The following is a 57,671-nucleotide window of genomic DNA, read 5'->3' on the forward strand; positions in this document are numbered from 1 at the left end:
GGGATTAGGGTAGGTTTCATTTGTAGGGGCGGGTTTAGGGACAAACTTAACCCACAAACCAATAACCTTTCTGCAAAACCCGCCCTACCCCACCTCTCACTACCCCGACATTTTTGGCGTGCGATCGCGGTTGAGAATCCGGTGTTTTGTTATCCCCTTTGAGGTTGGGATTAGGGTAGGTTTCATTTGTAGGGGCGGGTTTAGGGACAAACTTAACCCAGAAACCAATAACCTTTCTGCAAAACCCGCCCTGCCCCACCCTCTCACTACCCCGACATATTTGGCGTGCGATCGCGGTTGAGAATCCGATAGATTTTGTTATCCCCTTTCAGGTTAGGATTAGGGCGGGTTTTGTTGTTAAATTTAAGGTAGGTTTCCTGATGTAATCCCTAAACCCGCCCCTACATCCCCTGCCCCACCTCACCTTACCTCCTGTCACAGTAAACTCCGCGCCTTAATTTGTAAATAACGGTTAACCAACTGCTCACTAATCTGATTCGCTGGTGCATCTAATACCAACACCCCTTTTTGTTTCAATTGGGCAAAAGCTACCCGACGCTGGGCAATTAAATCTAACGCAACCGCACGAGAGTATGTTGCTTCTATATCCTGAGTCCGAGTGTGAGCAATAGTATCAACTTGGGGATCACGTAATGTCACACAAAAGGGTAAATAACGCGGCGTGAGGCGTCCCATGGCTGATAAGAGTTCAGCCGAAGCGGTTACATCAACAATATCGGTAATCAAAACCACTAAAGCACGACGGGTTTGTTGATTCACTAATCGCGTCACCGCGCCAAAATAATCCGGTTCTAATAATACAGGTTGAATTGGCGTCAATCGTTCTATTAATTTCGACAACTGATGCTGACCCCGTTCCGGTGGAATCCAACTGGTCATGTCTCGGTCAAATACACCAATTCCCACTCTATCGCCTCGATTTAAACCCGCCAAAGCCAGGGATAATGTCGCATTTAAACCCCAATCAAACCGCTTTAATCCCTGCACCTGTGCCGTCATTAACCGCCCTCGGTCGAGTAAAATAATTAACGTTTGCTCCCTCTCTGGTTCCAATACCCGGATTAACGGACGCGAACGGCGGGCTGTGGCTTTCCAATCAATGAGCCGAGTATCATCGCCAACACCATATTCCCGGAGTTCTGCAAACTCGGTTCCTGCACCCAGGCGTCGCGCTCGGCGCATGGTTCCGGTATTTTCTAAAGTGAGGCGAATCGAAAGTTCTCGCAATCCCAGCAAATCTGGATACACCGCCACCGTCTGACTCGCGGGGATTGTCCAATCCAGCCATGCTAATCCCCAGCGCCCCCGTTGTCGCACTTGAATATCTCCCCAGTGATACTCGCCGCGACTTTTGGGGTGAACGGTGTAGGTGAATTCCTGCGTGTGATTGGGTTCCAGTTGGGCTGAAACAGTGGGTGTAGAGATGTCAAACTCTAGCGGGTAGTGATCACGCAGGCGAATCTGGACAGATGACGATCGCGATCGCACCGATAGTACCACAGGATTATCCCGCCCGATGGATAATCGATGTAACGGATAGCGCGTCACCGTGACACGATGCGGTTTAACCCGTTGTCCATCCCAAACCGCTAAACTCAGGACAATCGCATCAAATCCCAGAGTTCCCCAAATGCTGCTTGGCTGATTAAACACAACAGCCAGCAAAAGGGCGATTACCATACCCAGTAGCAGCAGCCAATAAAGACGTTGTGACGGAATAATCATATTAGTGTGTAGGGGCGGGTTTCACTATTATCGTTTCTTGCTTCACCCAGATGCAACTAAACCCGCCCTGACTAGGGTTTGAATTTTGATTATTCATAGCAATACCCATCATCGCGGCACCGGAACTTGCTTCAATAACGACGCAATCACCCCATCAACCATTAACCCATCCAACTGCGCCTCTGGTTTCAAAATCAGACGATGACGCAACAACGGCGGCGCAACCGCTTTCACATCATCCGGTGTCACATAATTCCGCCCCGCCAACCAAGCATACGCCTTACTCGTTTGCAACCACGTCGCCGTCGCCCTGGGAGACGCCCCTAATGCTAAATCTGCATGGTTACGTGAACCTGCCACTAATGCTAATAAATAATCCAATATTTTCTCATCCACATCAACGGCTTGCACCGCTTTACGCCCATTCAGAATATGTCCTACCGTTGCCACAGGTTTGAGACGTTCCAAATCAAAGCGTTTAGCCCGAAATCCCTTCTGCACATTCAGCAACATTTGCTTTTCGGCAGCGGTATCCGGGTAATCTACCACCAGTTTAAATAAAAAGCGGTCTAACTGCGCTTCGGGTAATGGATAAGTCCCCTCAAATTCTAGGGGATTTTGAGTCGCAATCACCCAGAATAAGTCCGGTAAAGGCAAACTTTCCCCATCTAACGTTACCTGTTGTTCTTCCATCGCTTCTAATAGCGCAGCTTGGGTTTTGGGGGGTGTGCGGTTAATTTCATCCGCCAGCAAAATCTCCGTAAAAACAGGTCCTTGCTTGAGACTAAAACTGCGGCTATTCAGGTCAAAAATATTGGTTCCGAGAATATCCGAAGGCAAAATATCAGGGGTAAGCTGAATTCGGCGAAAATCGGCTTGGATTAATTTTGCCATCACTTTTACGAGTAATGTTTTTCCAGTTCCCGGTACACCTTCGATAATGACATGACCCCCACTCAGTAGGGCGACAAGTAACTGTTGTACAACAGTCGATTGACCCAAAACAACTTTGCCCAGGGTTTGGCTGATGCGATTAAAGATGGTGTTGTCATTTGTCATGTTTCAGGGAATAAGGAACAGGGAACACCTCGACTTCGCTCGGTGTGTCACAGGGAATAGGGAACAGGGAATTCTAGAGTTCATAATTGGGTCGGGGCGGGTTTAGTTAAGTTAGTGCTTTGAGTCGGTACGTTATCGGCAAAACCCGCCCCGACAAAGTCAAAACTTTTTATAATTGTGACCATTTTCTTAACCAGTTTAGCAAGTCGGATTCACTCAAACGGCGTTTGTTAGAGGAGACTTGCAGCAGTTGTTCTAACTCTTTGGCGGGACGCCCCGTTTGCCTTGCCCAAGCCGCTATAAGGGATTGATGGTTGAGGGGAGTCTCTCCTAATCCTAAGTCTTTCTGGAGTTGTCGCTGTTCTGCTTTGCCAACCCTATCTACGATAAAGTCATGACTCCCCGCTTTGAGTAAGACACCAGCTAGCGCCCGAATGTACGCTTCACTATTATCCACCACTGGGGCGGATAGGGTGACAGGTTGTCCAAAACGACGATTAGCCGCCCAAATTGCCACGAGTAGGATAACAATGCCTTGGATTAGCAGGGGAAATAAGGGGGTTTTGATTAAATAACTGATTGCATTTTCGCCAACTTCGCGTTCTATTGCTTCTTTGTCTTTGTAACCATGAATGTATTCATCGACCCATAGTTGATTGGCGTTAGCAGATGAGTTAATCGTTTCATGTCTAATTTTATCGCCTAGGTTTTCCTGGGTTACCAGTTTAGCTAAGAGTTCATAATTGGCTGGAAAATCTTGATACGCATTGGCAGCGAAATGGGGAGTGGTGACGAAAACAACCTGTCCTTTTCCGCGTTGCTGTTGCCATATAATCGCGCCAAATTCATCACCGAAAATGGTGTCATTGCTGGACTTATGTCGCCGCCTGGTGTCAATCTTAACGTTGCCAACTGGACTATCTTGTCGGGTGCTAAATGCGGCTTCGGTTACGGGTTGGTGAACACCTACGATAACTAGGGTATTACCCTTTTTAACCCAGTCTCTCTCTTGAGTATCTAATTGATTTGGAACTAAACGGCTGTGAACGCGCAACAAGGTGACATCTTGGCGATCGCCGAATCCACTCAAGGGTTTTTGCCAGCGCTGGAGGGGAGTTCCCCGTTCTGCCATAAATGTATACCAAGCCCCGTAGCCATCGGGGGCGCGGTTATAGGTTGAGCCACTATTGAGTTTATTGCTAGCTGGTGCCGCGACTAGGGTAATCAGAATCAGAACCGCGATCGCGATCGCACTCAATACCCCTAACCGTCGTTTGGAAACCTTCATCACCCTTGATTGATTTGTTGATAGGCTTGCTGACACTCCTCAAACAGCGATCGCGAGGCTGGAGTCTGACTGAAACAAAGCTGTTGATGAGTCATCAGCAAGCGTTGATAGGCTCTTTTGTGAGGGAACTGTTGGACTAAATGCAGATATTCCCCATCCGTGCGACTGGGTTGTTGGGGAACATGTCCACTATCATGTAACTGTTGTAGCATAGCTCGATACAGGCACAAGCAGGCGTCACGATAGTTACCTTGAGTTTGGGCGTTGTGCGATCGCGCCAACCAATCAGCAACGGATAAGGTTCTATCTGGCGTGGTTGTAAGTTTCTCAGATTGCTGATCCAGTTGGTTTCTCCACGAATAAACATAAGGAGAAAACCGTCGCATGAGTTGTAGAACAATCCAGCATACCAGCAAAGCAATCAGTACCCAAAAGATTACCCTAGCAATAAAGAACAGAACTGGCGAACTTAACCAAGCGGGTAAAGACCAACCGGAACCCCCTGGAAAATCCGGAGAAAATCGGGATAATTGGAGTTCCCACCATTCTCCCACTTGTTTTTGCCACTGCTGAAACTGCCAAGCCCAATTACTTTTCTCGTAAGATCCGGTAGACATGGTTTGTGAAATCCTGCCCAGGCTAACTCTGTGAGTATAACGCGGACTTACCCATATCAAGCAGATCCCTAACCAAAAAAAAGTGGATAAAAGGCAAAATTGACGCTAAATTTTTATCCCGAAGTGTAGTTATTTGTCTGAAATCAAATCCACCGAAACCGTCATTATTTCCTTCTACCTTGCAACTCTTCACTTTACCTTATACCCTGGAGCCTTCTGCCATCTGCCTTATCTTCACCAAAGTGTCAGTAAGCTGTTCGGCATTTAAACCTTAATGTCAATAATGGCTCTCATCCTTGCCGTAGTGCGAGCATCTTGCTCGCTATATTGAGCATCTTGCTCGCTATATTGAGCATCTTGCTCGCTACCCATTCCCAATTTAAATGCATGACAGGACGTATAGCTAAAAAAAGGGGGGGTATTGACTATTAAATTACTGCCTGGGGGTGTTGAGACCAAGACTGAATCACCTTGAGTGATGTTGAATGGTGCGGTTGGGTTGCATGTCCCTGAGACTTAGACGTTTTTTGAGCCGCCTGTAGTTCGGCTTGCATGACAATCATCTGAGACATGATGTTTTGCAGTTGCACCTGAAGTTGCTCAACCTCAGAGGTGCTAGCTGGGGTAACAGTTGATGCAGAGGGAACCGATGTTTTGGGTTGATAACCCAGGAAGCTTTGAGCCGAGGCAAATTTCGCTGACGCTGTTTGGCTGCTAACGGGATGAGCAGTAGCGAGTTGGGTATCAAAGGGTTGTGTGGTGATGGTGAACGGAACACTCATCGGCTGTTCCTCAGATGTCACCACAGTAGGTGTTAGTGCAGGTTGCGGTTTAACAGTTTCTTCGACTAGAGGTTCAGCTTCATTTTCAGAAGGTGGAACAATTTCCGGTTCTGGTTTAACGGTTTCTTCAACCAGGGGTTGATCTTCGTTCTCAGAAAGCAGACCTGATTCTTGTTCGCCTTCTTTCTCTAAAAAATTATTGAGTCCAGCCGCTGCGAGTCGAGATTTAGACAGTTTCAGTTCTTCTAAAAGTTGTTCCTTTTCTTGAAGATTTCGCTCTAAATCCGAAAGCTGTTCTTCAGCTTGGGCAGATTTCTTCGACGATTGTCGCCACCCGGATACCGCGATTGTGGCGATTCCTGTCCCTACCCCTAAAACACTAGCCAATCCTAGGTAGGGCATCGCAACATCTCGGAGTTTTCCATGATGTACAGGCTCTTCTTGCAGTTGGATTGTGACCTCTTGATCTCCGAAGAACGCTAAAGGTAAAGTCAAAGCTGAGAAGATGGCGGTTGAAAGAATTATCGGCGTAAAGAGAAATTTTTTTAAAGGAGAGCCAGTCATGATTAATAATTCCTAGTGACAATTTCCAGTATCAGTTGTGCGAAACAAGGCGTCTTTCTCAAATTTCACCAAATTGCAAATTGCCGATGCTGATTCAGCCAGTTGGCAGGAGAGATTGCTTGGGTGTGAACCGACTTGCCTTAGCTTATTTACCAGATTAGCGAATGATCCATCAAGTCCAGATAAAGTCCTAGAAAAACCCAGTGAAGTTCTGATGAACTTTTATTAACTTGTTATTGGTCATTGGTCATTGGTCATTGGTCATTGGTCATTGGTCATTGGTCATTGGTCATTGGTCATTGGTCATTGGTCATTGGTCATTGGTCATTGGTCATTGGTCATTGGTCAAGTCGGGGCGGGTTTAGTTACATCTGGGTGTAACCGAAAAGATAGTTGTGAAACCCGCCCCTACAACTTTCAAAACTCTCCCCCATCTCCCAGACGTGCCATGGCACGTCTCTACATTGTTCCCCAGCTCCCCCAGCTTTTTGCCTAAACGCCAATATCTTCATTCCAGAGTTTGGGATGCTGTTGAATAAAGTCGCTCATCATCTGCTGACACTCCTCCAGATTCAAATCCACAACCTCAACGCCATGGGATTCCATAAATTTCCTAGCACCAGCAAAGGTTTTCGACTCGCCAGCAATCACTTTTTTAATCCCAAATTGCACCACAGCCCCGGCGCAGAGGTAGCACGGCATTAATGTAGAGTAAAGGATTGTGTCAGTGTAGTTGCCGATTCTGCCAGCATGACGCAGGCAATCAATCTCGGCGTGGGTGACAGGATCATTATCTTGAACGCGCTTATTATACCCCTGACCAATAATCTGACCCTTTTTGACTAAAACTGAACCAATGGGAATTCCCCCTTCCCGGAGTCCCTGCTTGGCTTGAGCGATCGCGGCTGCCATAAACTCATCCATAGTCTTGCTATCCTAGAATTCCCCAAATTTCTCTAGATTAGTACGTTTCCAGAATTTTCTCCGGATCGGATTATCGGAATTGGGGAGATGCAGACATACTTTCTGAACCGCTATGACCGATTTCACAAAAGGAACAAACGGGTGGTAGGGATGTCAACCCCTAGTGCATCGGTTCAGTCATCGGTCATGATCAGAGTTGAGTTAATTAACATTTCATCACCAATTGGGAGTCAACAATGAAATACGGAATTGATATCGGACATAACTGCCCTCCAGATACTGGTGCTAGCAACATCAGGAAAGAAGATGATATGACTAAGGCGGTGGGGACAAGAGTGATCTCGAAGCTTAAAGCCCTGGGTCATCAAGTCGTAGATTGTACCCCGAGTCGCGCTTGGAGTGTGAGCAATTCCCTGCAACAACGGTGTAATACAGCGAATAACAATCGTGTCGATCAATTTATATCCATCCATTTTAATGCCTTTAACGGCAAAGCTAAAGGTACAGAAGTCTTTGCCGTCAGCAATACGGGGAAGGATATGGCTAAACCTGTTTTAGATAATATTGTTGAGTTAGGATACTTCAATCGCGGGATTAAAGATGGTTCCCATTTGTACGTCCTCCGAAATACAGCCATGCCAGCGATTTTAGTTGAGTGCTGTTTCTGCGATAATCAAGAGGACATGGATCGCTACGATGCCGAAGTCGTGGCAAATGCAATTGTCAAAGGATTAACTGGACAAACCGCATCACCGACGATTCCCCTTTCTCAAAATCCAATTGTTGACCTTCAAAAAGCCTTAAATCGGCTAAAAATCAGAAGTCCCAAAGGTACACCATTAAAAGAAGATGGTTCCAACGAAGCGGATACCACAGCAGCACTCAAAACCTTTCAGGCGATCGTTGGTGTTACACCCACAGGTACTGCCGATGCTACAACCTGGCAAATCATTAATCAAATCTTAGCCATGCCAGTTTTGCGGGAAAACCATGCCACAGGGGCTGTGGTCAAATATCTGCAACGTCGTGTCGGGGCGACACCCGATGGAATCTATGGTTCAGGAACAGCCGCCGCCGTTAAACGGTTCCAACAGCAACAAGGGATCACGGCTGATGGTATTATTGGTGCCCAAAGTTGGAGCAAAATACTGGCTGATTAGGTGTTTATAGCAACCGCCGAGGGTAGGGGTTTGGTTACCAAACCCCTACTTAATGTAAATCAGCTTCCCAAACGCCGATATAAATACGATCGCGTTCATTGCGTTCAATCACTCCTTTTAAGAGAGAACCATTGTTGCTGGTGAAACGGTAGCGATTGGATTGACGCTGATAAACCTGAGTTAATCCCTGGCGAATCTCTGGTGAGAGATTGCGACTCAACATTTTATCTAAGGTATTTGCCATGGTTTCTAATCCCACAGATTGGGCAAATGCCACCTCAGTTTGGCGCAAACGCTTGGTATCGCGGTCAAACAGATAACCGAGACTGACGCGATCGCGAATAAAGTCTTCATAGGTCAATGCCTGGGTATTATGCCACAACCCTTTGGAAAGCTGGGTGGGCGTGCCTAAGGCGGCTTCGACAACTTTTCGAGAGGTTCCTGGTGTAAATCCAGGGATTTTATTCGATAGAGGCGGTTTGGGCGTCTGGTTTTCGGGTGCAGATAAGGGTGAGGGTGAAGGTGTGGGGGTTGGGGAAGCAACAGGAGACGGGGAAGGAGAGGGGGAGGATAATCCTGAAGGTTCAGAGGCAAAGGGTGCGGGGGGATCAGGAGAAGGGAGGAGTTCTGGGGATTCTTGGATACGGAATGTGGGATCAGGCGGGGACAGGGGTGGTGGTGATTCCGGTTTCACCAGTTTAGGCGGCGGAGTTGGTGGAGGTGAAGCTGTTGGGGGCGGTGTAGGTGAGGGCATAGGCGTGTTTTCAGAGGAGGCGGATACTGACTCTGAGGGTGACGGTATGCGATTGGAGGGTTCTAATACACGGTTTAAACCCCAGCCAATCGCCACAGCACTCAGGAGTAAGCCGCCAGCAATTAAGCCGCCGAAGCGCCGAGAGGGTTGTTCCTCCTCTGCTTGCAGGGGTTTTCTGCGGATAGGAACGGTTGGCGGAACGGCTGGCTTACGGGTAGATGAGACAGGTTCGCTAGAACTAGAAAGGGATAATGTGGGTGTCGCGATCGTTGTCGGATGGGCGTTTAAGGCGTCCAGCATTTCCTTCGCATCCGCAAAGCGATCGCGCGGATGGAAGCGAATCCCCTGATCAATCACCGTAGCTAAATGGGAGTGACAATTGGGCGCATCCCGACGCCATAAAATTTCGCCCGTGCGGGTATCGGTTTCGAGAGTTTGCGGTAATTTACCCGTGAGCAAAAATACCGCAATTAAGCCCAAACTATACAGATCACTAGCATAGCGAGGACGTCCTGCCGCTTGTTCGGCTGCCATAAACCCCGGTGTGCCAATGACTATTGATGGGGTGGCGTTAGCTTGGGAATGGACAACCGTTTTAATTGCTTCTTTCACCGCACCAAAGTCAATCAGCACAGGTAATCCGTCTCGCCGCCTGACAATCACATTATCCGGTTTAAGATCCCGGTGAACAATGTGACAACTGTGGACGTAATCCAGTACAGGCAACAGACTCAACAAAATTGCTTTGACTTGACCATCATTCAGCCGACCTTCCCGGTCTACAATTTGAGTCAGGGTATCCCCTTCAATCCATTCCTGAACCAAGTAAAATTGTCCAGACTCGGAAAAATAAGCAAATAATCGGGGAATTTGGTGATTACTTTCACCTAACTCTTCTAAAACCGCTGCTTCCCGCTGAAATCGCTCTTTTACTTGCTGATAGGTTTGGGGATCATGAGTCATGGGTTTAAGCTGCTTAATCACACACTTACGTCCCGAAGGCATATAAGTATCTTCAGCGAGAAAGGTATTTCCAAACCCACCTGCCCCCAGCGTCTGGAGGATGCGATAGCGATTATTGAGCAGCGTTGGCGTCATGAGCGATTTAGGCAAGCTGTTTATGAATGATGAATTAGGAGTTATGCAGTATGAATTAAGCTAAGATTATAGTCTGGCAAACTGTATCCGACAAGGCTAGCAAAAGACTATATTTAGCAGTTGCTCTGGCGTTGAGATTAGGGAACAGGGAACAGTAAGGCTTTGAAGCTTGTTTACATGACTTAATCTAGTTAAGTTTATTTCCACCAACCTACTTAGTGGCGAAAAAAGTAAATAAGCATGACCTCGAATGTCGTGAAGGGTCAATCGTAGGGGCGGGTTTAGGTACTAAGGCTAGCTGATTACCACAACCTGATCAACAAAACCCGCCCTGATTCACAGTGAAGAGATACTCCTTACAAGAGCCGAGAACGGAAACTAGACAACCCACGCCAAATTTACAGGTCTATTTTGGCTTAAATGTTGTTATTTTAAATCCAGTAATCCCTGCTCTTTTAACTTAGGATTAAAGCGAATCTCAGTTTGCACACCACGGGCATTTAATTGTTCGACTATTTCCGCTTCAACTCGCCGTGCTATTTTCTTTAACAGCTTAATTTTTCCTAATTCTTCACTCTTGTTATAGGTTGATTTATCCTCATCTGTCATCGTCTTTTTCGCATCAATCGGCTGATTCCAAATCGCTTCAACTTGACCATTCCCTGGCGGAATGTCTCCATTTTCTTCAATCCAAGCCTTGCGGATTGTTTCCAAGCGAGTGCGATTGGGGCGCTCAATGGTTTCCGCTTTCAACCAATAGCAGGATTGAGGCTGACGAACTAGGTGTTGTTTGAGGCTGACATAAATATCACGAGAATAGTTGACCAGTTGCAGACTTTTATCCGCGTCAAAAATGGCATAGACGCCGATTTTACCGGATAAGGATTCTGGGAGATTACCCCCTTCATCCAGATAAGGGATATACTCTAGGTCACACAAAGCGGGAATTGGCGTTTCAGAACTCATCAGCAATAATTAGACAACTTTTCGATAAATCGCGCAAAGACGGCTGGGGTTAAAGATTTTGGCTTTGAACATGAAGTTGGGCGGGACATTTATAATTGCATAATCGTCAGATTCGTGATACTGTTCAAACTCCCGTGGCATCCCTTTAGGAGTCCCTTCGCTGTAGGGGACAGGTTGAAACAGTAACTCGGTGAATTCCAAATCTTGACAGTGCAGTTGTCCCGCGACTTGCTGGCGGAATGATTCACCGTTCAACAAGCTAAATAAATAGGTCTGGGCGTCTGGTTCAAGGACAAAGCTGCCATCAAAATTGTTAACAATTTTTAATTGAGCCATGGTTGGGCAGAATCGTGAGCAAGTTGACGACTGGGATGATTATACCCCAGATGTTGCACGATTATTTTCTATCACCGACAGCTTCTTCAATGATTACGCCACTGGAAACGCTACGAACCAGCTCTTGCTGTTCTTGCTTCTAAGGATTATATCGGTTTTCTATGATTGCGATTAACAACCACACTTGGTTAATTCAAACCTGAGCAATAAGGAGACAAAATGATCGCGAGTGACTACGACTGGAAACTCACTATCATTGAACGGAATTTATCTCAATCGAATTGGATAAATCTTTTACCTGAAGCCCAAGAACGAATTTTAGAAGAAGCCGATGAGTTGCTAAACGTTTTACCTTTTCCCCATAAACAACGATTAAAAACGTATTTAGAATGGATTCTAGATTGCACAGAGTTGAAAGAATTGGTTATGAACTAGCATGGCTTGTGCAGACTCTCTAAGGGGTTCAAAATTTTGTCGGCTGGGTTGAGGTATCAAACCCCGCAACACCCAACAGCGATCGCATGGTGTTGGGTAACGCTTACGCTCTACCCAACCTACAACTGAAACCCTTACCCAGTATCGTTTCCAGTATTTATCTGGGAAATTGAAAAGAGCGGTTTCCGCTGCTTGTAGAGACGTTGCATGCAACGTCTCTACAATAGTGCCGAACGTCCTAATCGATGTGTCTATTGCTATAACTAAACCCGCCCCGACTCAGACGAGTAGGAGAGTATGTTAATGATGATCCCGTACCTGTAATGTTCGCAATCGATTTAAGGCGGCGGCTAACTCAAATCGCCGGAATAATACTAAGTCTCCTTCTGGCAAATTTCCCAGCAAATCTAATCCCTGAGATTCAAGATCTGCCATCATCCGATTTAGCACTTCGGTAACTGTAGTTCGCCCATTAATATAGTGCCGTTTGGCATAAACAATCGCTTCAGCAATTGCCCGTAATTGCCCTTTCTCCACAATCTGTTCAACGGCGGCTAAATCAATTTCCTCTTTGCCAAAGACAACTTCATCCACATCGCGCACCTTCAGCTTAACGTCTCGTGAACCGCGACTAGGATCAATGCTTTCGGGTAGGGGAATACGCGGCGCAATCTCGCCAAACTCTTTTCCGCCTTCGGGAATCCGTTCCGTTTGATACTGTTTCGCGATCGCACGGGCTTTTTCGGTAACATCGTAGGGTTGGAAGTTCTCCATGGCGATGACGGTATCGGCGACATCAAAGTAATCACCGCTACCCCCCATGACTACAATCGTGGATACTCCATAATCGGTGTAGAGTTGGCGTATCTTATCGATAAACGGCGTAATCGGTTCCTTGTCTTTGGCAATCAACTGCTGCATCCGATGATCGCGAATCATAAAGTTTGTCGCCGCCGTATCCTCATCCACGAGTAATAACTGGGTATTGGCTTCTAACGCTTCAATAATATTCGCCGCCTGGGAGGTACTTCCACTCGCATTGGCGGTGGAAAATTGACGAGTAGACCGACCTTGAGGTAATTGGTTAATAAACGGCGAAATATCCACACTGGCAATACTACGCCCATCTTCTGCCCGAATTTTTACGGCTGAGGCTTGAGTCACCACCAATTCCCGTCCATCCCCAGGAATGTGATTATAGACCCCCACCTCGAGCGATCGCAAGACGGTAGACTTGCCATGATAGCCACCGCCGACAATCAGGGTAATTCCCGCTGGAATCCCCATCCCTGTTACCTCACCCCGATTGGGACAATTAAAGGTTTCCCGCAAGGTTTCTGGGGATTGGAAGGATAACGCATTCTCCTCTAATGGGCGATCATCCACGCCACTGCGTCGGGGTAGAATGGCATCATCAGCAATAAATGCCACTAAATCCCGTTCAGCTAACTGTTGACGCAACCAGTCTGCATCTTCGATGGTTTCAACGTGCTGTTTAATCTCTACCGCATCTAGAGAGTCGTACTTCAGCGCTTGATCAACAATCTCTGGAATATCCTCACACAACATTTCCGCCGCCTGACGTCCAGAGATACGTCGTCCCCGTGCAGGTAAACCGACGACAAAGCGCACTTCGACGAGTTCATCATTGACAAAAGCCGCCGTGCGCTCAATTACTGATTGTCCCACAGACATAATCGCAATCCGCCCACTATTCCCGGTTCCCCGGTGGGAACTAAACTCTCGCGCCACTAAATCAAACTGGCGTGTCAGGTAATCCCGTAAGGAGATTTCTCGACTACGACTTTGGTAAAGGGTTTTGGGAAAATCCGCCACCGCTTGGGACAGTTGCACCCGAACATGACTGGGACTGGCAAAGGGATCACCTTGGACGCGATCGACAATTAAGGTGAAATCCGAAAAGTGATAGCGTCCCTTGATATCCTTATAGGCTTTGTAGCTCTTGTCGTCAAGTTGGAGTAGGAGTTGGCGTAGTTTCTCGCGATTACTCATAACGTGGTCATAAAGTGGCTAATGGCTGCTTTCACACTACTACCAGATCCCCGACTTCTTCACGATTATCAAATAGGGATATGCTAAAGTGACAAAAAATGTTTCCTTCTGTGATATCATGCCCCTTTCGACCTTCTCTAAAATCATCTACCCCGAAAGTGACGGTCAACCCTTGGCAGACAATACAATTCAATTCCGCTTAATTGTCACCATTCAAGGTGGAATTGATGCCCTGTTTATCGATAACCCTAATGTCTTCGTTGCTGGAGATTTATTCTGGTATCCAGTGGAAGGTGAACCGTGGATTAGACAAGCGCCTGATGTCATGGTTGTCATCGGACGTCCCAAGGGTGATCGACGTTCCTATAAACAGTGGGAAGAAGACAATATTCCGCCCCAAGTGGTTTTCGAGATTGCCTCTCACAGTAACACTAAGGCAGAATTAGAGGAAACCAAGCGTTATTTTTACGAACGTTATGGTGTCGAAGAATATTACCTGTTTGATCCTCAGCCGGGAATCCTCAAAGGATGGCAACGGGATCAACAAATATTACAGCCAATTCCGAGAATGTCAGGTTGGATTAGTCCCCGTCTGGGCATTCGATTTGAATTGGAACAAGGAAATTTACAGCTATACCATCCGGATGGGGAGCGATTTGCTTCGTTTGTGGAAATTATTGAACAGCGGAAGCTAGAGAAACGGGCAAGAGAACAAACTGAACGGGAAAAAATACAAGAAAAACAGGCACGAGAACAAGCGGAGTTGGCGCAACAAAATGCGATTCCCAAGTTATTGGCAATGGGTTTAACTATAGAACAAATTGCCGAAGCGTTATCGTTATCGGTGGAAACTGTACGGGCTATCGCTGAAAGATAAGCTTAATGGTTAGCGCAACATAGAATGTTTAGGGCAAGCGCGATCGCACAGTTGCTCCAGATTCCTGATCAACCTTGCTACTTGTACATTCTGAGGATACAGAAAGAGTGCCTCATTTTGTCGGGTGGGGAAATTCTGATAATTTCAGGTTATAGCCACCAGTATGGCAATCTTGTACTAGACTGGTGGTATAGCCGGAAACCAATACATATATATTAATGATCCCAGGATTCATCAAACATCAAATCACGAACATTTTTTAACACAAAACTTCCATTCTCTTTGCTTAATTCACCCAAACAGATTATTGGACAACGTTCTTGATACGCTTTAACCGCTAAAATATAGTCATAACCTGTTAACTTAGTCTTAATTTTTCGCAGTTTATCTCCAACAACACCCAGCAACGTTACCTGACCACTTAAGGTGTCAGAATTCGGCGTGTTAATGTGCATCACCACTCCCTGAAGTGTAATCGTTTGTCCACCAGAAAGCAGTTCACTCAAAATCTCAACTTGAGAACGACTCTCGACAACGGCTAACGTTTCAATCGCCTCACCAATCCGAGTCACATAATCCCCTAAATTGGTTGTTAGAGGCAACAAAATCTCAAATTCCCCCCGCTGCTCATCCTGCTTGAGCCAAATCATGGCATTATCTAAAAATGGACGGTCTTCATACCAGCCATGAGCTTTTAAATACACCTGAAGCTGTTTAGGTTCTAGGCTTTTTAAACATTCAACATCCCGCACCGTTACATTCATAGTAAAACACCTTGACTAAGACGCTGCATCATAGACTGAAGCGCTGACACGGTAAATTGATGGCTTCTAGGTAGGGAAACCGTTACCGTCGCTGTATTTTTTGTATCAGGCATTCCTCGTAATGATACCCAATAAGCACAATATCTCATACAGAGTTCTTCCTCAGAGTGCTGTAACCAGTCAGTCAGATTTTCAGGAAGCACAAGGACAACTAAAATTCTAGGTATGACAAAATCAGGCAATCTTAAATCATTATAGTTCTTAATCTTAAGCGGGTAACGCAACTGGTTATCATCAAGAACGTCTCTAGAGGTAGATTTTAACTGCAATTCCACAGGTTCTGAACCTTGAATTGCAGTTATCTTAGTGTTCTACAGGCTTGACATTTTTTTAGAGACAGCCTAAAAGTACCAGTCCTTGGCGCGATCGCACAGTTGTTCCTGATTGCTGATAAACCTTGCCGCTTGTACATTCTGGGGATACAGAAAGAGCGCCTAATTTTGTCGGGTGGGGAAATTCTGATAATTTGACGATTTCATCAAAAATTATGTCCAGAAAGCCCACTATACTCCTACCCCTCCCTCTAAGCTGTTCGGCATTTAAACCTTAATGTCAATAATGGCAAAATCCTTGCCGTAGTGCGTTAAGCGAAGCCATGCCGCAGGCTTTGCATCTTGCTCGCTGCATTGAGCATCTTGCTCGCTACTAATACCCAATTTAAATGCATGACAGCTTACAAGCCAACATATTAAGACCGACGGCTACACATACCCTCAAGTAAAGTTTGATGTCGATTTAGAGAAATGATCGCCTTTTTCTTGTACTGTGATGCAAAATCTTTCTCAGAAAGACTTATTCCCCGAAAACTGACGCAGAAATTGGGAACGGATGAGTGTTGGCAGGCAACCCAGGTGGCATCATGTATAAACCCCCACAAAAGAAAAATTCTTCTTGGACTCCCTCAACGGTACAGAAAAAGGGTAAGAGTCCATCTAAACTGGGACATTTTTCGATTCAACCCAAGTCAAACCCGTCATCAACCTCATCCCAGGAAATAGGGGAATACTCCAGAACCTCGATGGATAGACTTGCCGCCAATGTGATGCGAAGTCTCCAAACCAGGGAACAGGAGATTGCTGAAGAATCAATACAACCTAAATTTGAATCGCCATGGGCACCAACGTTTGAGCCACCCCCACCCTTACCAGAAAGTCCAGCTTCCAAATTAAAAGGTGCTTTTGCCCCAGTCTCAAAGAACCCAATTCAACGGCAATGTACTGAGTGTGCCAAGGAAGAGGAGGAACAGAAGGGGGAAGAAAGGAAAGATTTAGATGAAATTGGCATTCAAACTAAGTTAACGGTAGGAGCGCCTGGAGATAGTTACGAGCAAGAAGCTGACCGAGTGGCGTCTCAGGTAATGTCAATGTCAGCCCCTGCGGATAGTTCAGCGTCAGTTCAGCGTCAATTAGACACCAATCATCCCCATCACCTCCATCAGATATGGCAGAGAGCGCAGTCTATTAAACCTGTGGTGCAGAGGCAAGTTGATCCGCGTGTGCAAATGGGGCAGATGATACAACGGGCGCATCAAATAGACGGAAATCAAGCCTCTGGTGATTTAGAGAGCCGTTTGAATGCGTCTAAGGGTGGGGGTTCTCCCTTATCCGAGAACGTGAGAGGGTTTATGGAACCGCGCTTTGGGGCTGATTTTAGTGGGGTGCGGGTGCATACGGGTGGTGAAGCGGTGCAGATGAATCAGGAGTTGGGCGCACAAGCGTTTACTCATGGGAGCGATGTTTATTTTGGTCAAGGGAAGGAACCGGGGAATAATGAGTTGACGGCGCATGAGTTGACTCATGTGGTGCAACAGAAATCTGACATCAGGAGAAATTCTGTAATTCAGCGATCGCCTGATCCTCTTTCTCTGAGTCAAAGTGTGAACCCAGCTAGCCTGTCAGACACTGAAATTGAGCGGGAAATTTATCTCATTCGTAGTTGGCTTACACAAAATCAAGAAAGTAGCTCTGATGCCGATCTATTGTCATCTTCTTTGAATGCCTTAGAATCTGAGTTATCTGCCAGAGGATCATCCCAACAAGCTGAAACCTCACAAAGTTCTTCCAGGCATTCTCAAAGCAGCGCTGCGTTTTCTACACCCTCACAGTCAGTGGCAAGTTCAACAGTGGAGCCACGCTCGTTACGAGAAAGTGTAGATCCTGCTGTAATGAGTCAAGCAGAACTAGAAACAGAAATTCAAGCAATACGAAGCTGGTTATTGAGCCATCCTCCCAGTCATCCTGAATATGAACTATTGAGTCAATCCCTTTCAACGCTTGAACATACAGTTTCAACTGATGGAAACGTCCAATATTTGCCAGAGGGTGATAGACAGACTTTTCTACCCATAGATGGCGCAGAGATTTATATTTTGGAAGTCGATAATCAAGGCAATCCCGTGGCAGGTTTGGGCGCAGCACAATCAGGTCTAGAGTCAACTGTTTTGGATAGTGCCTTAACTGGATTAAGACCTGGTGCAACGACTGGAGGAGCGCAAAGTCTAAGTTATTTGTTAGCTCCACCGATTCGCAGTCGTTTAGATCCTTTACTGCCGTTGATGAGTAGAACAGGAGATATTTCATCACCTTTAGGAAGACAGGGCAGTCATTTTTTACTGGAGCGTTATGCGGGGCGAGGTAGTCAATTATTAGATGAACTAGTACCGCGTTATCACGGTCGTGAAGGGTTAGCCTTGCAACAGTTGGAATATATTTATAGACCAGGAATGCACCTGAGTCCTTCACAGGCAGAGTTGTTACCATGGTTAGCTCAACATAGACTCAGGACTAGGGAGCTAGAATCTATTCCTCAACTTCTCGCTCGAGCAGAAAGTGGTGGTTTTTCATCCTTAAGTGCTGCTGAACAGCAAATTTTACACAGCGCAATGACGGCTCATGCTGAATCGGGTCAGGTAGCTGGTAGCCCATTTATGTCTGCCACTCGTCGAGCTAATTTATCCGGTATGCAAGGAACAGGAACAAATCCAACCTTCCTGCGTAGCAGACAATATGTTGTGAGAATTCGAGTACCTGCATCTGCTGTGGCTGACGCTAATGCTCTCATTCCCCGTGGTCAAACTCATCGTCTGGCTCATGAACTAGAGATGCTAGTTGCGACTGATGCGCGTGGGAGTATTCAATCGGTCAGACCTAATCCTACAAGTTCTATAGGTAGAGCATCACCTTGGATTAGACGTGGCGGGCGAGTTCTTCTGGTCGCAGGATTAGCCTATTCTGGTTACCGCATCAGTTCTGCAACTACAGAAGAGCGCCCACGGGTAATCGGAGAAGAGGTTGGAGGACATGCTGGTGGTTGGGGTGGTGCCGCTTTAGCCGCAGGTGGTTGTATTGCTTTTGGTATTGCTTCCGGTGGTCTTGGTTTACTTGCCTGTGGTGTGCTGGGAGGATTAGCCGGTGGTTTTGTCGGTTCTGCTGTTGGTGGAGAGATTGGAGAAGCGACTGGTCGATAGTAGATGAGAACCCACAACTCAAACTGGATGTTACTTTTTATCGGAAATTTGTGCTGGAAAAACCCACCCTTAGAACAGTGCTGGATAAAAGTTGAATCTGGACTCCTTCCTTGGGTGGTTTCCTCCAGTCAAGGGTTTATGGTACTGGGGAAACGAAAGAAAAATGTAACGGTTCTGTCGTCATTTGATTTACGGGAGGGATGTCAACTTTGGACGAAAACCTTTAACAGTTCCTTGATGTCTATATCCGTTTGTCGGGATGAACGTTTACTTGTGACTCAGGATGATCGAATCCTGATTCTAGAACGTAATCAAGTTCGTAGCGTGTTAACTGGGGTTCTCTATTCTGGTGTTTCTCCATGTCTAACAGATAATGGACAACAAGTTGTAGCGGTTAAAGCATCAGGAGATTTGGTGGCTTGGGATCTTAATGGTCATCAACAGTGGCAATGGACTCCTCTAGAAAAACAGTCCCTCGCTTCACCGATCCCTCAATCAGATGGTTCAGTGATATTGGTTGTATCATCTGTTGAATTATGTCGAGTAGTTCCTCCTGGCTTAGTTTTAGACAAGTGGGTAATCGGAGCAAACACTAGACTATATATTGATGGTCGCCTTGGGGACGATCAGCTACTTGTACAGAGTACAAGTATAGGCTTTCACCCTAACTTACTATTATTATCCCTGGAATATCGAGAGTTATATAATCTTGGTAATTTAGTAGTTATCTATCCTCATGGTGATGCTGCTACTCCTTATTTAGCTAATGTATCCACCGGTAAAATTACGACAGTTGCTCGATCAGGATTGGTTGACAAACTACGTTCTCCTAATCCCAAATTTTGTCGTTTTATAAGCCTTCCACCGAATTGTATCGGTATTTACGGCAACCTTAAATCTGGAGTTATTGTTGCCGCAGATGCTCAAGGAAAAAAGTTATGGAACATAACACTTCCTCAAAAACACCTTAATTGGAGTTTTCTAGCATTTGGTTCTCAACATCTAGTATTAAGTAAAAATGATGGAATTTTAGTGCTATCGCCGATATTGTAGAGTTGACAAATGGTTTACAAACTGCTGTAGCCACCCCCTTGATAATTTAGTCCGCGTAGGCGGACTTTGTTTGTGTAGCAGCGACTGCTAGTCGCCATGGCAAAAAGGGCATTTCTTATAAGAATCTTAATGGGGGAACGTCTGAACTAGCTGAAATTACCTGACCAATAATGCGACTCTGTTGATATCTTAATTCTTGCAGAACCTGTACACAATTCGCTGCTTTATCCCCAGGAATTGTTGCCAATAACCCGCCAGAGGTTTGTGGATCAAAAAGTACCGGATAATTAGCGCGATCGCACATCTCTTTCTGATTCCTGATAAACCGTGCAGCTTGGACATTCTGGGGATACAGTGAACTGACAATTCCCTGTTGCACAAGTTCCGTTACTCCCTCCAGCAGGGGAATTTTATCCCACTCTAAATCTACCGCCACCCCCGATGCTTGCACCATTTCTACTAAATGTCCCACGAATCCAAATCCTGTCACATCAGTACAAGCCGTGACACCATGATCTCGAAATACTTTAACTGCTTCCTGATTCGATACCAACATCGACTCCACCGCCTGATCAATCCAGCGCCCTTTTGCTTGTAAACGTTGATGTGCAGCAAATAAAATCCCGGTTCCCAAGGCTTTAGTTAGAATTATGCGATCGCCTGGTTTCATCCCACTTTTTTTTATAATTTGCTGAGGATGTACTAACCCATTACAGGATAAACCAAAGGCTAATTCCGCGCCTTCCGTTGTATGTCCTCCCACCAACGGCGCTTGTACTTGAGATAATACCTTCATCGCCCCGGATAACAATTGATAGAGAGTTTCCTCCTGTTTAGCGGCTGTCCCATAAGGTACTGTTACCATTGCCAAAACACTCTGAGGCGTCGCACCCATGGCAAATAAATCGCTAAGACAATGATGGGTGCTAATTTGTCCAAAGATAAAGGGATCATTGATTAAGGTACGAAAATAATCAATCGTTTGCACTAATAGTTTATCGACGGGAACTTGCACCACCGCCGCATCATCCGGCGTTCCTAATCCGAGAATAATATCCTCTTTTGTGGGGAAAGGATACTCATCCTGCAACCGTTTTAATACTCGTTCTAGGGTAGTGCTACCTACTTTAGAACCACAGCCAGCGCAATACATCGGCGGGGCGTTTTTTGGCTTCCCTAAACGGGGTGATTTCGTCAAGTTCGGCGTTTTCTCTGGAACAGTATTAGCCGATTCCATCTCTGGCAAATCCCTAAATTGCCGCATAAATTTGCGGTCAATATGATCCTTCCAACGCCATAGCAGTCGGGAGTGCCAGCCAAAGGAACCCCAGGATGCGATCGCGCTGCCATCACCTGTGCCAATTAAACTCAAAAATCGCCGTTGAGGTTTGTAAGGATGTAGCGTTTTTCCCTGTACAAAGCGACGCAAATTTTCGACTAAAGGCTTCCCTTGGCGCACCGCAAATACCCCGGCTTTGGGACGAGGATGATGCACCATGGTGGCGATATCACCAGCGGCAAAAATATGCGGATGAGAGAGGGATTGTAACGTATCGCCAACTGAAATAAAACCATTTGAAGTGGTATGCAATCCTGATTCCGCAATCCAACTCGGTGCCGAGGCTTGCGTTACCCAGAAGCTGTAATCGCAATCGACAACTAAACCCGACTCACAGCAAATTTTATCCGGCAATATCTGAGAAACCGTTTCCCCTAAATGTACCTGAATTCCCCGTTTCGTTAGCAGCTTCTGAACATATCGCCGCGCCCAGGAATTATGACCGGGTAATAGTTGATTACCCCGATGAAATAAATGAATTTTTACAGATGTGCCATGGCGCGTCTCTACATTAATAAGACGCCGTTGCATTGTCATTGCCAGTTCTACCCCACCTGCACCACCACCGACAATTCCTAAACTCAGGGATTGTTGAGGATGTTGGCTAATTGTTTCAATAATTCGATTCCATCGCTTTAAAAATTGGGGGACAGGTTTAGCCGGAATCGCGTATTTAGCTACGCCAGGAACCGATTCTTTAGCCGGGTTACTACCAATATCAATCGATAAGACATCAAAGGCAACGGGAGGACGATTGGCACAAATAACTTTATTTGAGTTTAAATCTAAACCCACCGCTTTATCTATATATAATTGAGCGCCAGCAAATTGAGCAAGACGCCGCAAATCGATATGACATTCATCAAAAGTATAGAACCCAGCCACATGACCCGGTAACATCCCGGAATAGGGGGTATGAGACACATTAGTAATCAGCGTCAACCGTACTCCGGGCAAGGGATTCATCCCCAACATCCGCAGTGCGATCGCGTGGCTATGACCGCCGCCAATCAGGACTAAGTCTTTGTCCTTTGTCCTTTGTCCTTTGTCCTTTGTCATTGGTCATGGGTTGACACTTATATGCCTAATTTAACATCAATGGCACGCTCCAGGCAGCATTTTTGGATCAACAAAACCTTGATATACCGTAGGGTGGGTTGAGCGAAGTCGAAACCCACCAGCATACCAGTCAGCGCTATTCAATTTAACATAGTTAAGTTTCTTGAGACTCTCCCCTTTCTCATTATTGGCTTCGGTTTGATTATCCTAATAGTAGGTTGGGTCGAGGAACGAGACCCAACAATTGCTCGGTTTAGCTCGTTGGGTTGAACGGAGTGAAACCAAACCTACAACAGTAACGATGTTCCTATTTTTAGATTGGCTTAAACAAAAATTAACCAATGATTTATATTATATTTATACTTATCTAACCTTTATGAAGTTTCAATGAAGTCATAGAATAATTCTTCACTACACTTATATAATTTTAATTACCTAGAATATTATTTCATTACCACAAATGTGCAAGCCTTCTTATCTATTGTTCAGGAGTCTTTCCTCCCTAATTGTACCCTTGATTTTCACGTCTCCAGCCGCTGCCGTTCAACTGACCGGACGTGCTATTCTTGAGGCAGATACATTCGCCCCAGGTCCCACCTCAGGACAACAATTTCCCATCTCCTTTACGGATCAACAACCCGTGCAGGGCTTTTCGGCTGTTTTACCGGGACCTAAACCCGGAACCTTTCGGGTTATGACAGATAACGGTTTTGGTCGTAAAAGCAATTCGGCTGATTTTCTGCTCCGGGTTTATGCTGTCGAACCCGATTTTACCACAGGTCAAGTTTTCCCGGTTAATTTCCAAACAGGGGAACGCCTGACTCGCTTTAGCAATAAAAGTTTTTTACAGTTAAATGATAGGGCAAATCAGATAGACTTTCCGATTATTGCCGAACAATCCTTTTATCCAGACACCACCATTCCTGTAGACTCAAAGATTCAATCCAATCGCTGGTTAACAGGTGCTGACTTTGACCTCGAATCCTTCCGTCAAGCCAGTGATGGAACCTACTGGTTTGGTGATGAATTTGGTCCCTTTCTATTCCATGCTTCGGCAGAGGGTCAAGTTCTGGATGCGCCAATTTCGCTGCCCAATTTTCTGGGTCTAGGTGATAACCCACTGGTTCAGTCTCCTGATAATCCCCAATTAGACGGTACAGCCAATTTAGAGGGTTCTCAAGGATTTGAAGGGCTGGCACTCAATAGCAGTGGTACTAAACTCTACGCTATGCTGGAAGGGGCATTGATACCTGATGACCAAGGCGATCGCCTGCTCATTAATGAGTTTGATTTAGACCAGCAACAGTATACAGGTAAAACGTTTTTCTATCAACGAGATCCCCTAGGTCGAGCGATTGGTGACTTGACGGCAATTAATGACCATGAATTTCTGGTCATTGAGCGCGATAACAGACAAGGCGATCCCAATAATCCCGATTTTACTAGACCTGCTGAATTTAAGCGGATTTACAAAATCGACATCAATCAGATAGATAGTAACGGTTTTGTCCAAAAAGAATTAGTAGTGGATTTTCTGAATATTTCCGATCCCAATAATTTGGGCGGTAATGGTACAACGAATGGAGTATTTACGTTCCCCTTTGTTACGATTGAAAACGTATTGCCTGTGGATGAGAAAACCCTACTGGTGATGAACGATAATAATTACCCATTTTCTAAGGGGCGTAGTCCTGACCAATCGGATAATAACGAATTTATCCTAGTCCAACTCGATCAACCCTTAAATCTTGATCCGTCTCAGGCTACACCTGTACCCGAACCCATGACTATTTTGGGTTCGGCTGTGGCGTTTGGTTTTGGTGTCTTGTTTAAGGCTAAAAAAAGGTAGTGAATAGATCCCCCTCCCGTCCCCCTTCAAAAGGGGGAAGCCAAAAAAGGTTTCGCTTTTTGTTCCATGGGGGAAGCCAGAGGAGTCTTCACTTTTTTTGCATGGGGGATTTAGGCGGATCTCCAGTCTTCTCTCCTTCTCCCTAAACCTTTTCATGAAAGATATGAGTATTATCTCTCTCAGGCTAGATTGATTTTCCAGAAGGGCATCGGCATAATTAAGGGAAATAAAAGGAGAACCTGTGATGCCAAAGGCTGTTATTTTTGATGTAGACGGCACCTTAGTTGATTCCGTTGATCTGCACGCCCAGGCGTGGGTTAAAGCGTTTAAACAGTTTGGCTATGATGTGCCTTACGATAAAATCCGTCATCAAATCGGTAAAGGGAGTGAATATATCATCCCTGTCTTTATTTCTCAAGCGGAATTTGAACGCCTGGGTGAGGATATTGCCACTTATCGCAAAGAATACTATCAAGAAAATCTTCTGTCTCAGGCGCGTCCATTTGAGGGAGTGCGCCAACTCTTTGAACGCTTAAAAGCCGATGGAAAAAAAGTTGTCGTGGCGTCTTCCGCCAGAACCGAAACCCTGACTCACTACAAAAAACTGTTGGATATTGAAGACTTAGTGGATGGTGCAACCTCTACAGACGATGTTGAAAAGTCAAAACCCCATCCCGACATCTTTCAAGCCGCATTAGGGAAGCTGGATGGGGTGACAACCCAAGATGCAATTGTGGTGGGGGATAGTCCTTACGATGCTCAAGCCGCCTGTAAAATAAATCTAGATGTCATTGGCGTGCTTTGCGGTGGTTTCTCAGAAGCTGAGTTAAAAGAAGCAGGCTGTATGAAAGTGTATCAAAATCCGGCGGATTTACTCGATAATTATCATCAGTCTCCTTTGGTTTAATGTCTCAGTAACAAGAGTTTAGACTAAACCATTGATCTATGTCGTTTGTCTTTTTAAGAAGAGTGGCTAATAATAGTTGAACTCAACATCTTCATTAAAAGGGATAACTTGGTGGGTTACGGCGGATAACTAATTAAATGGTTTATTTTCTTAATTGATTACCGCCTAACCCACCCTACAAGTTGATAAAGGAAGCCTACACTTACTCGCTGATGAGACGTGTAGGAGAACATCACTGCAGTAATCTAAGCACGTCCACTTCGACTTGCGGCAATGCTAATGGCATAATTATCCCCGTTGAATACTTGACCACAGATTGATACTGAGTCCCTAAAAGAGCTTCTAGGTAATTCACACCGCGTCGATAGGTAACCCGATGAATCGGGAGTTCTGGAGCCATATCGATAATTTGTCCATCGATTAGTTCAACGTGCCGACCTGCCAAGATGCCACTTTCAATCATCTGATGATAATCTGCGACAGTCCAGTGGGTTAATGTTCTAACCATAGCGATTTTGCGGCTATTTGAGTATTCAGCCTAATTATGCTAGTTTAGCAAACTCTGAGAATGCCTCTTTGTTATTAGCTGTTCGGCATTTAAACCTTGATGTCAATAATAGCTCTCATCCTGGTAAGCTGTTCGGCATTTAAACCTTAATATCAATAACGGCGAAAGCCTTGTAGTGCGTTTAGCGAAGCCATGCCGCAGGCTTTGCATCTTGCTCGCTACTAATACCCAATTTAAATGCATGACAGCTTATTAAGCCATTACTAATAGGTGTTACTATCTATCTAATCCCCGCCACAACTACTGAACTAATTTGCGAATTTTACCATAAGCAATATAGGAACCTCCCTGGGGATTTTCCTTAACCTCATCCACTACATATAATATCCCTTCCTCTCGAATAGTACGCGGAAAACGGATATTGTAGTCGGGATTATAGCCATCAGAAACAACTCTGGCTCGCAGTTTTTTCCCGTCTTTGATACACTGAACTAGAACCCCATCTCCCACAGTATCGGTAGTTTCTAAATCAGCCGCCGTTCCTTGGGCTTTAGCAGTTTGTAATTGTTTAGCTTGGCGGGTTTTTTGAGTGGATGCTTTTTCTTCACCGGGTTTAACCAGGCGGCGAATGGTTCCTGAGGCGCGATAAAATGTGCCATTAGCAGATGGGGTAATTTCATCCACGACATAAGTGACACCTTGTTCGCGGATACTGCGGGGAAACTGCACGTTTAAATCCGGATTATATCCCTCAGAAATGACCCGCACTCGTAGCTTACCCCCAACCCGTTCACATTTGACTAAAACACCACTGTCGGGATTCGTTGTTACCTCTAACCCACTGGCTGCACCTGTTGTGGTTCCACGGAATTTCAAATCTTCGCGATCGCGGGTTTGGGTTTGATAAGATTGATCCCGCATTTCTTTGCGAATTGCCCGGTCAAATCGTCGATTTTCTAAACATTGAGCATAGTAGTCCAGTTGGGCTATTTCTTCGGCAATGTCAAAGAATTCATCTAATGTCTTGCGTTTGAGTTCCTCGATCGTTTCCCGCAGTTTAACTACTGCTTGTTGAAAGTCTCCTTTGTCCGCCAGGGAAACAGCTTCATCTTTCAATTTAGCAATTCTTAACTGAGACGTTTGTTCCAAGACTTGCGGATCAGGCTGGATATCTTTGGCTTCTGCTTCTGAACCGACGGTTAAGGTAATGGAAAACTGATTACTAATGTCTTGGATACTGCCTTCGACAATGGTTTGATAGTCATAGGTCACAGTAGCAATCGTCGTCATTCCGGATTGCGATCGTGGCGACACAGTTAAGGGAATCGCTAAGGGCTTTTGTTCAACGCCATACACATCCCCCAAGATAACCTCTACCCTATCATCCACTTGGGAAAAACGATAGTTATTTAAAATCTCACCAACGTCAACAAACGCTTCCGGTTGTAGCTTAACCCTGAGATTTTGCGCCACAACAGAGACTAAACTTTCCATCTCAATGTCAAACACTTGGGAGGCGTCATCGGGAGACTGAATAAAGTAGAAATTCCCCCGGGCGGCATTTGCCATGTTAATCAGTAAATCTTCGTTAAAATAATTACCAAACCCTAAGGTTGTGGTGACAATATCCGCCTCAGCTTTTTCTAAGGCTGTTTTCGTCAGCACTTGCGGATCTTTAATCCCATAATTTGCCAATCCATCGGTTAAAAGTAAGACGCGATTAATTCGTTCTGGACTTTGGTTAGCTTGAACTTGAGTACATCCCAACAACCATCCGCCACTTAAGTTGGTGCAGCCCCTGGCGCGAATTTTACCAATTTTTGCTTTAAGGGCGGCTTTATCACCAACTAATTGTGGGGGAATAATCACCTCGGCGGTGTCATCATAAATCACCACCGAAACAAAATCATCAGCGGTGAGATGATCAATCAGATTTTGGGCGGCTTGAATGGCATATCGTAGGGGATCTCCCGCCATTGAACCCGAACGATCTAAGACTAAGCTGAGATTCAGCGGACGACGCAAGGATGTCTGCTGACTCGACTCTGATCCTTGAAAAGTAATCAGTAAGTCTACGATTGAGGGACTGTCTGCGGCAATTAACGATTGACTTAGGGTGTAGCTGGCTTTCATGTACGAACTTGAACTCTTGGGTATAACGTAGTGCACCATCCACTTAGGCTGGTCAGGTAGGGGCTAAATTCTAAGCCCCCGGAACCTATAGCCGTGGGGTTCCTGACATCCACAGTCCACAGGTTAGCACTCAGGGTTTAGATGGGATTATTTCATTTTAGTTTAACTAAAGAGAAATAAGATGTCAGGTCTTGGAGACGTTCCCTGGAAACGTCTCTACCGTTGTTAATCGTCGTCATCGTCATAAATAAAATCGGGCGGCGGTGGAATATCGGGAACGAGTTCAATTGTCATTCCTTGTTCAAACATACAAGAGTTTATCTCCTCCTCATCTAAGATTACCTCCCGATGTGCCCAAGCTAGACGTTGATCGGGAAGTTCAATTTCTACCCAACCACCTTGGGTCTGTGTTCCAGTTATCGAGACTTGTTCTCTAGTTAAATAGGTAATCACATTATCGCGAAATGATGCGGGATCAGAACGAACATTTCCGGTAACAATCACTGAACAAGTGGCAGGTTCTGGCGATGGTTTAGGTGCAGGAGAGGGAGAGGGAGATGGGGAGGGACTGGAAGTAGCACCGTTGAGGGATTTCGTTGCTGTGGGAGAGGGTGTCGATGATGATACCACGGTATCGGTTGAATCGGTTGACGGTTGTACGGCGGCACGATTAAATAAACTAATTAGTAGAGCTAATGTAGCTAAACCGCCACCAATTCCTGCCCAAAGGAGGAGTTTATTGGAGGATTTAGAAACGGCGGGTTCAGGATTTAAGAAATTGCTAAGATTTGATGATACTTGGACGCCAGAAGTCGGTTCGGTTTCCGGTTCCTCTGGCGTTTGCATATACCATTCGGGGATAGAATTGGGTTTTAATGGGAGTCGATCGGGTTGATTGCCATTGGATGTCGTTGATTCTTGGGTTTGTTCAGGATTAATCGAGTCAAAGGTGGATGAGGGCGCGATCGCACTCTCCTGTTGGGGCGATGGAACCTCTGTCGGTGTGGATGGCGGGATCGGGGGTGCTGCGGAATCAACGGGTTGAGTCGGTGAGACACTCTCCTCGGCTGGAGGTGACACCTCCACAGGTGCAGAGGCTGAAATAGGGGGTTCTGTAGGCTCAACCGATTGAGTCGATGGGATGCTATCCTCTGATTGGGGTGACACCTCCATGGGTGTGGATACGTCGGTGGTTTCTTCTTGATCCCGAATGAGTGAAACAGAACGCCGACTTAGAGATTCTCTAATGTCTGTTCCTCCTGTTCTCTCGACTTCCCGATGACTATCGGGATTCGACTGGGGAGTTTGGCGGGATTGCTTTTGGTATAGAATTATTTGTTCGGTGTCTTTAATATCTTGATCTTTCAATCCTAAAGACTGTTGCAAATCTTTTAAGAGTTTACGAGACTTGGGGTTGAGTGCATTATCGGCTCGGAAAACTTCCCGAAACGCTTTTTTATATCGCTGTAATTTTTCCTGATACTCGCGATAGGGAGTTAAAACTTGGGCTTCTATTGCTGCACAATCGGCTGGAGTCAGATGTAGACTTTGGGCTAATGTATCCAGAGCCGAACGACCGCCAACAGAAATTTCACCCCCTCTGATCCAGCGCTGTGCTTCTTTACGATACTTTAAGGTGAGGCGATTCAGGGGAACTTGACTCAGTGCGATCGCTTGGTAAGGTTCGCTAGCATATACTCTAGGTTTTAAAGCGGGAGCAACGATTTTAAGCTGCTGAGAAACATAGTCATGAAGTTCCTTGACACAAATCCAATCATCATGATTGCGATCGGCGAGTCCTGTTGCTAGTCCTTCGATTAAGTAACGAGTGTAATCCGAGGGTTGAGATTGCTCGGATTGGTTGAAATAGGGTATGGAACTAAAACAACTCAGAAGCGCCCACTTCTCACCGGTCATTTGTTGTTTTAACCCAACCTGATTATAGTCGTTTGCCGTTATTTCCCAATCCAAAATATTGCTACAGTAACCGTCGATGATCACAATATTCTGCGGACAGGGACTGTTGCTAAGTAGATCCTGGATTAAACGAGCTGGAACAACGGTTGCCTTGACTAATTCTTTTAGGGAATTGTCATCAGTCATGCGAGTGGCGGTTATGCCAGTTCCTAAATATACGGTATCATTATAATCTTGGATACATTGACCTGAGAAAAACAACAACACGACATCTTCCTCGTCACGCTTACTCAACAGCGTTTCGATGGTTTCCCGCATCACGGGAGGATTCGGATTAATCAGCGTTTCTATCTCGTCAAAAGAATACTGCAAAACACGTTGCATCGCTTCAACAGCGTTAACGGCTCCGGGTACGGGGTGAAAACCATAGCCGTACTCACTTACCCCAATCAGCAATGCTATTTTCACAACTGGTGATTCCCTAGACTGCTACAACGTTTTGTGCTGCCTAAATTACTACCTTCAAGATTTTTTCAGGCAATTAGTGACCCTAAGTTGGAAGTCACTTGCCTGACTAAGCGGTTGTACATTTTATCTGCTACAGTTATGGGTTTTGTCCGTTATAGCGAATCAACTGACCCCGTCCTTACACTGCAAACAGCCAGGATGTCAAGGCAGACATTAAAATGTGTATTAGCTTAGACCCTTGATGGTTGTCGTTGAGTACACCCTATTTAAACCTTTACTTCTGTTATATCCGGATAGACAGGCAGGTATCTACCGAAAGGCTAAATTTTTTGGTCTATTTACAAACCTATACATTAATCGTAAACTATATTTTTATTTGTGGCTACTCTGGCTTTTTTTCTTTTGGCTAGAGTTTGTGGCAATTTGATAGTCAGTATCAAATCCCCCGGAAAATATTGATCTAGTCATTGGCTTTTTCTATACATTTACCAGATATCCAGGGACGGGGTATCTTATTTGAAAATCATAAAATTCACCCGATTGGAACTATACAGCGACAAAAAAAATCCAGACAATGCCTCTATTAATTTGTAGTCAGAGTGTAATTAAAACAACCCCAAAAATCATATAAGCATTCCAAACAGCTTAAAGACATGGAAATTCAGGACTTTGCCAGTTTGAACGAACGGGTTTTGCTCTGGCTCAATTCTGGGCATTGCCCGGAAAAAAAGGCGGATAATGCCCGGAAGAATCTGTTGAAATATCTCCAGTATCTCCAGAAAGCCAAACAACAGGAGGCGATCGCTCATTTTTCCTCCCTGGTTCAAGTCCCCAAATTTAGCGATGCGATGGGCTATCGTTAAATTAGCGGAACTAACTTTTTCGCAATTGTAGCTAGAAAAACTATCAATTACTAAAAACGCAATGATGAACTGGAAACCTTACCTTACGGGAATTTTAATCGCAGGACTCCTGGGTTGTCAGGAAGCGCCAAGTCAATTTGACGATACCACTGACCAACTCAATCAGGCGATTTGTATCGAGGATTGGGAGGGTGCGATCGCGATCCTTGACAATGCAATACTAGATTATCCTAACAGTCAAACTACATTAGGAGAATATCGCGATCGCCTGCAACAACTCTCTGAAACAGGGTTAAGCGATGTACATCAGTTAGATTATGACTGTACTAACGAATCGCTCCCCAAGACTGAAGAAACACCCCTCAGCGACCGTGTAGAAAGCTATAACGAGCAAATCGAATACGGGATGAGCTACGCTGAAGTCGCTACAATTATCGGTCGTCCGGGGAAGATAAATAGGCTTTATTCTTCATATATGTGGAGAGATGAGCATGGCAACTTTCTCTCTGCCAGGTTTTCTGACGACCAGTTGGATTATTTGAATATTGATGAGATTAGGGACTGTGAAGACAACAATCCTCGCTGTGTCGCTGTTGATATTACCACTCCTGTTCCTGCGACTGAGTTTAAAGAGATTGCAGCCCGTTTTGAAGAAGGGATGAACGATCGAGCGGTTTTAGAACAGCTTTTGCAGGAATTAGGAGAACCCGAAAGCTCTCGAGAATTGGTTAATTATGAGTGGCAGTTTGCAGAAGCAACCGATCCCGATCCTAATAATTGCACGCTGAACGTTTCTTTTAGCAACGTTAAAAGTGAGATGGTTGAACTTACTTTAAACAACGATCGTGTATCATTCAACCAGGCTGACTGTTTATACGACGATAGATAACGATAGTGAGTGATACTTAACTCCTCTGTTGGCAAACCCAGACGTGATCGCGGAATTGACTTTATCGCGATTGTAGCTGGCAAAACTATCAATTACTAAAAAACACAATAATGAACTGGAAACAACTCTGTAGCGGCATTTTACTGGGAAGTCTGGCGAGTTTGATTAGCTTACCCAGTCAAGCCCAAGATACCACGGGACAATTGAATCAAGCTATTTGTATTGAGGATTGGGAAGGCGCGATCGCGATTCTTGATAATGTCATCCCAGATTATCCTGATAGTCAAAATACTTTGGCAGAATATCGCGATCACCTACAGCGACTCTCTGAGAAGGGTTTGAGTGAGGAACAAAAAACGCAATACTGTTCCCCGACTCTTACCCAAACTAACACTATCGAGATCGATATCGAAGAAAGCCCCGCTTTGTTTGCCCGTATCGAAGGGTATTTCGAGCAAATTGACCTGAGTAGGAGACGTGGATTTAAATAAAGTGGATGTAATTTGGGAAACGCCAACCTATTATGATTATCATTGGGTGATTCATCCCGATGTCAAATCACGCTATGACGAAGATTTTTCCCAGAAAGTGCAAGCCGCCTTACTCCAGCTTGACCCGAATAACCCCGAACACCAAGAAATTTTAGACTTATTTGGGGCTGATAAATTTATTCCCACAGAAAATTCCAATTACGCTCAAATTGAAAAAGTCGGTCGTCAAATTGGCAAAATTAAATGAGCGATTCGTCGCCAATTTTCCAGCTAAAAGGTGTAACTCAGCACTTTGGTCGATTGACCGCCCTAAGGGAGATCAATCTCACGCTGTACCCTGGGGAACGGGTGGCATTAGTTGGGTCAAGTGGGGCGGGAAAAAGTACCCTATTGCGTTTGTTGAATGGAACAGTGCAACCCAGCCAAGGAGAAATTTGGGCATTAGGGTACAATCTTTCCCAAATTTCAACTCGGAGATTACGCCAAGTGCAACGGCAAATTGGTACAGTCTATCAGCAGTTTCATTTAGTGGATAATTTACGAGTGATTCACAATGTTAATGCTGGACATTTAGGACGGTGGTCATTGTTTAAAGCCGCTTTATCGCTATTATTTCCGTTAGAGGTAGAAACAGCGCATCAGGCGTTAACTCAAGTGGGAATTCCGGATAAACTTTACACCCGCACTGATCAACTCTCTGGCGGACAACAACAACGAGTAGCATTAGCGCGAGTTCTCATCCAAAATCCCTTAGTGATTTTAGCCGATGAACCGATTTCTAGTCTTGATCCGGAGTTGAGTCGAGAGGTAATAGAGTTGCTATGTCAAATGAGTGAACAGGGCGGTAATACTTTGGTTACTAGCCTACATTCGGTTGATTTTGCCCTGAGGTATTATCAGCGAATTATTGGATTAAAAATGGGAAAAATTTTATTTGATAGTTCAGCTACAAATGTTTCGGCAGAAATGATTAATCAGTTGTATAAAACATAATATAGCAACCGCCATAGCTGTTAGGACACATCATTTATGTAGAGACGTTGCATGCAACGTCTCTACAATGGTGCCGAAAGTCCTAATCGATGTGTCTACTGCTATATCATAAATTACATTATACTTAAGCCCCTAAGTATCTTGCTTAAGTACGACTAAGGTAATATCGTCAAAAACTTTTTGTTTGCCAATAAATTGCCGCACATCATCAATAATCGTATCTTTCATGGCTGCGGCAGATTTATCCCAGTTTTGATGAATCACATCACACAATCGATCTAACCCATATTGTTCATTCTCCATATTTTCAGCTTCAGGAATGCCATCGGTATAGAGGACAATGCTGTCACCGGGTTGTAATTCAATTAACGCTTGATCAATAAAATCAGCAATGTCATCATCTAAGGCGATCGGAAATCCCAAATCCATGGTATCAATTCGTTCAATAATTCCCCCAGCACGCACCACAATAGATTCTTCATGTTGACCACTGATACTAACTTTGCCATCAGTATAATTAAGAATAGCTAAGGTCAAGTTGCGATCCGAATTCATCCGTTGCACATTTTTGTAAAGCGTGCGATTAAGGGTATCGAGAAACTTCACGGGATCACGTTCCCGAATTTCGTCTAGGGTGCGAACAACGGTTTGGGTCATCATCATTAAAATACCACTTTCTAACCCATGTCCGGTTACATCGCCAATGCCAACGGTAACCACATTATCCGTGCAGAGGATGTCATAGTAATCACCGCCAACTTCGTCAGCCGGTTCCATAAACCCAGCAATATCCAATCCTTCAATGGCTTCTAATTCATCCGGATTAGGCAGGATCATATATTGCAGTTGACGAGCGACATCAAGTTCGGCACTCATCCGCAGGTTGTCGGCTTTGAGTTTTTCGTTGAGTTGACTAATTTCCCCATTCGCTTGGGCAAGTTCAGTGGTGCGTTCTTTCACTTTGTCTTCTAAGTTACGGGCATAATCTTCTAATTTTTGATAGGAAATCATTAGGTTTTGCCACAAAACCTGACCGACGCTAAACGTAGCCGCAACAACTACAGCCAATAAAGGGGTAAAGATGGGAACTAACCAACCGTAGAGAAAGGCAAAATAGGAACTGGTAACAATAATGCCTACCGCGATTAATAACCCCAAAAGAGTTAGCCAGCGTCGGCGGATATAGAATGATCCAAGTGTGGCACTGTATCCTGACCAAACAACAATCAGTAGCCAGTGTATGGGTTTTGTCGTTGCCCGCAACATGGGACGTCCTGATATAGCGGCGCTGAGAATCTGACTGGTGATATTCGCATGAATAACCACACCGGGCATTAAGTCCGTAGGGACAGCTAGATTGCTATTATAAGGCGTGAGATAGTTATCATTAAGGCTGGGCGCTTTTGCACCAATAAAAACGATGCGATCGCGGAAGAAGTTTTCGGGGATGCGGTTCTCCAAAACATCAGTCATGGAAATATTCGGAAAGCGATCCAATCCGCCGCGATAGTTCACCAGGATTTGATACCAACCCAAATCCGATTCTTTGTAGAATCCATCATTTTTACTGAGGGGGATAAATTTTGCCTGACCTAAACTGAAGATTTGTTTGTCAGGATTGATAGGCTCCAATTCAATCCCTTGGTCGGCTAAATAATCTAACGCCAGTTTTACGCCAAAGCCCTGCATTAAACCACTCTCAGCTTCACCGAGGACAAGAGCGCGGCGATTTTTGCCATCGTTATCCAAGAACATATCGTTAGCCGCCACTTGACCTTGATCGGCTAACGTCGGTGGAGGATCGATGGTATTTCCAGCAATTTTGTTAATTCCAATTAGGTTTGGGGTAGTTTTAAACACCTCAACCCGTTCTTCATATCCCGGTTCTACAGGTAAATCTCGATAAATATCTAACCCGATCGTGTTAGGGTTTTGGGCATTAATAGTCCGGAGCAGCTGTGCCATGACTTTATCCGACATGGGCCACTGCACTACATAATCAATATCTTCTTCATCAATCGTGACGATAGCAATTCGCTCATCAACGGATTCTTGGGAACGCAGGAGAAAGAATTGATCTAAAATCAACCATTCTAAAATCCGAAAAATTCCCAGATAACTGCCAGCAATAATTAAACCTGCCACACAAGGCGTAATCAGCAAAACTCCTTGCCAGCGTTTAAATAATGCCTGTAGAGACGTGTCATGGCTCATCTTGAATCTTGATCCCTCACCTTGTTCAAGGGCATTATTTTTAGTGTTGGCTAATGAGTCATCACTCATGGCATATCCGTCTCAACTGTTATCCTGTTTTTTTAACCTTTCCAATACCGCTCCCTCTGCTCCCAGACGCGCCATGGCGCGTCTCTACATGGCTCTGTGTGTTCTACTCCAAGACAAAAGGTTGAGACGCGATCGCTTCTAGGTCAACTTGCTCTAATAAATCATGCCATTCGGTACTATAGGTTTCATTCATCGGTTCAGATTGTTGAGCCTCAACTAAAACCTGCAACGTATCATACCAGATCCCTGCCTCGGCATACTTAGTCGCTAGCTTCACAGGAGATCCCACAAACTCTTGCTCATTGACCGTATTTTCAACCCGCTTCACCCATCCTGTCACAGCATAATTATCAGGTCGCAAAATTCCACCGGGTTCAATGGGAGCAAAATACCACAAATAATTCTTATCGATTTCCAATCCCGGTGTATCTGGAGGTAGGGTAATTGCCATGACTCCACCTTGGGGAGAGACATTTAGGGTGGTATGGTAATGAGAATTCCCCGCTTCATCTTGAATACTAAAAAAGACCTCCCGTGCGCCAATTGGAGGCAAATAAACATAGATTGTGGGACGAGGTGAAACGGTGCGTCCGTGTTTCGTCGGCGGAACTAATGCTGTCAGTACAGGAATGTCATTAACTGGTGTTGCTTCTGGTGCTAAGACACCTAACACTTCGGGAACTGAATCTTGATTGGGGAGCAATAGTTCAACATCACCTCGGATACCCCCGTCAGCACTGGTATAGGGGTTTTGTGCGTCAGAGGGTAAGGTTAGTTCTACCTCACCTCGGGTTCCCCCTGCTACGCCACTACGAGGTGCCGCACCGCCCGGTAAGGTCAGTTGTACATCCCCTCTAGTTCCCCCTGCTACACCACTACGAGGTGCGGAACCACCGGGTAAGCTAAATTCCACATCCCCTCTAGTTCCCCCAGCCACACCACTGCGAGGTGCGGAACCACCGGGTAAGCTAAATTCCACATCCCCTCTAGTTCCCCCAGCCACACCACTGCGAGGTGCGGAACCGCCAGGTAAGCTAAATTCCACATCTCCTCTAGTTCCCCCAGCCACACCACTGCGAGGTGCAGAACCACCAGGTAAGCTAAATTCCACATCTCCTCTAGTTCCCCCAGCCACACCACTGCGAGGTGCAGAACCACCAGGTAACGCAAACTGCACATCTCCCCTAGTTCCACCTGCTACACCACTACGAGGTGCGGAACCACCAGGTAAGCTAAATTCCACATCTCCTCTAGTTCCCCCAGCTACGCCACTACGGGGTGCGGAACCACCAGGTAACGCAAACTGCACATCTCCCCTAGTTCCACCTGCTACACCACTACGAGGTGCGGAACCACCAGGTAACGCAAACTGCACATCTCCCCTAGTTCCACCTGCTACACCACTACGAGGTGCGGAACCACCAGGTAACGCAAACTGCACATCTCCTCTGACGCCTCCGCCTACACCGCTACGAGGCGCAGCATCTTGGGGAAGACCAAACTGCACCTGACCTCGCACACCCCCACCAACAGGGCTTTTCGGAACATTATCGTCGGGAAGACTGAAGTCTACACTGATCAGGTTATTGTTGATGGGATGTTCCGACTCTAAGGGGACAAAACGTGCTAAAGCAGCATTGGCTGTTAATAAGAAAATTGTCCCGGTTACTGTAGCGGATAAGAGAGTTTGGCAGATTGCTGGAGTCATGGTCAACTTTCCTTGAATGCTTGTAGCCTATAGCCAATTACCGATCAGAACAAACGATGCCCAAAAATAGGGATGTTGGTATAAGGGTTCTTCGAGAAGACTAAGCTGTGCTTGTCGCAACGCTTCAGCTTTGCTCACCTTCAGTTCCGTTAGTTGGTGATAAAATTCCCGCATCATAATCGAGGTGGATTCATCACTCACTGACCAGAGACTGGCGATTGTACTTTTGGCACCCGATCGCAGGGCAAATCCTGCTAAACCTAATGTAGCTCGATTATCTCCGGCTGCGGTTTGACAGGCACTCATGACCAGTAGTTCAATCGGTTGTAGTAGCCCCAGCCGCCGTTTTTGAAAGATTAGATCGAAGTCCTCAATGGAAATGCGATCGCTCCAGGTGAGTAGAAAGGTTTCCTCAGGATTGGAACTGAATTGACCGTGAGTCGCCAGGTGAACGATGGGGAAGGATTGGTTGTTAATCAGTTCTTTAAATGTGCCGAAGGTAAAGGTTTCATTAAATAGCACTTTAGAGTTGACTTGTTGCGACACTTGTGCTATCTCTTCATCAACGCCTGGTAAAGGACTGAACCCTTGACGCGCTTCGGTTAACCCAGCCGCTAATAAACTCAGTTTTTCTTGGGAGAGTCCTTGGGGAAACAGTTGTAATCCGGGACTAAAGACAATCCGATATTTTTCCAGGATATACTTTTCTCCATCATAGAGTGCTGCCATGGGTAAGTTGCGGAGAAAGCCATCGGGGACAAATACTAGCGTCTTGATATCCTGGCTAGCCATCGCTGCTTCAGCCGGTTTGATTAACCAATTGTAGACCTCCTGGGAGAGTTGTAACCGTTCGTTTCTAGGATAGCCAGGAGACAGGGCGGAATACAGTTGTGTCAGCGTGGATTCAACCTCAGCTTGGGTGAGTTGAGTGGCGTAGTGGGTAAGGGGTTGATTGGGAACCGAGAGGATCACTTCCAAGCGATCGGGTAATATAATTGGATAAATCACCGATGCTTGGGTATCAATTTCTTCTAAGGCAACCGGATGCGTATCTAAACAGGCATCTTGGAAAAAGTTATCCAGTTCGGCTAATTGCAACGCTTCCATCACATCACGGGCTTGTTGCAAGTTGGCTTGATTATCCCCTTCTTTTAACAGTAAGCTAACAAGCTGACGATAGAGGGGTTCAATCCCTTCTTTAAAGTCGAACTGAACATCAGAACTAATTGCAATTAAATCACTGCGTAGGGATTGGATATTATCAAAGGCAATTTTATAAGCCGCGAGGGCTTCGCTGGTTTTGCCTTGTTTTTGCAGTATTTCACCCAATTGTGCGCCCGCCCGTGCTGTGATATCGTCGGCGTTAATTTCTTGAGCGAGTTTTAGTGACTGTTGGGATAGGGTTTGACTCTCGTCTAATGTCCCATTCGCCTGATACAGTTTACCTAATTGATACAGGGCATACGCTTCGGCTCTGGGATCGTTAATTTTTCGGGCTTGGTTAACCGCTTTCGCTAAGAGTTTTGACGTATCCACCGCTAAGGAGTTTGCCATCCCCCCTTGGTCGTATTTCATCAAACTATCTGCCAGATTGATTTGGGCATAAATCGCCGGACGCGAGGCAGACAGTTGGTTAACTTTGGTAGTAACAATTGGGATGAGTTCTTGGGCGACATCCCAGCGTTGTAACTCGATTAACATCCGCAATTGATTCAGTTGCGCTTCTAGTTGAGTTAAGGGATCAGGTGTTAATTCGGCGGCTTGTTGATAGTACGTCCAAGCGACGGCATATTCTTGTAAATCTCGCGCGACATTACCAATGCTAAACAGTGCCTCACTGGTATCCTGGGGTGAATTTAACTGTTGACTAATTTGCCAACTGGTTTCTAACGCAGCTTTCGACTGGCGCAGTTGACCCAGGGTTTGTAATGCCACACCTAAACTTCTCAATCCCTTGGCTTTCAGCAGACTATTGGGTTCATTTTGTAATTCACTTACCAATTGTTCCAAGAGAGACTTTGCCCGTCGATATTTACCCAAGGCTTGCAACGCTTGTGCCTGGTTTATTTTGCTGATTAATTGTCCGGTTGTATCGTCTGCCTGTTCATAAATAGAGGCGGATTTTTTCCAGGTATCTAAGGCGGTTTGGCTTTGTCCTTGTAGCAGGTGAATCGTGCCTTGAGTATTCAATGCTTGGGCAAGGAGTAAGCGGGTATTGTTATCAGTATCCGGTTGATATTTTAACAGATTTAAACTTTGTGCGATCGCATCTTGTGCTAAATCCGTATTTCCTAACTCCTTATACGCCAACGCTAAGTAATTCAGCGATTGGGCTTGCTTGAGGATGAACCCTTCGGCGGCATAAGTTTCTGCTGCGTCTTGCCAGACTTTTGCCGCTTGGTCAAATTGTCCAGCTTGATAATAACGTTTCCCCTGTTCAACTAAATCTGAGGGTTCAACCGTTTGGCTGTAGAGAGGTTCTATGGGGGGTCCTAATGTTTCCACCCGGTTCTTGACAATTTCCTCCGTCTGATTCCCCATATCCAACGGAGGATAAGCCGCCGTTGCTGGCAGCTTGGGTGATTGTAAGGATAAGGTCAGAAAAAAAGTACCCAGAATTAAAGCAATAAAAGAACGGGGGCGCTTCAGCCAACCCTTAAGTATTTTGTTTATTTGAGAATAAGTTCTACTCATGGTAATTCATTTATGCATCTCTTAAATAATTCGTAGGGGCGCACCGACGTGCGCCCTATTCACTGACATATACCCTGATATCTGATATTGCTCAAAAATGAAATTCCTCTACATCCCCTTAAAAAGAAAGACTTTGAAAAAATTTTTGTTTCTTGTTCCCCCCTTTTGAAGGGGGGTTAGGGGGGATCTCTTACCCACCTAAAGCTTCTGATGCCAAATCCGCGTCACCCCCTTTATACCTTGAGTCCTGTTGCTTTTTTCCGCTGATAAGGGTACACGCAGGTAATCAGGGCGCACATCAGTTCGCCCCTACGCAATTGGCGTATTGATTCGGTAATGTCTCCTGAGGCATCGCTGCCACTAATTCAATCTCTCCTTGTTCATTTTTCACCCAACCCGTCGCTTCCACAAGATACCGCCTTTCGCGAGTCGATTCTCCCGGATTGGGAACAGACTCTTGGGCTTGAGGCTGATTTTCCGATGCAGTTGCGGCAAAATCGCGCACATCCGATAACAAGGTTTGACCGCGAATCGGTGCCGTTGGATCACTAGGTACTCCTCCTCGCCCAGTAATCGTAAACACATTCCCCTCCGCCGCCGCACAAGTTTTCACCACTTGGTTACTGGTATCGGCAAGTTGATCCGGTAATTTGATTAACCCCGATTCAGGATCAATCTCTGGACTACTGAGCGAGAATATACCATCAACACCTAAATCAGAAGTCACAGTAATGTCATTAGTCATTACCTCCCGTGGGTTGGTTAAGTCCCGAAGCTCAATAAAAAATAGCTCATTTGTTGAAATACCAATATTACCTCCGTCACCCTCGAAGGCATTAGCGGTAATATCACTATTTTGTCCAGGAATAGCCACAACAAATGGGGTAGCGATTTGAATATTTCCCCCATTCCCAAACCCACTATCTTTCCCGGCTGTCGCTGAAATTAAACTTCCTCCGCGCAAGATTACTATATTGTCTAAGGATAGAGCAATATTCCCCCCATTATCACTGGCGGATTCTGCTGAAATCCGACCATTATCTAGAATCAATTGACCGCCTTGAAGCTGAATACTCCCCCCTGTTCCTGTGCCTTCACTATCTACGGAAATTGCTCCACCCTCGCGAATTTGAACCAATTGTGGATCAATAAAGATACTGCCACTATTTCCCGTAGATTCTGAAGTTGTACTGGAAAAGATACCTGTCTGTTCACCCATAATAGTAATCACGTTATCCACATTGATAATCGTGTTTCCGGCATCACCAGTTCCGGCTGTATCCGTGCTGATTTGCGCTCCATCTTTCAAGATGAGAGCGTTTCCAGTAATCTCAATTAAACCACCATCTCCTGATGACCCTTCGGCAGCATTAGAAAACAATCCGGTATCCTCACCAAAAAGGCGAATTGAATTAGCATTGATGAAGATTTTGCCCGCATCTTCACTACTTTCAGTCACCGCTTCTAACTGGGCGCCGTTCGTGACAGATAGCGATGCGGCATTAATCGTTAATGTGCCGCCACCTCCAGTTGCTCCTGCCAAGGTTCCGACAAACACACCACTCGGGTCAAAGTCTCCACCTTTATTGCCATCAAATATAGCCGCCCCAGTGACATCAATATTAATATTTCCGGCACTACTCCCAGTTTCTGCATCTGATTGACCACTGGTACTGGCACTAATAAATCCACCATCGGTTACCGAAAGCCGATTCGTATTAATCGTAATATCGTTCCCTTGCCCCTTCGATGTTGGTTCAACCTCACTCAGAATAGCACTAGGAATTGGGAAGTTTGAACCGAGTACAGCTCCCTTAATTTCAATTTCATCAGCATTAACATCAATTAGACCTGCATTTCCTGATGCTACAGTCGTCGTTCTAATTTGTCCCCCATCTTCCAGCACAAGTTTACCCGTTTCGACTGAAACCCTCCCAGCATTGCCATTCCCTCGACGAATGCCCATCGGAAATAAGGCATCAGGCAAGGCAGGAAAATCGGATGCATCAGCAAAGAACGGACCGTTAGGAATATTCAAAAAAGGCAGTACCGCACTCACAATCCCACTAGGGTTATCTCCTGATGTTCCAATTAATTTAATTGATTCAGTGGCAATAACACTAACATTTCCAGCGTTTCCTACACCTGCTGTTGAAGAAAAAATCTGGCTGCCATCCGTAGCCATCAGTGTGTTTGTGGTTACTGCCACATTTCCAGCATTCCCCCCCCTGACAAAAGAGGTTTCACTGGAAATTGTACTACTATTTTCTAGGACTATGGAATCAGCATCGACGCTGACAGCACCAGCGTTTCCTGTACCTGATGTTGCTGTGTTGATTCTACTCCCTTGGCGCAGGCTCAATAAACTGGCGGAAATATTGATAGAACCACCTTGTTCGCTACCGAGGTAAAGGGTTTCAATTTCATTTTTATTCGTTAATTGAATGGTAGGAGCTGTGAGACTAATATCACCACCAAACCCATTAGTTGGAGTAAAACTCACGCTTTCAATCTTACTTGAGTCATTAAAAAGAATTGACGTACCACTATTCATTGTTACATTACCGCCAACTAATCCCACGGATAGAATCTCACCGTTAGCCGCAATAGAAAGATCTCCACGAGCATCAATTGCAATGTCTCCCCCTAACTCAAACCTTGGCAATGGTGGTTCTAATTTATCGGCGGCTGTAATAATACTTTCAACCTGAATACTACCATTGGGTAGCGCTAAATTCGGTCGATATTGATTCGTCAGTAGGACTAAACCATCAGATTGGGCAATTTCAACCTTACCTACTTTAATATTAGAACCACTAAGGGAAGCCGTTTCAAATGTAACCGAACCTGTGAGAATATCCGTTGGTGTTGGAATACCTGGAACTCTGGTGAAAGGCGATTGAGTCCAGTCAATTCCGGCTCTGACATCTAATGTTGCTTGACTATCTCCATTGACACTAACCGAGGTGCCATCAGATAACGTAACATTACTCAGGGCGCTGTAGGGTGTATTTGTTCCTGGAATTAAGGTGTCATTGTTACTGTTAATCGTGCTAGCCGTTGGACCCGTATTATTAATGGTGACTGTGCCTAACTCAACACTTCCCCCTGCCAAAATATGTAGCGACGCCCCCTCATAATTACCGAGTTTCACATCACCTGCAGCCAGGACAATGGGATCATCAGCAGCAAAACTATTCCCTGGAGTACCGTCGAGTTGTTCCACAGAAAATTGACCATTAGTGGCATAATGACCATCAAGTTGGATGGCATTAGTTGAACGCAGAGTCATGTTTCCATGTGAACTCAAGCCACTATTTGCATGGTTTAAGATAGACAGGGTTAACCCTTCATTTCCTTGGGCGACAAATTCACCCCCAGCCATGGCGATAAAGGGATTAGTCGCAGTATCTTGTATCGTTAACAGTTCTGAGGCTTTGAGTTTCAGATTGCTTCCCGCTGTTAATTGACCCCCTTCTAGGTCAATATTTTGACCGATGAATGATAAATCTTGTCCGGCTGATAAGTTTCCTGTACTGGTAATTTCTCCAGTCGGAGGTAACCATTGAGAAATACCTAAAGGAGTCGTAACAGTGAGCAAAGGGGGCGAATCAGGATTCGTAGCGCTGAATGTATAACCATTGTCGAAGACTACACCACCCGATGTGCTAGCAGCAAAAGAGCCATTAACGTCCAGACGAGCATTCGGACCAAAGATAATCCCATTGGGATTGAGTAAATACAGATTGGCGTCACCCAAAACGCCTAACGTCCCAAAAATATCCGAGTGATTGTTTCCGGTGACTCGACTGAAAATATTAGCAATATCATTAGGATTGGCAAAGTAAACCTGTTGACCTTCAGTCACACTAAACTGCTCAAAACTATGAAATAGGGTTGAGCCTCGACTTGCGCCACCCTTGATTAGGTCAATGATCTGATTATTAATCTCAACATTGGGCGTGATAACAGAGTTCTCTGAACCCAATGTATTATCTGGCACAATTGATTGTGAAAAACTAGGCAGGGAATAACCAAGACTATAACTAAATGTGCCGCTGATTAGGGCAAGTTTACAAATACTGAACCAATCACGCTTGTGAAGCATTGTCCGTCCTTCCTACCAATCTCAATATGGCTATCTGTCAAAGCTCACTGATGAGCTGATTGTAAGATATGACACAACTGTTTGCTGATTCACTCACTCGAACTATCGGGGAAAACGTCACCGTTATAGTGCCGTGAGCCACCTAGTATGTAGCCTAGTATGTAGTAAGCACTTTAGTGCTTTAATGCCCAGCTAGAGAGGGCTAAGGTCTCCTGACAACGAAGCAAGTCTGTTCCAGAATTTGAGCTGTGTCAATCCAGATGGTTGGGTTAAGCGATCGCGAAATCTAACCCAATTGAATCTTTTGTGCTGTCCATAATATGCCCCAAATAATTAACTTACATGTAAGTTAATTATTTTAGCATATAATTTGGTTTACCATAGCATTCTTTTAGTTTATTTGATGAAGATAGGTTACGATGAAAATCTGCACCGATAGTCTTGGCTTCGACGATTTATTTGTCTAAATGAGTTGTGAAAATGTGTCTATGGCTATAATCAATTGAGTGAGTCTCAGGGGCGTAGGTTTTTACAGATGGAGGGTGCGTTAGCGAAGCGTAACGCACCCTACGGTTGATACATTTTCTAGACTTTAAATATACGAGAAACTGGTCGTAAAGGAAAGGTGTCCGGTATTAACCCCTTCTACCTGCATGATGTCTTCTCCATTTAAACTGATGATACTATCCGCGCCTTGTTGAGTCAGGACGAGATCATTGAGCGCTATACCTAAGAGTCCAATTTGATCAGAACCGACATCATAGCCGCGCACAATATCTAAACCCGCGTTTTCTTCAAGTACATAAATGTCACTAGCGCCGAAATCGGGAAGGACAAGTTGTATCCATGGATTGTAGTATGACCCGACAAGAAGATCAGCACCCAAGCCACCACGCAGGGTATCTGCACCCAAGCCACCCGAGAGAATATCATCACCACCATCACCGCGTATTAAATCAGTTCCCCAGTTACCAAACAACTGATCATCCCCTAAACCACCTATTAATAGATCATCACCGCCTTTACCTTTGATGAGTTCTGAGAAAGAACTCCCCTCTATCGTATCGGCTCCATTGCGACCTAGAAGTTTCACGGTAGCATTCACAGGAGCCGTTACCGTAATCGAAGATAAGTCCAGATCTACCTGACTATTTTGGGAAGCAAAGCTCATGGTAGAACCCAAAATTTCTAGGTCTGTCACGAGATACCCTTTGTCCTGCAATGCATTGAGATCTAATGTCTCCAGCCTGGTTTTGGTGACGGGTGAGTCAATCACAATCTTTAAACTGCTTAAGGAATTTGCTGCTGGAGATAGAGTATCAAGTGCCGCTTGCAAATCATTTTGAGCAATGATCTGTGTTCCTGGAGTTAAATTTTCATCCGCAAAATATACGCCGTCCGTTTTGACTAAAATAATCACGTTATCGGCAAAATTTGGAGTGACTTGGGCATCAGTCACGGCAATCAGTTCCGTTTGGTTAGTGTTAGGATTTGTCAGCTGAAGCGCCCCATCCGTAAAAATATCTGCACCAGTATGACCGGTTTCCATTAATTGCTGATTAAAATCCACAATTTGCTGGGCAGCCGTCGGGTCAGTAGACGTATCTAGTGCTAAAAACGCATTCCACTCATCGGGAATTTGGGCGATTAAAGCTTTATTATCCCATTCAAAATAAAAAGCCGCACTTCCCTCTGTTCCGTCAGGAAGGAAATCCGAGTTGTTATAAGCCTGTCCACTGGCTATTAATGAGGCACAGTTTTCGGTAACGATTTGACCCGTCGTTGTGCTGATACAGTAATCCAAATTCAGAACAGTCGTGAAACCTGGATCGAGCGGATCATCAGTCTCTGGATCAAACAGCTCAGAATAAAGCCGGAATTGCTCCCCATTGCCGAGTGTTGCCGTATATTGAACATAGGGAATCGTGCCATAATCAACGCTGTTATTATTCGAGGTGTTAGTGTCAAACGCATTATAACTACTAAATGCGGCTACACTTACTTCACTCCCAACGACATTCTTTTTTACGGCAACCAAAGGCGAACCAGCCGTTTTTTCAATCTTATCAACCGGAAGCCAACTTGTACCTTGAACCTGACCATTATTATATTCAGAAAGCTCTGAATTTTCACCTAATGAGCCATAGAAATTGTTGGTTTGAACATAGTCACTACTCACGGTTGTATTGACTGTCAATTGTACGGATTCTCCCGACAAGAGTGTGGGAATGACAACTTCAACCGAGTCCGGATTACCATCGCCACTCAAACTTTGACCATTGGCTGCAATATAGGGGTCAATCGTGCCGTCCTGATTGGGATCGTATGTATCTAAATCAATCGCACCGACGGGAAGGATTAATTCCGAGACGTTTAATTGCAAGTCTCCATTATCGGTGATCAAAACAGATTCAGCCGTCGCTAGACCATTGTTGGTGACGGTCAATGTATATGAAAATTCTTCATCGGGGATCGCAATATTTTCTCCTTCTAATGTAGGAATAAATGCTTTTTCGATCTCTAAATCAATTTCTTGTCGGTTGCCAAAATCAATGTCTGTTGCTGCTGTACCACTTGCAATGGTTATGGGTGCAGGATTCGTTGTTTTCTGTACCCAACCCGTTTGTTGAACTTCGCGAATGGTATAGTTTCCAGCCGTTAAATCAGTAAAGCTGTAATTACCACTAGAATCTGTAGTCGTACTGGTTTCACCTGCATCTTTAACTCCATCATTATCGCTATCAATAAAGATAGTCCAGCCAGCTAATCCCACTTCACCGACATCTTTGACCCCATCACCATCACTGTCTTCAAATTTCTGTCCACTGATGCTACCGAGTTGGAAGTTACCGAAGTCAACGCCTGTAGCATTTGTACCACTCGTGGTAACGTTAATGTCGCTGGGATTAGTAGTGGTTTGTTGCCAACCTATTTGTTGAACTTCCCGGATGGTGTAATTTCCGGCACTTAAATTATCAAAGCTGTAGTCACCATTGGAGTCGGTAACGGTACCGGTTTCACCTGCATCTTTAACTCCATCATTATCGCTATCGATAAAGATAGTCCAGCCAGCTAATCCCGCTTCACCTGCATCTTTGACCCCATCACCATCACTGTCTTCAAATTTCTGTCCACTGATGCTACCGAGTTGGAAGTTACCGAAGTCAACGCCTGTGGTATCTGTACCACTGGTAATATTAATCGCACTGGGATTAGTTGTAGTTTGTTCCCACCCTGATTGTTGAACTTCCCGGATGGTGTAATTTCCAACGGTTAAATCAGTAAAGCTGTAGTTACCACTAGAATCTGTGGTGGTGCTGGTTTCACCTGCATCTTTAACTCCGTCATTATCGCTATCGATAAAGATAGTCCAGCCAGCTAATCCCGCTTCACCTACATCTTTAACCCCATCGCCATCCGTATCTTCAAATTTCTGTCCACTGATGCTACCGAATTCTTCAACATTACCGAAATCAACGCCTGTAACAGTTGTATTGCTACCAATCGTGATTAGACTTGGATCAGTCGTTGTTTGAATAAGATCTTTTGGGGTTACCTGACGAACAAAATAGTCACCCGCTAAAACATCACCAAAGGAGTATGAGCCATTAACAGAAGTTGTCGTTGTGACTAACGAGTCTTTGGTTGGGTCAAATGCGCCTTCATTCGCCTCAAATACGCCGTCACCATCATCTAAAAATAATTTAACTGTGACGTTATCTAAATTCGGATCAGCACCTGCTTCGTCATCTCCATCTCCATTAAAATCCTCAAACACGCGACCCGAAATCGTCCCTTCCGGATCAATTCCCGCCACATCAGCAACGGCAAATTCCTCAAACCCGCCGTCTGAACTAACAAGCTTAGAAAATAGATACACATAAGTACTGCCTGTTGCTCCAGAAAAAGCGGTGTCAGGAATGTAAATCGAGGTATCAAACGAACTCGTTCCTGGTGTTAAACTAGCATCAAGCAGTACGGAACCGCCTAAATCAAAAACAGCTTGTCCATTATTTAAGGCACCAATCAGCGTCTGATTGCTTGGATCATACCCGCTTAGTGTGGCAGAATCGCCGAGAAAGAGTCTAAACTCTTGTAGCGTAATCTCAGAAGCACTAGTCTTTTCATTCAAATCCAGGCGGATTTCGCGAAAGGTGTCTCCACCAATCGTCACCTGTGGCAGTTCAGACAATTGGAGCGATCGCGCTGACTTCACATCGGGTTGACTCACTGCTGCATCGGTGTTAAAGCCTTCTTCATCCGGTTTTGCTCTCAGTTTAAGAAACGAGTCATTGGTTCCCGCACCCGACGCTAAATCAGATCGAACGATATAAGCACCATTAACAAATCCTGCTGACTGATTTTGGGTTAAATCGAGAACCGAGTCTGTGAAAATATGGGGTTCAGCCGCTTCCCCAGTTTTCAAATCCGTAGCGGTTAATTGGAATGTGGCATTTGCCGAATCATCGGGATTCACATACCATTCGGTGACAATCTCCCCATTCTTTAGACCATCGAGATCTTTAGGACTTCCATCTTTAACCATCCAAGGTTCATGTCCTGATCCTGAATTGGATGACGCCAAAATCAAATCATCGGCTGTACCAAACTCACCATCAGCACCCGCTTCCAGATGTTGCACCTGCAATTTGACCACTGCACCTGGATCAAACCCTGTCGCAGTAATCGTAGCCGTTTCACCCGGTTGGTAATCTTGCTTATCGGTTACGACTATTGGCGTACTGGTTGTCTCTGCTTCAGCCGCGTCAATCTGGAATCGCTGAAACACGTTCTTTATCAATGAGTCAAAAACAGCTAGCGGTTCTTGAATGTCTGGAACAATCCCAGATAGATAGTCTAAGGGTGAGTTGGACGGCGTAGAAAGAGCAAATTCGCCTGTACCCAACTCATTATCAGGAACCGCGTCTAGTTCTAGATGGCGTGGCTCAAAAAACGGCTTGACCTGAGATAACAGCGAAAAAACTCGATTTAATCCAGGAGACAATAACCGAGGTGAAACTGTCTCGGTCAGCAATTCATATAGAGAAAGGAAGTCTAAATACTTAGTAGCAGTCATCATTTGAGTAACAATTAGCTCTGATTAACAACAGTGAGAATAAGCTGCACCTGATGGAAAGTATCTCAATCAGTCTTGAGAAAGACATCATACCCATTGCTGGGCGAGGGTTTGAACGTTATCACTTTTCAATATTTTTTTAGGCTGACTATACATTTCATCGCGCAATTAGCTAGACAATATATATCTATCTCATGGTTTTCAGAACTCATTTTAAGTCACTAAAATTATCTCTTCAGCAGATATTAAACGTATGATAACCAAACATGATATCCATTGACATGAAGATTCTGTAAACTTATGTCTAATTAATGTAACGAATTGATGAAGTTGGCTTTTCAGCCAACATGAAACGGTCTTGAAGATGTCGAGTGTACTTTTTACGAATTCTGCCATGGGAGCAAACCTGTCCCCTAGATAAAATCGTAAAAATTGGTAAAAGTTCGTGAAAATTCACCCTGACCTAGCTTGTATACCCAATCCAGGTTAACCACCCTCTTTATAAGTAGGAACAAGGCAACAAGCAATAGGCTTTCATCGACTAAGGGATCAAGGGGGTTCTCAAGGCGGATTGGGTATTACACAAAGATTGCGCTACTATCAATAAAAAAATGAGAACGTATGAATCAGTGTAAGCCTCAGAAAGTCTGCATTGTCACAGGTGGTAACTCAGGTGTAGGTTTGATGACTGCTTTTGGTCTCGCCCAATTTGGTCATCACGTATTCATCGCCTGTCGCTGTGCAAACAAAGCCGAGAAAGCTGTCAATTATATTCGCTCCTCCACCGGAAATCCTAACGTTGAGTTTTTGCCACTCGATTTAGCCTCCCTTGATTCAGTTCGTACATTTGTGAAACTGTTTCAGGACAGACAGCTTCCGCTGCATCTATTAGTGAATAATGCAGGTGTTTTCAATGCCAAAGGTACCACTCAAGAAGGATTTGAACTTATTTGGGGAATTAACTATCTGGGGCACTTTCTAGTGACAAATTTGCTCCTGGAAACGCTTCAACATTCAGCGCCAAGTCGCATTATCATGGTTGCCTCTGACTTAGCATTACGCCCCACTTCTATCAAATGGGAGCGTTTTGTCAGGAAGACACCCTTGAATTTTATAGAACTGTATGCCGTATCTAAATTGTGCTTATTGATACTGACTCAAGAACTGGCACGGCGCTTAGAGAATACTAACGTAACTGTTAATGCGATTCATCCCGGATTTGTGCAATCTAATATAACCTTAGGGCATCGCTTAAGCAAGTATTTAGGTATCGGTATTTCACCCCAAGAAAGTGCTTCGGGGTTGCTGACTTGTGCAACATCTCCTGATTTTGCAGAGGTAACGGGTAAGTTTTTTGATTATCAGCAGACCGAAATCGAACTTCCTGATCTGGCAAAAGATACTGAACTCGGTCAACAGTTGTGGGAACAGAGTAGCTTGTGGACAGGCTGTCATCAATACAATCTGAAAACACCCGCCCAACCTGAGACGTCGGTTGGACTTTTAGAACCCTATTCGCTGGCATTAAGTCCCTCTGAACTCGGTTCCCTTAGCCAAACTATTGTTGAAACTGTATTGCCCAACCCTCCGCTAAAGAACAAATTTTATCATTTTATTCACCTTTTGTTTAGACTCAGGATGGGGGCGATCCTTTTACTTGTTAATCAATTCCGCAAGCAAGAGTTTTATATGGAAAGGCATCTTGATTCAGACGCTGTTTGGGCGATCTGCCAAGATAAAAATTTACGACAGAAATTGAAGGAGTATTTGGGGGAAACGTTAGTCTTGTGGCGTTCAGAAATTTGGGTGAATTATCCCTCGCAACAACTGATTCCGTTTTGGCATCAAGATTCCTATCCCAATCTGCTTCAAGGCGAAGGTAAAACGATCAATGTCTACATTGCACTAACAGAGGTTAATGAACGGAATGGGTTTGAGTACATCCCTAATTTTCAACTCACTCCGGATGTCTCGGTTAAAATGAAAGACCCGTTTAGTGGCAATTGTTTGTTTAATTTGAAAGAAGACTTAGAACAGCAAGCCGTTCCTGTGGTTTTGCGTCCTGGAGAATTTGTTTTATTTACCGATCAACTTATGCATCGTTCGATTCGCAATATCAGTGGTCAAGTTCGGCTAGCCCTCACCCTGCGGCTTACTCAACCCTCTGTTCATATCGTCTCAAGCTACAGTCCTATTTACAGTAAGCCTGTCTTGTTGTGAGTCCTGCTAACATGAAATATACAGCAGTTTGCTCTGCTATACGGTACATTGTCGATCCCCCTAAATCCCCCATGGAACCAAAAGCGAAGCATCCTTTGGCTTCCCCATGGAACCAAAAGCGAAGCATCCTTTGGTCTCCCCCATGGAACCAAAAGCGAAGCATCCTTTGGTCTCCCCCTTTTGAAGGGGGACGGGAGGGGGATCTGAAGGGGGACGGGAGGGGGATCTGAAGGGGGACGGGAGGGGGATCTGAAGGGGGACGGGAGGGGGATCTGAAGGGGGACTTTGATCTACTGTACTTTATTACAGCGCAAAGCGCTGTAAGTAGTTGGACAAAATTAAATCAGGGAACAGGGAACAGGGAACAGTAAGTAGTCGGACATTCTAGTATTTAGGGTGATAAATCAGTAAACGCAGGTTTATTGAAAACATTTATTCAAGTTAGGAGGCATTTCAAATGTCATTTAAAAAGTTTCTGGTAATTGGCACAACTCTAGTCTTGGTAGGGGGTGGCGCTGCTTATCTCTACGCCAAAGGATTCTGGGGAGTCGCCGACACCCCAGCCGCTAGTGCTAAAGTTATTCCCGATGAAGCGGTAATGGCGGGCTTTATTTCCACTGATCCTCAATCCTGGATGAAGTTACAGCAGTTTGGTACGCCTGAACTGCAAACGTTAGTGAATCAGAGTCTGGAAGATTTACAAGCAGAAACCTTGAAGGATTCCCAAATTAGTTACGAGGAAGATTTAAAACCGTGGTTGGGGAATGTAATGGTTGCTATTTTACCAACGACTTCGGCTGAAACGGTAGACGACTCCAATCTGTTGACAGTTGTTACTATTAAAAATAAGTTTAGTCTGTTAAAGTTTGCCAACCAGTTAAAAACTGAGGATAAACTAGGAAAAATTGATGAGATTGACTATAATGGGTTGACGATTGTGGAGACAATTGACGAGGGCAGAACCTTCTATTCAGCGGTATTGAGACAGCATTTGGTCATATCTGAAGACTTGAAACCTGTACAATTAGCGATTGACAGCTATAAGGGAGAACCGTCTCTGGCTAGCGAAGGGAATATTGCCAAACTATTCTCCCAGGATATGGATCTGCTCAACCCCGTTGCTAAGTTTTATATCCCTGACTATACCGCTTTTGTGCAAGAAATGGTCGCCAATAATCCAGGAGTTGCGCCCTTACCTCCCGCCACGTTAGAACAATTGCAAGCGTTTAAGTCAGTTAAAATGGGGGTAGGAATTGATGACGTGGGAATTCGGCTGAAAACGATCGCCAATGTTGAACCCTCGGAAATTCAAGTCGAATTTCAGCCCAATCCGGGTCAAATTATCAGTCAATTCCCCGCTTCAACGATGATGCTGTTAACCGGAAATGGGATTAGCCAGGGATGGGAAACAATAAGCCAATCCGCCCAAACCGATCCCCAATTGCAGCAAGGACTCAACAGCCTCAGAAGTGCCGCCAATAGCATTAATTTAGATGTGGATAAGGATATCTTTGGCTGGATGGATGGGGAATTTGCCATCGGCGTGATTCCTTCCACAGAAGGGATACTCGCCCCCATCGGCTTTGGTGGAGTGATCGTCTTTCAAACCAGCGATCGCGCCACCGCCCAAGCGACGTTAACTCAACTCGATACCCTCGCCCAACAAAATACTATTCAAGTTTCACCCCGAACGGTTCAAGGAGAATTGGTTACCGAGTGGACAATTCCGGGACAAGGTACTTGGTTAGGACATGGTTGGTTAGATCAAAATTCCCTGTTTATCGCCATTGGCGAACCAATAGTAGAAAAAATGCTGGTGAATCCTGAACCGTCTCTGGATCAAAGTGAGTCGTTTATTACGGTAACAGAAGCTTTACCTGAATCTAACAGCGGTTACTTTTATTTAGATATGGATAAAACCATGACAGTGGTGAATGATTTTATCGAAAATACCACCCCAGACACACCAGAACCTGCCCCTGATACCCAAACCGCTTTGGCTATTTTAAATTCCGTGCAAGGGATCGGCGGAACCGTGACTCAAGACAACCCTTCTACTCATAGTTTTGAAATGATTATTACGCTTGAATCTAAAACCGAAAACTAAGCAAAAAAAGGCAGAGGGCAAGTTTCAGGACAATTCATAAATTGTGATTATAGTTAGAACGAATTTTCGTGATTTGAGGGGTCTGGCTTTTTTAAGTTTTGTGAATAGACAGAGATTCCCAAGACTGTAAACTGACGGGCAGTTGTCTTTTACACGGGTAAAAGAATTAAAGAGTGAATCGTGCGATCGCCTGAACGTTGCCCTGGGTTACTGGATGGCTGTAAAGATAGCGTTTCTGGGAGTTGGCAGAAGTGTATGAGTTCTGAAAATACGGTGTCAATGTCTTCGATTATCGTCGCCAGTCAGGAACAGCGCTCGTCGGATTTGACGGGAGAGACGGTGATCCTGAATCTCAAGTCGGGGATGTACTACGGCTTGAGTGCTGTGGGTGTGAGTATCTGGAATCTGATTCAGGAACCGAAAGCCGTGAGCGAGGTGAGGGATGTGATTCTAGCAAAATATGACGTTGAACCGGAACAGTGCGATCGCGATGTCTTGGCGTTGGTTGAAGAGTTGGCGACAGAAGGATTGATTGAGGTGCGGGATGCAGCAGTTGCGTAAGTTTCTTAGTTTGACAGCTTGCGATCGCATCTTGCTATGCCGTGCCGTTCTTGTGCTGGGCGCTGTTCGCTTGGGGCTGGGGGTGCTACCGTTTCAGTGGTTTCGCCACCTGTTAGCGGGTGTGAAGGGAACCAGATGGTTGTATCCTACATTCCGCAGATCTTGACGGACAGCATTAGGAAGGCATAAAAATTTTTTGTTTTCGCGAATAACTTCGGATAATGACCAAAAAATATTACTTGTCTACTCTGATTTATCCATCTTCAATAATTAAATAGTATTCCCGACAATATTTCCCTAAATGTTTCAATATGTGTTGACGTTCTGACGTTAAATTGCTCACGTATTGCTCCCCTTCTACAGTTACCAAATGGACGGCTTGAAACATTTGAAATATCCATCTCATTGTCGGTCGGTCTGTTAATTTTTTGACCTGATTTTTCACCGCCTCATTAGCGGCGGCTAATTCTTGCCTTAGTTTCCTTTGAGCGAGATTATATACTAACAAGCACAGTCCCATTATCATGGCAATCGCTTCTACCCTCTGGGGATTTTTAACAAATACACTCGAGGTGAAAAATAACGGATCTTTGAGAAATCTAAATCCTCTTCGATGACGGATTCTCGCCTCTCAACTTGACCGCTAACTTGATAAAATTTTTTCTCGCTCTTTTCCCCAGGTTGCTTGACTCGTTTTTCTCGACATTCAATTTCTTTTATTTGGTGATATTTCCATGAATTGGAAACTGTTTTTATCGCTTTCTCTGCGTCGTCTTTACAAGCAAACAACTGTCTGGAAAGCTTGCGTACACTGGCTTGTGCCTTTTTTTCTCGTTTCTCTATCTGCTTGTCTATTTGTTTGACCCTTGCTTTTTTTCTCGGTTCGCTTTCTACGACCACCCATCTTTGTTTGATTCCGCCGTATTCACTTTCTCGCTCAGCCATTTTATATCCTTTTATTTGACTCTCTTCCCATTCATTCTCTTCAATCTCTACTATTTTATTTTTTGCCTCTTTCACACTTAACGGTACTCTTGTTATCCATTTCATTCCTCTCATCGCTGATAAATTATCTGCTGTGTACAAGGGACTATCTCCCACGTATATCCCAGAAAATGTCCACTGTTTTTTAAATTCTTTTAATCTTTCTACAAATACACTTTTATCATCCACATTTCCGGAGTTCACTTTTAGATACAATGGCACATCTCCATCTCCAGTTACAATCATGTCAATAATAAATTGTTTCAGGTCAGGTATGCGTATCTCTCGAATATCCATGAACTATTTCTATGGCTTTCATTTCGGCTTCTACTTCTTGCTCTTCTCCTTCAATTCTCTCACTACTTTTTTCCTTTGTTTCATACTCTCCTTCAACTGACATTGAACTTCCATCTATATGAACGCTTTTCATTTCTACTTGAAAAATATGCGTCGCTTTTAGGGATACTGCTGTAAATATTTTCGTTATTCCCGCTCGGTGGTATTTATCTAATCCTCTTCCTAGTCGATCATCATTCAAATGTTCCGGTAATACTCCTTCTCCTATTAGGTGTTCGGTGGCTTTTCCCACGAAAAAGTTTTCAAATAGATATAGTGGGGCGCTCAAAAATCCCAAGCCATTCAAAATCATCGCTTTCATGACTTGTCCAGGGCTGAGAGTTTCTTTTTTTCTTATTCCCACTATTTTATTCACTTCTTCCACCAATCCTATCTCATCTATTATTCCCGCTACTATTCCTAAATGGTCTAAATTTTCGATTTTTAAAGCAGACTGGCTCTCTTTCATGCTTTTTCCCTCTTCGTCTTTGACTCTATTATTTTACCTGAAAAATACCTGAAACAATCCCTGGACATACATTTGGTGTTTTCATTCATTTATTTTTATCTCTATAAATTCTGTTGAAATATCTGCGGAATGTAGGCTAAATCTCAACACCGTCCTATCCCGCCGAGAAAATATCCTATTTACACTGGACAAAGACGACGAAAAAATTTATGTCAAATTCTACAAAAAGACCCTGGATTTCCCCCGCTTTGTCGAACTCTCCCTGACTACCCTACTCCAAGACAACAGCTTCGCCGTCAAAGATATCGGCGGACTGATTACCGACGAAGGCAAACTTGACCTCGCCACTAAATTTGTTCAGGAAGGGTTTCTCACCATTGAGAATATAAATACCGAACACGAAGAAGTTGTAGCTGACTAAGCAACAGCATACCCAGTGTATTGCCTCACACTAGGCTCATGAAATCCCAAAACAATATAATCCTTGGGAATCCCAGCTTGTACCAGTTCGTTCGCTATCCCATCTTCTGTTCCATCCCGTTGAATCCACACTTTGCCATCAATAATATCGACATGAATCAGACAACCATGAATTCGTCTATCATTCCCCCAACCTACAGACACAATCAGATAACGATTGGTTTCGCGGTCAAAAACGGCTTCATTTTGAATCTCCCCGTAAGCATAAGAAAGATGAGTGTATTGTTTCAGCACATCTTGAACAATCTGGGAGTGCTTTTTTAAGGTATCCATTGCACAATATCCTCTGTTTTCGAGTCAAAAACAATGAGCTTGAGGCGTCGCTTTTGTAGTAACTTTTTACCAATAGGTTCTTCAAACAATTCCAAAAAAGTAATTCTGCGAATGGCTAGATATAAATTACGGTCAGGTTCAACGTCTTCTAGAACATCAGCATACAAAATGTATTGACCTAAGGCATTTTTAAGGTCTTCGATTTCGGATGCACCCACAAAACTCTTAACTTCTACAGCTATCTTATCGTCTTCCTTTTCAGCTGCCAATAGTTTTTCTGCCCCCAAGTCTACAAACAAATCCTTAGCACCTACCTTCAAAACCAAGGGGTCGTGGGTAATTGTCCACCCGTCTTTAATCAGAGCATTTTTAACATTGTAATGATAAATATCTCGTGCTGGCATAAAAATGCTGAATTTCAACTATATTATCAATGCCTAAACTTAAACGCGCCATCCTCTTAGTCTGGCAAAGTGCGCCCAGATTAACCGGGATTAAAGTCGCCCTAATTATCCTCCAGGGCATCCTCCCGCTAGCCTCCCTCTACCTAACGAAAGTAGTGGTTGATACTCTTTCTGCTAGTCTCACCACTCCTAACCAGGAAGCTGCATTCAGTCAAATCATGGTATTGCTGGCGATCGCAGGTATTGTTATCCTGGCAACGACTCTGTGCGAATCATCCGCTAATTTAGTCAGTACCCTACAAGCCCAGCGCGTCACTGACTTTATGGAAGGTATCCTCCATGCCAAGTCCATTGAAGTGGACTTAGAACACTACGAGGATGCCGAATACTACGATAAGCTGCAACGGGCGCAACGAGAAGCCCCATCACGACCCACTCAAATTGTAGACCGCCTCACCCAAATCGGTAAAAATAGCATATCCTTACTGGCAATTGTCGGTTTACTGCTCTCCTTTCACTGGGGAATGGCTGGGGTTCTCTTTGTCGTCGCCATCCCTTCGGTGCTAGTCCGCTTAAAATTCGCCAAAAT

The 57,671-nt window shown here is 44.8% G+C and carries 40 protein-coding genes and 2 pseudogenes (1 of these 42 running past the window's edge); 17 read left to right on the plus strand and 25 right to left on the minus strand.

Annotated features, from left to right (window positions below; genetic code table 11):
- Window positions 1-435: 435 nt before the first annotated feature.
- The 5 genes from RIB93_RS18420 to RIB93_RS18440 all read right to left on the minus strand — a co-directional run bounded on the left by RIB93_RS18420 (window position 436) and on the right by RIB93_RS18440 (window position 6,056).
- Window positions 436-1,743, minus strand: a complete 1,308-nt coding sequence (locus RIB93_RS18420) for a DUF58 domain-containing protein (protein ID WP_446374445.1) — start codon at window positions 1,741-1,743, stop codon at window positions 436-438.
- Window positions 1,744-1,854: 111 nt separating this feature from the next.
- Complete coding sequence (locus RIB93_RS18425) at window positions 1,855-2,805, minus strand: AAA family ATPase (RefSeq protein WP_446374325.1); 951 nt, start codon at window positions 2,803-2,805, stop codon at window positions 1,855-1,857.
- Between the two features lie 169 nt (window positions 2,806-2,974).
- Window positions 2,975-4,093 (minus strand): DUF4350 domain-containing protein, encoded by a 1,119-nt coding sequence (locus tag RIB93_RS18430; protein ID WP_446374327.1) that lies wholly within the window; start codon window positions 4,091-4,093, stop codon window positions 2,975-2,977.
- On the minus strand, window positions 4,093-4,710 hold the full coding sequence (locus RIB93_RS18435; protein WP_446374329.1) for a DUF4129 domain-containing protein: 618 nt from the start codon (window positions 4,708-4,710) through the stop codon (window positions 4,093-4,095). The genes RIB93_RS18430 and RIB93_RS18435 overlap by 1 nt, the downstream gene beginning before the upstream one ends.
- A 428-nt stretch (window positions 4,711-5,138) precedes the next feature.
- Window positions 5,139-6,056 carry a hypothetical protein gene (locus RIB93_RS18440; RefSeq protein WP_446374331.1) on the minus strand — a complete coding sequence of 306 codons (918 nt, stop codon included), beginning with the start codon at window positions 6,054-6,056 and terminating at the stop codon, window positions 5,139-5,141.
- 250 nt (window positions 6,057-6,306) lie between these two features.
- On the opposite strand from RIB93_RS18440, the gene RIB93_RS18445 reads away from it, so the two are divergent.
- Entirely contained in the window at window positions 6,307-6,552 is a 246-nt protein-coding gene (locus RIB93_RS18445) for a hypothetical protein (protein WP_446374333.1), read from the plus strand.
- Here RIB93_RS18445 and RIB93_RS18450 read toward each other — a convergent pair.
- On the minus strand, window positions 6,549-6,980 hold the full coding sequence (locus RIB93_RS18450; RefSeq protein ID WP_446374334.1) for a nucleoside deaminase: 432 nt from the start codon (window positions 6,978-6,980) through the stop codon (window positions 6,549-6,551). The genes RIB93_RS18445 and RIB93_RS18450 overlap by 4 nt on opposite strands.
- A gap of 236 nt (window positions 6,981-7,216) precedes the next feature.
- On the opposite strand from RIB93_RS18450, the gene RIB93_RS18455 reads away from it, so the two are divergent.
- Window positions 7,217-8,140 (plus strand): N-acetylmuramoyl-L-alanine amidase, encoded by a 924-nt coding sequence (locus RIB93_RS18455; protein ID WP_446374336.1) that lies wholly within the window; start codon window positions 7,217-7,219, stop codon window positions 8,138-8,140.
- A 49-nt stretch (window positions 8,141-8,189) separates the two neighbouring features.
- Here RIB93_RS18455 and RIB93_RS18460 read toward each other — a convergent pair whose 3' ends face one another.
- From RIB93_RS18460 to RIB93_RS18470, 3 genes are all read right to left on the minus strand, one after another.
- The gene (locus tag RIB93_RS18460; protein ID WP_446374338.1) at window positions 8,190-9,992 is read right to left on the minus strand and encodes a protein kinase domain-containing protein; all 1,803 of its coding nucleotides are present in this window, start codon (window positions 9,990-9,992) and stop codon (window positions 8,190-8,192) included.
- Between the two features lie 426 nt (window positions 9,993-10,418).
- Window positions 10,419-10,958: a GIY-YIG nuclease family protein gene (locus RIB93_RS18465; RefSeq protein WP_446374340.1), complete on the minus strand. Its 540-nt coding sequence runs from the start codon at window positions 10,956-10,958 to the stop codon at window positions 10,419-10,421.
- 9 nt (window positions 10,959-10,967) lie between these two features.
- A complete protein-coding gene (locus RIB93_RS18470) occupies window positions 10,968-11,294 on the minus strand; it encodes a hypothetical protein (protein WP_446374342.1) in 327 nt (108 codons plus the stop codon).
- Between the two features lie 219 nt (window positions 11,295-11,513).
- On the opposite strand from RIB93_RS18470, the gene RIB93_RS18475 reads away from it, so the two are divergent.
- Window positions 11,514-11,729, plus strand: coding sequence for a hypothetical protein (locus tag RIB93_RS18475; RefSeq protein WP_446374344.1), 216 nt, complete (start codon window positions 11,514-11,516; stop codon window positions 11,727-11,729).
- 300 nt (window positions 11,730-12,029) lie between these two features.
- Here RIB93_RS18475 and RIB93_RS18480 read toward each other — a convergent pair whose 3' ends face one another.
- Window positions 12,030-13,742 carry an ABC-ATPase domain-containing protein gene (locus RIB93_RS18480; RefSeq protein ID WP_446374346.1) on the minus strand — a complete coding sequence of 571 codons (1,713 nt, stop codon included), beginning with the start codon at window positions 13,740-13,742 and terminating at the stop codon, window positions 12,030-12,032.
- Between the two features lie 118 nt (window positions 13,743-13,860).
- Between RIB93_RS18480 and RIB93_RS18485 the strand changes: the two genes are divergently transcribed.
- Window positions 13,861-14,619, plus strand: a complete 759-nt coding sequence (locus RIB93_RS18485) for a Uma2 family endonuclease (protein WP_446374447.1) — start codon at window positions 13,861-13,863, stop codon at window positions 14,617-14,619.
- Between the two features lie 215 nt (window positions 14,620-14,834).
- On the opposite strand, the gene RIB93_RS18490 is transcribed toward RIB93_RS18485, so the two are convergent.
- From RIB93_RS18490 to RIB93_RS18500, 3 genes are read right to left on the minus strand one after another with little or no spacing between them, the layout of a single operon-like run.
- Window positions 14,835-15,383, minus strand: a complete 549-nt coding sequence (locus tag RIB93_RS18490) for a hypothetical protein (RefSeq protein ID WP_446374348.1) — start codon at window positions 15,381-15,383, stop codon at window positions 14,835-14,837.
- A complete protein-coding gene (locus RIB93_RS18495; protein ID WP_446374350.1) occupies window positions 15,380-15,718 on the minus strand; it encodes a DUF4365 domain-containing protein in 339 nt (112 codons plus the stop codon). Before RIB93_RS18495 ends, RIB93_RS18490 begins: the two co-directional genes overlap by 4 nt.
- A 55-nt stretch (window positions 15,719-15,773) precedes the next feature.
- On the minus strand, window positions 15,774-15,947 hold the full coding sequence (locus tag RIB93_RS18500; RefSeq protein WP_446374352.1) for a hypothetical protein: 174 nt from the start codon (window positions 15,945-15,947) through the stop codon (window positions 15,774-15,776).
- A 355-nt stretch (window positions 15,948-16,302) separates the two neighbouring features.
- Here RIB93_RS18500 and RIB93_RS18505 point away from each other — a divergent pair, with 355 nt between their 5' ends.
- Window positions 16,303-18,909, plus strand: a complete 2,607-nt coding sequence (locus tag RIB93_RS18505; RefSeq protein WP_446374354.1) for an eCIS core domain-containing protein — start codon at window positions 16,303-16,305, stop codon at window positions 18,907-18,909.
- Between the two features lie 27 nt (window positions 18,910-18,936).
- Window positions 18,937-19,962 (plus strand): outer membrane protein assembly factor BamB family protein, encoded by a 1,026-nt coding sequence (locus RIB93_RS18510; protein WP_446374356.1) that lies wholly within the window; start codon window positions 18,937-18,939, stop codon window positions 19,960-19,962.
- Between the two features lie 115 nt (window positions 19,963-20,077).
- Here the strand turns inward: RIB93_RS18510 and selD are convergent, their stop codons facing one another.
- Window positions 20,078-22,360 (minus strand): selenide, water dikinase SelD, encoded by a 2,283-nt coding sequence (gene selD / locus RIB93_RS18515; protein WP_446374358.1) that lies wholly within the window; start codon window positions 22,358-22,360, stop codon window positions 20,078-20,080.
- A gap of 460 nt (window positions 22,361-22,820) precedes the next feature.
- On the opposite strand from selD, the gene RIB93_RS18520 reads away from it, so the two are divergent.
- A complete protein-coding gene (locus tag RIB93_RS18520) occupies window positions 22,821-24,209 on the plus strand; it encodes a PEP-CTERM sorting domain-containing protein (protein WP_446374360.1) in 1,389 nt (462 codons plus the stop codon).
- Window positions 24,210-24,453: 244 nt separating this feature from the next.
- On the plus strand, window positions 24,454-25,116 hold the full coding sequence (locus tag RIB93_RS18525) for an HAD family hydrolase (RefSeq protein WP_446374362.1): 663 nt from the start codon (window positions 24,454-24,456) through the stop codon (window positions 25,114-25,116).
- Window positions 25,117-25,348: 232 nt separating this feature from the next.
- Here the strand turns inward: RIB93_RS18525 and RIB93_RS18530 are convergent, their stop codons facing one another.
- From RIB93_RS18530 to RIB93_RS18540, 3 genes are all read right to left on the minus strand, one after another.
- Window positions 25,349-25,624 (minus strand): hypothetical protein, encoded by a 276-nt coding sequence (locus RIB93_RS18530; RefSeq protein ID WP_446374364.1) that lies wholly within the window; start codon window positions 25,622-25,624, stop codon window positions 25,349-25,351.
- A 300-nt stretch (window positions 25,625-25,924) separates the two neighbouring features.
- Window positions 25,925-27,757, minus strand: a complete 1,833-nt coding sequence (locus tag RIB93_RS18535) for a VWA domain-containing protein (RefSeq protein WP_446374366.1) — start codon at window positions 27,755-27,757, stop codon at window positions 25,925-25,927.
- Between the two features lie 225 nt (window positions 27,758-27,982).
- Window positions 27,983-30,142: a caspase family protein gene (locus tag RIB93_RS18540; RefSeq protein WP_446374368.1), complete on the minus strand. Its 2,160-nt coding sequence runs from the start codon at window positions 30,140-30,142 to the stop codon at window positions 27,983-27,985.
- A 653-nt stretch (window positions 30,143-30,795) separates the two neighbouring features.
- On the opposite strand from RIB93_RS18540, the gene RIB93_RS18545 reads away from it, so the two are divergent.
- From RIB93_RS18545 to RIB93_RS18565, 5 genes and pseudogenes are all read left to right on the plus strand, one after another.
- A complete protein-coding gene (locus tag RIB93_RS18545; RefSeq protein WP_446374370.1) occupies window positions 30,796-31,005 on the plus strand; it encodes a hypothetical protein in 210 nt (69 codons plus the stop codon).
- A 61-nt stretch (window positions 31,006-31,066) separates the two neighbouring features.
- Window positions 31,067-31,894 carry a hypothetical protein gene (locus RIB93_RS18550; RefSeq protein ID WP_446374372.1) on the plus strand — a complete coding sequence of 276 codons (828 nt, stop codon included), beginning with the start codon at window positions 31,067-31,069 and terminating at the stop codon, window positions 31,892-31,894.
- Between the two features lie 110 nt (window positions 31,895-32,004).
- Complete coding sequence (locus RIB93_RS18555; RefSeq protein ID WP_446374373.1) at window positions 32,005-32,385, plus strand: hypothetical protein; 381 nt, start codon at window positions 32,005-32,007, stop codon at window positions 32,383-32,385.
- Window positions 32,366-32,632 (plus strand): annotated as a pseudogene (locus RIB93_RS18560) (PhnD/SsuA/transferrin family substrate-binding protein); the annotation flags it as partial. The gene RIB93_RS18555 and the pseudogene RIB93_RS18560, both read left to right, overlap by 20 nt.
- Window positions 32,629-33,378: a phosphonate ABC transporter ATP-binding protein gene (locus RIB93_RS18565; RefSeq protein WP_446374375.1), complete on the plus strand. Its 750-nt coding sequence runs from the start codon at window positions 32,629-32,631 to the stop codon at window positions 33,376-33,378. The pseudogene RIB93_RS18560 and the gene RIB93_RS18565, both read left to right, overlap by 4 nt.
- 132 nt (window positions 33,379-33,510) lie before the next feature.
- Here RIB93_RS18565 and RIB93_RS18570 read toward each other — a convergent pair whose 3' ends face one another.
- From RIB93_RS18570 to RIB93_RS18590, 5 genes are all read right to left on the minus strand, one after another.
- Window positions 33,511-35,661 carry a CHASE2 domain-containing protein gene (locus RIB93_RS18570; protein WP_446374377.1) on the minus strand — a complete coding sequence of 717 codons (2,151 nt, stop codon included), beginning with the start codon at window positions 35,659-35,661 and terminating at the stop codon, window positions 33,511-33,513.
- A 103-nt stretch (window positions 35,662-35,764) separates the two neighbouring features.
- Window positions 35,765-37,369, minus strand: coding sequence for a DUF928 domain-containing protein (locus tag RIB93_RS18575; RefSeq protein ID WP_446374379.1), 1,605 nt, complete (start codon window positions 37,367-37,369; stop codon window positions 35,765-35,767).
- A gap of 27 nt (window positions 37,370-37,396) precedes the next feature.
- On the minus strand, window positions 37,397-40,063 hold the full coding sequence (locus tag RIB93_RS18580; protein ID WP_446374381.1) for a CHAT domain-containing protein: 2,667 nt from the start codon (window positions 40,061-40,063) through the stop codon (window positions 37,397-37,399).
- A gap of 298 nt (window positions 40,064-40,361) precedes the next feature.
- Complete coding sequence (locus tag RIB93_RS18585) at window positions 40,362-44,171, minus strand: two-partner secretion domain-containing protein (protein ID WP_446374383.1); 3,810 nt, start codon at window positions 44,169-44,171, stop codon at window positions 40,362-40,364.
- Window positions 44,172-44,763: 592 nt separating this feature from the next.
- Complete coding sequence (locus RIB93_RS18590) at window positions 44,764-49,251, minus strand: SdrD B-like domain-containing protein (RefSeq protein WP_446374385.1); 4,488 nt, start codon at window positions 49,249-49,251, stop codon at window positions 44,764-44,766.
- A gap of 618 nt (window positions 49,252-49,869) precedes the next feature.
- Here RIB93_RS18590 and RIB93_RS18595 point away from each other — a divergent pair.
- From RIB93_RS18595 to RIB93_RS18605, 3 genes are all read left to right on the plus strand, one after another.
- Window positions 49,870-51,468, plus strand: a complete 1,599-nt coding sequence (locus RIB93_RS18595) for an SDR family NAD(P)-dependent oxidoreductase (RefSeq protein WP_446374387.1) — start codon at window positions 49,870-49,872, stop codon at window positions 51,466-51,468.
- Window positions 51,469-51,925: 457 nt separating this feature from the next.
- Window positions 51,926-53,575, plus strand: a complete 1,650-nt coding sequence (locus RIB93_RS18600; RefSeq protein ID WP_446374389.1) for a DUF3352 domain-containing protein — start codon at window positions 51,926-51,928, stop codon at window positions 53,573-53,575.
- A 180-nt stretch (window positions 53,576-53,755) separates the two neighbouring features.
- On the plus strand, window positions 53,756-54,136 hold the full coding sequence (locus RIB93_RS18605) for a PqqD family peptide modification chaperone (RefSeq protein WP_446374391.1): 381 nt from the start codon (window positions 53,756-53,758) through the stop codon (window positions 54,134-54,136).
- Between the two features lie 253 nt (window positions 54,137-54,389).
- Here RIB93_RS18605 and RIB93_RS18610 read toward each other — a convergent pair.
- The 3 genes and pseudogenes from RIB93_RS18610 to RIB93_RS18620 all read right to left on the minus strand — a co-directional run bounded on the left by RIB93_RS18610 (window position 54,390) and on the right by RIB93_RS18620 (window position 57,082).
- A pseudogene (locus RIB93_RS18610) lies at window positions 54,390-55,925 on the minus strand (IS1634 family transposase).
- A 417-nt stretch (window positions 55,926-56,342) separates the two neighbouring features.
- The gene (locus RIB93_RS18615) at window positions 56,343-56,678 is read right to left on the minus strand and encodes an element excision factor XisI family protein (RefSeq protein ID WP_446374393.1); all 336 of its coding nucleotides are present in this window, start codon (window positions 56,676-56,678) and stop codon (window positions 56,343-56,345) included.
- Window positions 56,666-57,082, minus strand: a complete 417-nt coding sequence (locus RIB93_RS18620; RefSeq protein WP_446374395.1) for a XisH family protein — start codon at window positions 57,080-57,082, stop codon at window positions 56,666-56,668. Before RIB93_RS18620 ends, RIB93_RS18615 begins: the two co-directional genes overlap by 13 nt.
- Before the next feature lie 29 nt (window positions 57,083-57,111).
- Here RIB93_RS18620 and RIB93_RS18625 point away from each other — a divergent pair, with 29 nt between their 5' ends.
- Window positions 57,112-57,671, plus strand: the start of a protein-coding gene (locus tag RIB93_RS18625) for an ABC transporter ATP-binding protein (protein ID WP_446374397.1). The gene runs 1,219 nt beyond the window's last position; 560 of the gene's 1,779 nt are visible here — the first part of the coding sequence; the start codon lies at window positions 57,112-57,114; its stop codon lies beyond the right edge, outside the window.

It is taken from the genome of Coleofasciculus sp. D1-CHI-01, assembly GCF_040218875.1.
GTDB lineage: Bacteria > Cyanobacteriota > Cyanobacteriia > Cyanobacteriales > Coleofasciculaceae > Coleofasciculus.

What these genes read in the sequence shown, in the direction of transcription:
- RIB93_RS18480 (WP_446374346.1), bottom strand. Translation starts at nt 13,742, where the DNA reads ATGAGTAATCGCGAGAAACTACGCCAACTCCTACTCCAACTTGACGAC.
- RIB93_RS18600 (WP_446374389.1), top strand. Translation starts at nt 51,926, where the DNA reads ATGTCATTTAAAAAGTTTCTGGTAATTGGCACAACTCTAGTCTTGGTA.
- RIB93_RS18425 (WP_446374325.1), bottom strand. Translation starts at nt 2,805, where the DNA reads ATGACAAATGACAACACCATCTTTAATCGCATCAGCCAAACCCTGGGC.
- RIB93_RS18580 (WP_446374381.1), bottom strand. Translation starts at nt 40,063, where the DNA reads ATGAGTAGAACTTATTCTCAAATAAACAAAATACTTAAGGGTTGGCTG.
- RIB93_RS18455 (WP_446374336.1), top strand. Translation starts at nt 7,217, where the DNA reads ATGAAATACGGAATTGATATCGGACATAACTGCCCTCCAGATACTGGT.
- RIB93_RS18460 (WP_446374338.1), bottom strand. Translation starts at nt 9,992, where the DNA reads ATGACGCCAACGCTGCTCAATAATCGCTATCGCATCCTCCAGACGCTG.
- RIB93_RS18435 (WP_446374329.1), bottom strand. Translation starts at nt 4,710, where the DNA reads ATGTCTACCGGATCTTACGAGAAAAGTAATTGGGCTTGGCAGTTTCAG.
- RIB93_RS18530 (WP_446374364.1), bottom strand. Translation starts at nt 25,624, where the DNA reads ATGGTTAGAACATTAACCCACTGGACTGTCGCAGATTATCATCAGATG.
- RIB93_RS18525 (WP_446374362.1), top strand. Translation starts at nt 24,454, where the DNA reads ATGCCAAAGGCTGTTATTTTTGATGTAGACGGCACCTTAGTTGATTCC.
- RIB93_RS18520 (WP_446374360.1), top strand. Translation starts at nt 22,821, where the DNA reads ATGTGCAAGCCTTCTTATCTATTGTTCAGGAGTCTTTCCTCCCTAATT.
- RIB93_RS18585 (WP_446374383.1), bottom strand. Translation starts at nt 44,171, where the DNA reads ATGCTTCACAAGCGTGATTGGTTCAGTATTTGTAAACTTGCCCTAATC.
- RIB93_RS18505 (WP_446374354.1), top strand. Translation starts at nt 16,303, where the DNA reads ATGTATAAACCCCCACAAAAGAAAAATTCTTCTTGGACTCCCTCAACG.
- RIB93_RS18615 (WP_446374393.1), bottom strand. Translation starts at nt 56,678, where the DNA reads ATGGATACCTTAAAAAAGCACTCCCAGATTGTTCAAGATGTGCTGAAA.
- RIB93_RS18565 (WP_446374375.1), top strand. Translation starts at nt 32,629, where the DNA reads ATGAGCGATTCGTCGCCAATTTTCCAGCTAAAAGGTGTAACTCAGCAC.
- RIB93_RS18545 (WP_446374370.1), top strand. Translation starts at nt 30,796, where the DNA reads ATGGAAATTCAGGACTTTGCCAGTTTGAACGAACGGGTTTTGCTCTGG.
- RIB93_RS18550 (WP_446374372.1), top strand. Translation starts at nt 31,067, where the DNA reads ATGATGAACTGGAAACCTTACCTTACGGGAATTTTAATCGCAGGACTC.
- RIB93_RS18470 (WP_446374342.1), bottom strand. Translation starts at nt 11,294, where the DNA reads ATGGCTCAATTAAAAATTGTTAACAATTTTGATGGCAGCTTTGTCCTT.
- RIB93_RS18465 (WP_446374340.1), bottom strand. Translation starts at nt 10,958, where the DNA reads ATGAGTTCTGAAACGCCAATTCCCGCTTTGTGTGACCTAGAGTATATC.
- RIB93_RS18510 (WP_446374356.1), top strand. Translation starts at nt 18,937, where the DNA reads ATGTTACTTTTTATCGGAAATTTGTGCTGGAAAAACCCACCCTTAGAA.
- RIB93_RS18535 (WP_446374366.1), bottom strand. Translation starts at nt 27,757, where the DNA reads ATGAAAGCCAGCTACACCCTAAGTCAATCGTTAATTGCCGCAGACAGT.
- RIB93_RS18620 (WP_446374395.1), bottom strand. Translation starts at nt 57,082, where the DNA reads ATGCCAGCACGAGATATTTATCATTACAATGTTAAAAATGCTCTGATT.
- RIB93_RS18490 (WP_446374348.1), bottom strand. Translation starts at nt 15,383, where the DNA reads ATGAATGTAACGGTGCGGGATGTTGAATGTTTAAAAAGCCTAGAACCT.
- RIB93_RS18430 (WP_446374327.1), bottom strand. Translation starts at nt 4,093, where the DNA reads ATGAAGGTTTCCAAACGACGGTTAGGGGTATTGAGTGCGATCGCGATC.
- RIB93_RS18570 (WP_446374377.1), bottom strand. Translation starts at nt 35,661, where the DNA reads ATGAGTGATGACTCATTAGCCAACACTAAAAATAATGCCCTTGAACAA.
- RIB93_RS18590 (WP_446374385.1), bottom strand. Translation starts at nt 49,251, where the DNA reads ATGATGACTGCTACTAAGTATTTAGACTTCCTTTCTCTATATGAATTG.
- RIB93_RS18485 (WP_446374447.1), top strand. Translation starts at nt 13,861, where the DNA reads ATGCCCCTTTCGACCTTCTCTAAAATCATCTACCCCGAAAGTGACGGT.
- RIB93_RS18555 (WP_446374373.1), top strand. Translation starts at nt 32,005, where the DNA reads ATGAACTGGAAACAACTCTGTAGCGGCATTTTACTGGGAAGTCTGGCG.
- RIB93_RS18595 (WP_446374387.1), top strand. Translation starts at nt 49,870, where the DNA reads ATGAATCAGTGTAAGCCTCAGAAAGTCTGCATTGTCACAGGTGGTAAC.
- RIB93_RS18475 (WP_446374344.1), top strand. Translation starts at nt 11,514, where the DNA reads ATGATCGCGAGTGACTACGACTGGAAACTCACTATCATTGAACGGAAT.
- RIB93_RS18440 (WP_446374331.1), bottom strand. Translation starts at nt 6,056, where the DNA reads ATGACTGGCTCTCCTTTAAAAAAATTTCTCTTTACGCCGATAATTCTT.
- RIB93_RS18575 (WP_446374379.1), bottom strand. Translation starts at nt 37,369, where the DNA reads ATGACTCCAGCAATCTGCCAAACTCTCTTATCCGCTACAGTAACCGGG.
- selD (WP_446374358.1), bottom strand. Translation starts at nt 22,360, where the DNA reads ATGACAAAGGACAAAGGACAAAGGACAAAGGACAAAGACTTAGTCCTG.
- RIB93_RS18450 (WP_446374334.1), bottom strand. Translation starts at nt 6,980, where the DNA reads ATGGATGAGTTTATGGCAGCCGCGATCGCTCAAGCCAAGCAGGGACTC.